The organism is Nonomuraea sp. NPDC050383 (assembly GCF_044459125.1).
GTDB lineage: Bacteria > Actinomycetota > Actinomycetes > Streptosporangiales > Streptosporangiaceae > Nonomuraea.
Window position 1 is genome coordinate 457999 of sequence record NZ_JBITIP010000004.1, and the last position, 55895, is coordinate 513893.

Below are 55895 nucleotides of genomic sequence, written 5' to 3' on the forward strand. Positions count from 1 at the left end.
CCTCGGGCACCTGGTTGGCCGACGTGCCGCGGATCTGGCGCACGGCCTCGGCGATGCCGTTCATGCCGTGGATGTACGCCTCGCCGAGCTGGCCGCCGTGCGGGTTGACCGGGAGCCGGCCGCCCAGCTCGATGCCGCCGTCGCGCAGGAACCCGGCGGCCTCGCCCCGGCCGCAGAACCCCAGCTCCTCCAGCTGCGCGAGGACGAACGGGGTGAAGTGGTCGTACAGGATGGCGGTCTGCACGTCCTGCGGGGTGAGCCCGGAGGCCTCCCACAACTGGCGGCCGACGACGGACATCTCGGGCAGGCCGGTCATGTCGTCCCGGTAGTAGCTGGTCATCATCAGCTGCCCCTCCCCCGCCCCCTGCGCGGCGGCCGTGACCACGGCGGGAGAGCGCCGCAGGTCCCGCGCCCGCTCGGCGGAGGTGACGACCAGGGCCACCGCCCCGTCGCTCTCCTGGCAGCAGTCGAACAGCCGCAGCGGCTCCACGATCCAGCGCGACGCCTGGTGCTCCTCCAGCGTGATGGGCCGCTGGTAGAACCAGGCGGCCGGGTTCGTGGCGGCGTGACGGCGCATCGCCACCGCCACCCGGCCGAAGTCCTCGGACGTGGCGCCGTAGGCGTGCATGTACCGCCGGGCGAACATCGCCACCCACGCCGCCGGCGTCATCAGCCCGAACGGCACGTGCCAGCTCATCTCCAGCCCCTGCGACGTCGGCTGGCCGCCCAGCCGCGCGTCGGGCTGCCCGAAGCGCCGGCCCGACCGCTCGTTGAAGGCCCGGTAGCAGACGACCGTGCGGGCCATGCCGGTGGCGACGGCCATGGCGGCGTGCGCCACCGTCCCGCAGGCCGCGCCGCCGCCGTACTCGACCCGGGAGAAGAACGTCAGGTCGCCCGCCCCGATCTCCCGGGCCACGGCGATCTCCTGGTTGGTGTCCTGGGTGAAGGTCACCATCCCGTCCACCTCGGACGGGTCGAGCCCGGCGTCGTCCAGCGCCGCGAACACGGCCTCGGCGGCCAGCCGGAGCTCCGTCCGGCCGGAGTCCTTGCTGAACTCGGTGGCGCCGATGCCCGCGATGGCGGCTCGCGATCCCAACACGTACTGGCTCCTCATGGTTCTTCAGGCAAGGACCCGCGCTCGGGGAGAAGGGCGCCGTCGGGGAGGAGGGCGCTCCAGGGGAGAAGGGTGTCGTAGGGAAGCAGGGTGCCCTAGGGAAGAAGGGTGAAGGTGACGGTGGCGGTGGCGTGGTCGCCGAGGCTGACCTTGCCGCGCACCTCGACCGTGTAGTCGGACCCGTCCCGCGTGACGATCGTGCCGTTGAAGCTCAGGCGGTCGCCCGCGTACGCGGGGACGCCGAGCTTGACGTTGATGCGCCTGATGATCGCCTCGGGCCCCGTCCAGTCGGTGACGTACCGCTCGACCAGGCCCATCGTGGTCAGGATGTTGAGGAAGATGTCCTTGGAGCCCTGCGCGCGCGCACCGCCGACGTCGTGGTGGACCGGGGTGAAGTCCATGGTGGCCAGGGCGGTGGAGACGACCACCGTGGGCGTGAGGTCGATCGACAGCTCGGGCAGGACCGCGCCGATCTCGATCTGGTCTTCGGTCAGCGTCCGCATCACGACTCCCGTGGCGCCCACATAGGAAGGATCAGTTCGTCGTCCATTGCCCGATAGGTCGCGCGCAACTTCATACCGATACCCACCGCGTCAGGCGGGCAGTCCACGACATTGCCCACAATCCTCACCCCTTCCGGCAGTTCCACCACGGCCACCACGAAAGGCGTCTCCCGTCCCGGGACGGGCGGGTGGTGGTGGACGACGTAGCTGAAGACCGTGCCCTCGCCCCGGGCGACGACGTACGACCGGTTGGCCGATCGGCAGGCCGGGCAGACGGGGCCGGGCGGGTGCCGGAGCCGGCCGCAGTCGGCGCAGCTCTGGATGCGCAGCTCGCCGTCCCGCACGCCGTCCCAGAAGAACGCGGTGTCCCGGTTCCGCGCGGGTCTCAGCGGGTACGGCTCGCGCCCCGCCGGCTCCGGCCGCACGGCGGGTGGCGGGCCCTCCCGTCGCCGGTGGGGCCGGAACTTGAGCACCCGGAACATCATCTCGGTGACCGGCTCGTCCCCCTCGCCGTACCAGGTGACGTTCCACGTGGCGAAGTACCCCTCGCCGAGCGCGGTGCGCTTGGGGCCGGTCAGGCCCGAGAAGCGGGTGGCCGGCGTGAGCCGCTCGCCCACGCGCGCGTGGCGGTGGTAGGTCTGCTCGCAGTTGGTCGCCACCACGCCCGTGTAGCCCTCGGCGTCCAGCGCGGCCAGCATGTCGTCCACCGGCGAGCGGTCCTTGGAGTCGCGCCGGACGCCGGGCATCGTCCAGACCTGGGCCATCGCCGGCGGGGCGATGCCCTTGTCGAGGTACGTCCGGTTGGTGTCGCCCATCGCGTCGAGCCAGTGCCTGATCATCGGCAGGTTGACGGGGTCGGCGGCCGGGGTGCCTCGCACCTCACCCAGCGCGACCTGCTTGTCCGCGAGCGCCCGCAGCTCCGGCTCGCTCATCCGGGTGGGCCCGGTCATCGGGGCGGCCTCGGCAGGTTCAGGCCGAGCATGGCGATCAGCTCCCGCTGCACCTCGTTGACGCCGCCGCCGAAGGTCAGCACGACGGCGCCCTTGACCCCGTGGTCCACGCGTTCGAGCAGCTCGGCGGTCTCCGGGTCGGACGGGTCGCCGTACCGGGCGAGCACGTCGCCGACCAGCCGGCCGACCTCCTGCATCCGCTCCGAGCCGTAGATCTTGGTGGCGGAGGCGTCGGGCGCCCCCAGCCAGCCGAGGTCCATGTTGGCGGCCACCTGCCAGTTGAGCAGCTCGTTCGTACGGAAGTAGGCGCGCACCCGGCCGAGCGCCCGGCGTACGTCCGGCTCGCCGGCCAGCCCCGTACGGCGCGCCCAGGCCAGGAACCGGTCGTAGGTCTGGCCGAGGTTGCCGGCCGGGCCCAGCGTGACCCGCTCGTGGTTGAGCTGGTTGACGATGAGGTCCCAGCCCTTGTCCACCTCGCCGACGACCATGTCCACCGGGACGCGGACGTCGGAGTAGTACGTGGCGTTGGTGTGGTGGCGGCCGTCCATGGTGACGATCGGCGTCCACGAGTAACCCGGGTCGGCCGTGGAGGCGATCATCATGGTGATGCCCTTGTGCTTCTTCGCCTCGGGGTTCGTGCGGGCGGCCAGCCAGATGTACTGCGCGTAGTGGGCGCCGCTGGTGAAGATCTTCTGGCCGTTGACGACGTAGTGGTCGCCGTCGAGGACCGCGGTGGTGCGCAGCGAGGCCAGGTCCGTGCCCGCCTCGGGCTCGCTGTAGCCGATGGCGAAGTGGCACTCCCCGGCCAGGATGCGGGGCAGGAAGAACTCCTTCTGCTCGGGCGTGCCGTACTGCATCAGCGTGGGCCCGACGGTCTGCAGCGTGATGATCGGGTACGGCACGCCGGAGCGGGCGATCTCGTTGGCGAAGATCTGCTGCTCGACGGGGCCGAAGCCGCCTCCGCCGTACTCCTTCGGCCAGCCGAGGCCGAGCTTGCCGTCGCGGCCGAGGCGGCGGCAGTGCTCCATGTACGTCTCGCCGAACGGGTCGTCGGCGATCTTGCGGCGTTCGTCGTCGGTGAGACAGTGACGGAAGTACTCGCGCAGCTCGTCGCGGAGCCCGCGCTGGTCCGGGGTCAGGTCGATGAGCATCAGGCGAGCGCTCCGATCAGGTCGAGCTGGGCGTCCTGGCCGCCGAGCAGGAACGACAGGTGCTTGGCTTGGGCGAAGTAGCGGTGCAGCGGGTAGGTCACGTCGAGGCCGAGGCCGCCGTGCAGGTGCTGGCAGGTGTAGAGCGCCCTGAACGCCTCGCCGACGTGGAAGGCGGCCAGCGCCACGTCCTCCTCGGCCGGCAGGCCCTCGCCCAGCCGCCAGACGGCCGACCACATGGCCACGTCCAGCGCCCGCCCGGCGATGTAGACGTCGGCGATCTGCATGGTCACGGCCTGGAACTGCGCCAGCGCCCGGTCGAACTGCCGGCGCGTCCTGATGTAGCCGGTGGTCAGCTCCAGCGCCCCGGCGAGCACGCCGCTCGCCTGGGCGGCCACGGCGGCGGTGAGGGCGTGCCGCAGGCCGTCCACGGCCTCTGGCCCGGCGACCCGCTCCGCGGGGGTCCGGTCGAGGACGACGGTGGCGGCGGGCTCCCCGGTGGAGGCGAACTCGGGCCTCGACTCGGGCTCCGACACCAGGAACACGCCTGCGTCGGCGGTGACCAGGACGTCGGACTCCAGGTACGGGACGCCGGTCTTCCGGCCGGTCAGCACCCAGCCGTCGCCGGTCCGGTCCGCGGTGGTCGCGGGCGGGTCGGCCGGGGCCCGGCCGGGCTCCCTGAGCGCGATGGTGGCGGAGCGCTCCTGCTGGGGGCGGGTGCCGTGCCGGCTGAGGAACAGCGAGGCGGCCAGGGCCGGCAACGCGGGCACCGACGCGGCGCGGGCACCGACCTCGCGCAGCACCACGGCCATCTCGACGGGGCCGAGCCCCGCGCCACCGGCCTCCTCGGGCAGGCAGACGCCGAGCAGCCCGGCCTCGCGCAGCCGCCGCCCGGGTTCGTCCTTCGTGAGCAGCTCGGCGGTCAGCTCGCGCAGGTCGCGCTGGGTCTCGTCCAGGCCGAAGTCCATCATTCCTCCCGTAGGTGTGCCAGTAGGTGTGCGCGGCCGTTCCTGGCGAAGTCGTCCTCGATGGCCTTGACGTCGTCCTCCTCCAGCCGCCGCCACCCGTCCCGGGCGGGAGACGGCCCGGGGGGACGCCACCAGACGGGGTCGGCCGTGCGCCAGGCGTCGCGGGCGAGCAGGCGCTTGACGACCTTGTGCGAAGCGGTCTGCGGCAGAGCCGGCGCGATGCGGACGTAGCGGGGCACGGCCTTGCGGCCGACGTCGGGCCGGGCGGCGAGGAAGGAGGCGAACGCGGCCGGGGAGAACGGTTCGGCCATGACCAGCGCCGCCATGGGCTGGTCGCCGGCCGCCGCGTCGGGCACCGGGTACACCGCCGCCTCCACCACGCCGGGGAACTCCCGCAGGGCCGCCTCGATCGGGGCCACCGCCAGGTTCTCACCGTCCACGCGCAGCCGCTCGGTGCCGCGGCCGGCGAAGAACACGTGGCCGCGCGCGTCGGCGTAGGCGAGGTCACCCGACCAGAACGCGCCGTCGCGCAGCCGCTCGGCGTCCGCCTCGGGGTCGTCGTAGTAGCCGTCGAACAGGCCGGCGCCGGCCACGTTGACCAGCTCGCCGATGGCCTCGTCCGGGTTGAGCAGCCGGCCGTCCTCGACGCGCGCCGGGGGGCAGCGGGCGCCGGTGAACGGGTCGCGGATCTCGACGTCGTCCGGCAGCCGGCCGAGCGACCCCGGCGGGGCGGCCGGGTCCGGGGTGAGGGAGATCGCGGTCTCCGTGGACCCGAACGCGTCGATCACCCGGCAGCCGAACCGCTCGCCGAAGCGCCTGGTCGCCGTGGCGCTGCCCTCGTTGCCGAAGGCCAGGCGGAGCGGGTTGCCGGCGTCGTCGGGGCGGTCCGGGGTGGCGAGGACGTACGACAGGGCCTTGCCGACGTAGTGCAGGTACGTGCAGCCGTACCGCCTGACGTCGGGCAGCAGGCCGGAGGCCGAGAACCTGCGCCGCAACGCCAGCGCGGCGCCCGAGGCGACGGCCGGGGCGTAGGCGGCCATGAGGGCGCCGGAGTGGAACAGCGGCATCGAGCAGTAGACGACGTCGTCAGGGGTGAGCAGGGCGCCCAGGCTGCGGCCGGGCACGGCGAGCTTGCGCTGGGTGATCCGCACGGCCCGGGGACGCCCGGAGGTGCCGGAGGTGAAGATCAGCATCACCAGGTCGCCGGGCCCGGGCCCCGCCACCTCCGCGGGCGCGGTCACCTCCGCTGAGGCGGTCGGCTCCGTCGGGGCGGAGTCGGCCGCGAGCGCCGCGAAGGGGGCGCGGGGCACGCCGAGGTCGCGGGCCAGCCGGGTGGCGGACTCCTCGTACGGCTCGTCGTACAGGAGCAGGGCGACGTGGGTCGCCGCGGCGTCGCGGGACAGCTCGGCGGGCGAGCGCGTGGGGTTCAGCGCGACCACCACGGACCCGCCCAGGGCGGCTGCGCCCACGAGGAACAGCAGCTCGGGCACGTTGTCGCAGAGCACGCCGACGTGCGGCCGGCCGGCGGCGCGGGCCGCGCGCCAGGAGGGGACGGTACGGGTGCCGAGCCAGCCGGCGGCGGCCCGGCAGGCCGCCACATGCTCACGCCAGGACCACTCCCGGCCCTCGAAGAGCAGGCCGGGACGGTCGTCGCCGGCCCGTGCCAGGAGCAGGGCGGCGAGCGTGTCCGCGGGCATCGCGCCTCCAACAAGCGCTCGGTCAAACGATCCGCAAACTAGAACAGATTCTAGTATTTGTCCAGCGCCCGCACACCCCCAGAAGTCCCGATATATGCGTGCAACGCCGTGGACATGGGCCTATACAGGGTTCTTTGTGACTCGTCAGTAACAAGCCGTGCCAGGAAGAAATCAGATAACGTGTTCTTATGCGTACTCCGCACGCGGCCGTCACCGCGCCCTCCGTCGACACCGAGGGGACCATGGTGAGCCATCCCACGCCTGGCGGGCCCACTGCCGAGGGACAGGGCGCCGATGGACAGGGCGCCGGCGGGCAGGGTGCCGGTGGGCACAGTGTCCGCACGCGCAGCCAGCACCAGCGCCGCAAGCGGATCGTCCAGGCCGCCGCCGCCCTCGCCTCGCGCGGCGGCGTCGAGGCCATGCAGATGCGCACCGTCGCCGAGCGGGCCGGCGTCGCGCTCGGCACCCTGTACCGCTACTTCCCGTCCAAGATGGATCTGGTCGTCGCGGTGGTCGGCGAGGAGATCGACCTGCTGGAGAGCAGCATCGAGCGCCGCCCGCCGAGCGCGTCGACCCCGGCGGGGCGGGCCGTGGACGTGCTGATGCGCGCCACGCGCGGCCTCATGCGCGAGCCGGAGCTGGCCGACGCGCTGATCCGCTCACTCATCCTGGCCGAGGTCGAGACGCCGTTCGGCGACCGCATGACCGGCCTGCTGCTGCGGGTCTCGGCCGCGGGGCTGACCCGCGACGAGGCCACCGAGGAGCAGGTCGCCCTGGCCGGCTCGCTGTCCAGCATCTGGGTCCAGGAGCTGCTGGAGATGCTGCGCGGCCGGCGCACCTACGACCAGATCCAGCGCCGCATCGAGATCGCCGCCGACCGCCTCCTCACCGGCATCGCCTGATCCGCCCGACGTGAGCGGCCGGGCCCAACGGGGCTCAGGCCCGCGCCGGCTCCTCGCGTGTGGCGCGGAACGTGCGGCGGTAGGCGTGCGGCGAGACGCCCAGCGCGGCGTGCAGATGCCGGCGGAACGACGCCGCCGTGCCGAAGCCCGCGCGGTCCGCCACCCCGTCCATCGGCAGGTCGCTCGTCTCCAGCAGGCGGCGGGCCAGCTCGATCCGTTGCCGCGTGAGCCACTGCCCCGGGCTCGTCCCCACCTCCTCACGGAAGCGCCGGGTGAACGTGCGCCTGCTCATGCCCGCGTGCCGGGCCAGGTCGGCGAGCTGAAGAGGCTCGCCGAGACGGCTCAGCGCCCACGCCCGGGTCGGCGCCGTGCCGGCGGTGGACGGCTCCGGCACCGGGTGCTCGATGTACTGCGCCTGGCCGCCGTCGCGCCAGGGCGGGACGACGCAGCTGCGCGCCACCTGGTTGGCCACCTCGCTGCCGTGGTCGCGGCGCAGCAGGTGCAGGCAGAGGTCCACGCCGGAGGACGCGCCGGCGGAGGTGAGCACGTCGCCGTCGTCCACGAACAGCACCCCGGCGTCCATCCGCACCCGCGGGAAGGTCGCGGCGAAGCGCTCGGCGTGCTTCCAGTGGGTGGTGGCCGGGCGGTCGTCCAGCAGCCCGGCGGCGGCCAGGACGAAGGTGGCCACGCAGATCGACACCGTTCGCGCGCCGGGCCGTACCCGGGAGAGGGCTTCGAGCAGGCCGGGCGGCAGGTCGTCCGGGCCCGTGACGGCCGAGTGGGAGGACGCGGCGGGCAGCACGACGGTGTCGGCCGTCGCGAGCGCGTCCGCGTCGTGCGCGGCGGCGATGGAGAAGTCGGCGGCCGTGCGCACCGGGCCGCCGTCGAGCGTGCAGGTCAGCACCTCGTAGAGCGGCTCGCCGGCCGGGCCGCGGGCCGTGGCGAAAATCCTCGACGGGATGCTCAGCTCGAACGGGATGACGCCGTCGAGCGCCAGGACGGCCACACGATGCATGGCCCGATCTTTGCACACCTTGACCTCCGGGCCACTCGCGACCGGAGGCAGCCCGGCAGCAGGCTGGACCCATGAAGATGCGAGCGATCAGCCAGGACGCCCTGGGCGGGCCCGAGGTGCTGAAGTCGGTGGAGCTGGACCGGCCGGAGCCCCGGCCCACGGAGGTGCTGGTACGGGTGCACGCGGCCGGGGTCAACCCGGCCGACTGGAAGACGCGGGCATCGGGCGGACATCTCGGGTCACCGCCGTTCGTGCTGGGCTGGGACGTCTCGGGCGTGGTCGAGGCCGTGGGGCTGGGGACCACGATCCACAAGCCGGGCGACGAAGTGTTCGGGATGCTGCCGTACCCGTTCGGCAACGGCGCCTACGCCGAGTACGTGACCGCGCCCGCGCGGACGTTCGCCCGCAAGCCCGCGGCCGTCGACCACACGGGGGCCGCCGCGATTCCGCTGGCCGGGCTGACGGCCTGGCAGGCGCTGGTCGACACCGCCGGGACCCGCTCCGGCGACCGGGTGCTCGTGCACGCGGCGGCGGGCGGCGTCGGGCACTTCGCCGTGCAGATCGCCAAGGCGCGCGGCGCGTACGTGATCGGCACGGCCGGCGCCGCCAAGCACGAGTTCCTGCGCGGCCTGGGGGCCGACGAGCTCATCGACTACCGGAGCGAGGACTTCGCCGAGGTGGCGCGGGACGTGGACGTGGTCGTCGACACGATCGGCGGCGAGTACGGCCCGCGGTCGCTGCGGACCCTGCGGCGGGGCGGCGTGATCGTCTCGCTCACGCTGACGCTGCTGGACCCGGGACTGCACGCGGCCGCCGCCGAGCGGGGCGTCCGCTCGGAGGCCATGCTGGTGGAGCCGGACCACGCGGCGCTGCGGGCCCTCGCGGCGCTGGTCGACGCCGGTCGGCTACGGCCCGAGATCGCGGCCGTCATGCCCCTGGCCGACGTGGCCAAGGCCCACGAGCTGGGCGAGTCGGGACGCACCACCGGGAAGATCGTCCTCACGGTCGCGTGACGGCCGCCGGTATGGACCCGCGAGGTCCCGGCGGCTCATCGCGGGTCGTTCCCGTGGACCTGTGCCCGGATTCTGTCGGTGACGGGGCGTATACAGGGGGAATGAGCGACAGGCCATCGACGGAAGACTTCCTCAGGCTGGCCGACCCCATGCGCCGGGAGCTGCTCGCGCACTGCTATCGCATGACGGGATCGGTGCACGACGCCGAGGACCTCGTCCAGGAGACCTACCTGCGCGCCTGGCGCGCCTACGACGGGTTCGAGGGGCGCTCGTCCCTGCGCACCTGGCTCTACCGCATCGCCACCACCGTCTGCCTGACCGCGCTGGAGAGCCGAGGGCGCCGGCCGCTGCCCACGGGGCTGGGCGCGCCCAGCTCGGAGCCGGCCGCGCCGCTGACCCAGCGGCCGGAGGTGCCGTGGCTGGAGCCGGTCCCCGACGGCATGGTGGGGGCCGGCGCCGACGACCCGGCCGCGATCGTGACCTCGCGCGAGAGCATCCGGCTCGCGCTCATCGCGGCTCTGCAGCACCTGCCGCCCCGGCAGCGGGCCATCCTGGTGCTGCGCGACGTGCTGCGGTGGCGGGCCGCCGAGGTGGCCGAGGCGCTGGAGACCACGACGGCCGCCGTCAACAGCGGCCTGCAACGGGCCCGGGCGCAGCTCAACGACGTGTCGCCGAGCCTCGACGACCCCGCGCCGCCGCTGCCCCACGAGCAGCGGGCGCGGCTCGACCGCTACGTGGCGGCGTTCGAGAGCTACGACGTGGCGGCGATCGTGGAGCTGTTCACCGAGGACGCGGTCTGGGAGATGCCGCCCTACACCGGCTGGTACCAGGGGGCGGAGCAGATCGGACGGCTCATCGCGGTCAACTGCCCGGCCCAGCGGCCGGGCGACCTGCGGCTGGTGCCGATCGCGGCCAACGGCCAGCCGTCCTTCGCGGTCTACTTCCGCCAGGGTGACACCTATCACGCGTTCTCGTTGATGGTGCTGACGCTCGCCGCCGAAGGAATCCGCCACGTGGGGATGTTCTTCGACGTCGGGCTCTTCGACCCGTTCGGGCTTCCGCCCTCGTTGCCCGCCCCGGAGCAGGCTTCCGCCGGAAAGTAGAACGAGTTACAGTCTGCTCCGGAGCATCGTTCTGGAGGCGACTGTGGGCACACCTGTGATCGTCGAGGCCGTCCGCACCCCCATCGGCAAGCGCGACGGCTGGCTGTCCGGGCTCAAGCCGCAGCAGCTGCTCGCCGCCGCCCTCACCGGGCTGGTCGAGCGCTCCGGCATCGACCCGGCCGCCGTCGGCCAGGTCTTCGCCGGTTGCGTGACCCAGGCGGGCGAGCAGGGCGGCCACGTGGGGCGCTACTCCTGGCTGTACGCGGGCCTGCCGTACCAGACGGGGGTCACCACGGTCGACGCGCAGTGCGGGTCGTCGCAGCAGGCCGTGCACCTCGCGGCGGCGATGATCAGGGCCGGCGTCATCGAGGTGGGCGTGGGGTGCGGCGTCGAGGTCATGAGCCGCGCGCCGCTGGGCAGCAACGTGCTGCCCGCCAAGCCGCGGCCCGACGACTGGAGCATCGACCTGCCGGGCCAGTTCACCGCCGCCGAGCGCATCGCCGCGCGGCGTGGGCTGACCCGGGAGCGGCTCGACTGGCTGGGGGCGCGCTCGCAGCAGCTCGCGGCCAAGGCGTGGGCCGACGGCCGGTTCGAGCGGGAGCTCGTGCCGGTCGGCGACGTCCGCAGGGACCAGGGGCTGCGCGAGACCACCACCGAGAGCCTGGCCCGGCTCAAGCCGATCCTCGGCGAGGAGGCCCTGCACACCGCCGGCACCTCGTCGCAGATCTCCGACGGGGCCGCCGCGGTGCTGGTGATGAGCGAGGAGGCGGCCCGCGCGCACGGTCTGCGCCCGAGGGCTCGCATCCTCGCCCAGGCGCTGGTGGGCGCGGAGCCGTACTACCACCTCGACGGGCCGGTGGAGGCGACCGCGAAGGCCCTGGCCATGGCCGGGATGTCGATCGGCGACATCGACCGGTTCGAGGTCAACGAGGCGTTCGCCGCGGTCGTGCTGTCGTGGGCGAGCGTCCACGAGCCGGACTTCGACCGCGTCAACGTCAACGGCGGCGCCATCGCGCTCGGCCACCCGGTGGGCGCCACCGGGGCCCGGCTGCTCACCACGGCGCTGCACGAGCTGGAGCGCTCGGACTCGTCCACGGCCCTGGTGTCGATGTGCGCGGGCGGCGCCCTGGCCACGGCCACCATCCTCGAACGCGTGACCTGACGCCGGGCGCGCCGCTCCGTGTCGCGTCAGGTACAAGAGAGACCTTTCCGTCCCCCGTTCCGTCCGCCACACTCGTTCCACGCTCACGCAAGACCGGGGGATCAGCCCATGAGAAGCACCCGCCGCAGGCCGTACGCCGAGCAGCGCCCGCAGGACCTCGGCGGCGGGGTGTGGAGCGTGCCGGTGCCGATCCCCGGCAACCCGCTCGGCTACACCCTCGTCTACGCGATCGAGTCGCCCCAGGGCCCGGTCCTGGTCGACGCGGGATGGAACCACCCCGACGCGTGGAAGGCGCTGAGCGGCGGGCTCGCCACGCTGGGCATGGACGTGGCCACGGTACGCGGCGTGGTGGTCACGCACTTCCACCCCGACCACGCCGGCCTGGCCGGCCGGGTGCGGGAGGAGTCGGGCGGCTGGATCGCGATGCACGAGGCGGACGCGGCGCTGGTCAGGCTGATCCGCGGAGCCGGCGACGGTGAGCAGCAGGCGTTCCAGGCGGACATGCTCAAGCGGGCCGGAGCCGACGCGGGCGACCTGGAGGCGGTCGCCGCCGAGCGCCCGCTGCCGCCGGCGCAGCCGGACCGGGAGCTGGCCGACGGCGAGCTGATCGACCTGCCGGGCCGCAAGCTGCGGGCCGTCCACACGCCCGGCCACACCCCGGGCCACATCTGCCTGCACCTGGAGGACGCGAACCGGCTGTTCACCGGCGACCACGTCCTGCCCGACATCACCCCGCACATCGGCATCTACCCCTACGACCGTGACGACGTGGACCCGCTGGGCGACTTCCTGGCCTCGCTGGACCGGGTGGGCGAGCTGGGGCTCGTGGACGCCCTCCCCGCACATGAATGGATATTTCCGGATGTGGCGGCGCGAGCGGCCGAGATCCGCCACCATCACGAGGACAAGCTCGCCCGGCTGGCCACGTCGCTGGCCGAGCGCGCGGAGCCGCTGACCATCTGGGAGACCGCCGCGATGATGACCTGGAACCGTCCGTGGGACGCCCTGGGGCCCATGCTGAGGGGCATGGCCGCCGGTGAGGCCGCGGCGCATCTCCGGACGCTGGAGGCCCGGGGCTCCATCAGGCGCGTCCAAGGAGTCGATGCGGTCCGCTTCCAGGCCATAGAATCCTAGACATCCGATGTCTAGGGAGAAAAGCGTGGCGGTCACCGACGCGGCCATCGACAAGATCAAGCAGATGATCCTCTCCGGCGAGCTCACCCCCGGGGACCGGCTTCCCAAGGAGGCCGACCTCGCCGAACGGCTCGGCCTGTCACGCAACTCGCTGCGCGAAGCCGTCCGCGCCCTCGCCCTGATCAACGTCCTGGACGTACGGCAGGGCGACGGCACGTACGTCACCAGCCTGGAGCCCAGGCTGCTGCTCGACACCATGTCGTTCGTGCTCGACCTGCACCGGGACGACACCGTCCTGCAGTTCTTCGAGGTACGCCGCATTCTGGAGCCGGCCGCCACCGCGATGGCCACCAAGCTCATGACCGACGACGAGATCGACGAGCTGCGGGTGATCCTGGAGTCGCTGCCCGCCGAGCCGACCGTCGAGGAGCTGGTGGCCAACGACCTGGAGTTCCACCAGCGCATCGCGCAGGGGTCGGGCAACACGGTGCTCTGCTCGTTCATCGAGAGCCTGTCCGGGCCGACCACCCGGGCGCGCATCTGGCGCGGACTTACCCAGGAGGGCGCGATGGAGAAGACCCGCGAGCAGCACACCGCGATCTACGAGGCCATCGCCGCCCGCCAGGCCGACGTGGCCCGCTCCTGGGCCACGGTGCACGTGGCGGGCGTCGAGTCCTGGCTCCGCAAGGCCCTGGACTGACCTTCCCGCCCGGCTACCCGCTGGGCGGACGGCCGGTGAGGCGCCAGAACTGGCGCTTGTTCTCCTCGCGTACCGCGACGCCCAGCCGGGCCAGCTCCAGCCGGAGCTGCTCCGCGTCCTCGCCGTCGCCTTTCTCCAGCGCGCGGGCGCGGGCCCTGAGGTAGGCGTGGGCGGCGTCGGTCAGGTCCGGGAGGCCGTCGGCCCAGCGCCGGAACTCCTCCCGGTGCGGGTCGCCCTCCCGCCAGGGATAGCCGTGGGCCTGGAAGGCGGCGGCCAGCGGGCCCGGCCGGGGCAGGTCGCCGCCCAGCCGTACCAGCTCCTCGGTGTCGTGGCCGAGCAGCACGAGCTGCTTGGCGTCGAGGAACACCGCGGCGATCGACCCGCGCGGCACCTCCCGCCGGGAACCGCGGTGGGCGACGGCCACCTGCCGGTCGTCCACGACGACCTTCACGGTGTACTCGTCGGCGAGCACGGCCAGCACCAGCCCCGCGACGGCGCCGAGGACCACCGCCCCGATCGTGAACGACGTCGGCGGGATCGACCCGACCAGCCGCAGCGGCCCCTCGAACGGGGTCCACGGCAGCGACGCGGCCCACCCGGCGACGTACCGCAGGAGCCAGCCCGCCCCGGCGCCCAGCAACGGGGCCGCGACCCAGATGAGGACGCGCTCCCCCAGGGCGGGCAGGGCCGTCGCGTCCGGCGGGGACGGGGCTCCGGAGGGCATGGGCGGGCTCCTTGTCGGTCACGTCGGGCTCCGCAGCAACCGTAACCGCGACCGGCGGGCCGCCCTTCATCCGAAAGTATCGGCCGTGCGCGACTTTGGTCGTCAGCGGCGGCCCGTCACACGCTCGCGCGGCGGCCCGTGCCGGTGCTTGCCGTACGAGGCGGTGCCGGCCGTGCGGGACCGTGCCGGCCGTGCGGGACCGTGCCGCCGGTTCCGACGGTGCGGACCGTGCGGGCGGGCGTGCCGGGGGTAGGAGAACCATGTGGCCGACAAACTCGAGCGATACCGGAGCAAACGCGACCCTCGCCGTACCCCCGAGCCCGTCCCCGCCGAGCCTGCCACCCGCGACCCCTCGTCCGGCCTCGACGGCTCCGACGGCGCCCGGAAGCCCGGCGGCGCCGCGTACGTGATCCAGGAGCACCACGCCCGCTCCCTGCACTGGGACCTGCGGCTGGAGCGCGACGGCGTGCTCGCCTCGTGGGCCGTGCCGAAGGGCCTGCCGGCCGACCCCGCCGTCAACCACCTGGCCGTCCACACCGAGGACCACCCGATGGAGTACCTCACCTTCCACGGCGAGATCCCGGCGGGCGAGTACGGCGGCGGCACGATGACGATCTGGGACCGGGGCACGTACGAGACGGAGAAGTGGTCGGATCGCGAGGTCAAGGTGGTGCTGCGCGGGTCCCGAGCCTCGGGACGGTTCGTGCTGTTCCAGACGAACGGCAAGAACTGGATGATCCACCGGATGGACCCGCCGGCGCGCGACCCGTTCCCGCCGCTGGAGCCGATGCTGCCGATCGAGCGCGCCCGGCCGCCGCGCGACGAGGAGGCGTACGCGTTCGAGTTCGCATGGGGCGGCCGGCGGGTGCTGGTGCCGATCGACGGCGGCCGGACGGACGCCGCGCGGGAGCACCCGTGGCTGCGGCCCCTCGCCGCCTCGTTCGGCAGCCGCAGCGCGGTCCTGGACGGTGAGGTCGTCACGCTGGGCGGCGCGGAGGTCCTGGTCTGCTACGACCTGCTGTACGACGACGGCCGCTCGCTGGTGGCCGAGCCGTTCACGGTTCGCCGCGCGGCCCTGGAGGCGCTCGGGCTGTCGGCGGCGCGCTGGCAGACGGCCCCGTCGTGGCCGGGCCAGGCGGCACCGGTCCGCCGGGCCGCCCGCGAGCAGGGCCTGCCGGGCGTCGTCGCCAAACGCCTCGACGCCCCGTACGAGCCGGGGCCGTCCAGGGCATGGCTCCTCATCCCCTCCGCCAAGCCGTAGCAAGGGGCGACCAACGCGTCAGGATCATGGCGGCCGACGTGTCAGCTATCGTGCGACCACCATGCCATACGGCTGTGTCATCCTGGGAAATACCGGATGCGGGCGATGCCGGTGAGCGCGCTGTGGGAGATCGGATAGGCCATACTCGTCGAGTGCTCATATCGGATATATCCCCGCATGACGACCCCTTCGGCCAGGAGCTGCTGGACCTGCAGCACGCCGCGTACGCCGTGGAGGCGCGGCTCATCGGCGACGACCGGATCCCGCCTCTGCACGAGACCCTGGACGCGCTGCGCGCCGAGCCGCTGACCTGGCTGGGCGCGTTCGACGAGGACGGGCGGTTGGCGGGCGCCGTGGCGTGGGAGGAGACGCCGGACGAGGTGGACGTCAACCGGCTGATCGTGCACCCCGGCGCCCACCGGCGAGGCATCGGCCGCGCGCTGGTCGAGGAGGTCGTGGCGCGGGCGGCCGGCCGCCGGGTGGTCGTGTCCACCGGCCGCGACAACGTCCCCGCCCGGACCCTGTACGAGCGGCTGGGGTTCGAGGGGCGGGGTGAGCGCGAGGTGATCCCGGGGCTGTGGATCGCCAGCTACGCCCTCACCGCCTGACCGACTCAAGAGGCAGGGGGCAGCAGGCCCTCCGCCTCCAGCTCCGACCACAGATCCTCCGGCACCGGACGGTCCCACAGGGCGGCGTTGGCGTGAACCTCCTCCGGGGAGCGGGCGCCGAGCACGATCGAGGCCACCGCCGGGTGCCGCAGCGGGAAGGCCATCGCCGTCTGAGGGAGCGGCACGCCGTACGACTCGCAGACCCTGGCGACGCGGCGGGCGCGGTCGAGGACGGCGGGCGGCGCCGGGGCGTAGTCGAAGGTGCCCGAGGGTCGCGCGGTGGCCAGCAGGCCGCTGTTGAACACCCCCGCCGCGAGCACCCGCACGCCGCGTTTCGCGCACGCCTCCAGCAGCGGCAGCCCCGACTGGTCGAGCAGGGTGTAGCGGCCGGCCAGCATGACCACGTCGACGCCGGTCTCCTCCACGAACCGCAGCGGCGCCCGCCACTGGTTCATGCCGACCCCGACGGCCTTGACCACGCCCTGGTCGCGCAGCTCGGCCAGCGCCGGGTAGGCGTGGGCCAGCGCCTCCTCCATGTGGTCGTCCGGGTCGTGGATGAGCGCGATGTCCACGGCCGGCAGGCCCAGCCGTTCCAGGGACTCCTCCAGCGAGCGGCGGACGCCGTCGCGCGAGAAGTCCCAGACCCGGACGTGGTCGGCGGGAACGTCGAAGCCCTGATCGTCGTGCCCGTCCCGGCCGGACGGCACCAGCAGGCGGCCGACCTTGGTGGACAGCACGTACCCGGTACGGCCGGCGAGCGCGGCCCCGAGGCGGCGCTCCGACAGGCCGAGCCCGTAGTGCGGGGCCGTGTCGAACAGCCGGACCCCACTGTCCCAGGCGGCGTCGACCGTGGCGCGGGCCTGCTCCTCGCTCACCGCCTCGTACAGCCCCGCGATCGGCGCCGCGCCGAACCCGTGGCGCGGTAACGCGATCATGTCATCTCCCATACCAGTGAGAGCCCGCCGGAGCCCTTGTCGAAGTCTCCGTCGAGCAGCCGGTTCATCCTGGCCTGCCACGCCTGGTCGGCGGGGTGGTCGCGGAGGGCGGCCTGCAGGGCGGCGTAGTCCTCGACCTCCACGAAGTGGAACAGGTCCAGGCCGTCGCGGTAGATGCGCCACGACCGCACCCCGTGCTCGCGCATGGCCTGCTCCAGCTCGGCCGGGATCTCGGCGTGCTCCCGGTCGTAGATCTCCTCGCAGCCCGGTCTGAGCCGGGTGCGCAGAGCGAGCCGTTCCATCAGTCCTGCGCCTTTCCGCCCGCGATGCGGCTGATGATGAGCGCGATCAGGATGATCCCGCCGTACACGACCGGCTGCCAGAAGCCGGAGACGCCCTTGAGCGTGAGGATGTTCTGCACCAGGCCGATCACGAGGACGCCGGTCAGCGCGCCGAGGATCGTGCCCTTGCCGCCGTCCATGCTCACGCCGCCGATGACCGCCGCCGCGAACACCATGAAGATCCAGCCGACGCCCTGGTTGGAACCGATCGCGCCGAGGCGGCCCGTCTCCAGCACGCCGGCGAGCGCCGCGAGCGTGCCGCCGAGGATGAACACGCCCCACAGCACCCGGTCCACGCGGATGCCGGCGGCCCGGGCGGCGTCGATGTTGCCGCCGATGGCGTACAGGGAGCGGCCGATCCGGAAGTAGGCGAGCCCGGCGATGCCGGCCGCGAACAGCACCCCGGCGATCCAGATGGCCGCCGGCAGGCCGAGCCAGACGGCGCTGCCCAGGTAGAGGATCGAGTCGGGGAGCTCGAAGAGCGTCTTGCCCTCGGTCGGGCCGAGCTGGAGCCCGTGCACGATGATCAGCATGGCCAGCGTCACGATGAACGCGGACAGCTGGAACTTGACGATCAGCCAGCCGTTGAACGCCCCGATGGCCGCTCCGACCAGCAGGCAGAGCGGGATGACCAGGCCGCCGGGCAGGCCCAGGCCGAACCCGCCGGCCGAGGCCGGGATCACCAGCATGACCGCGATCGCGGGTGCCATGCCGACCGTCGACTCCAGCGACAGGTCGAACTTGCCGGCGATCAGGATCATGGCTTCGGCCAGCACCAGCAGGGAGATCGCCGCCTGTTGCTGGAGCACGTTCGTCAGGTTGCCGCTCGTCAGGAACGTCGGGTCCAGGAACGCGCCCACGACGAGCAGGATGAGGATCACCGGGACCAGGGTCAGGTCCCGGAGCCGGGCGAGCCGGACCCGGGGGGTCGGCGACGCGGTCAGTGTCGTCACTGTTCAATGCCTTCCATCACGGCCACGAGCTCGTGGTCGGTCCACCCACGCGGCACGTCCTTCACGACCCTGCCGTGGAACATCACCAGCACCCGATCGCAGACGCGCAGGTCGTCGAGGTCGTCGGAGACGAGCACGGCTCCCGCGCCCCGCTCGACCGCGTCCTCGACGGCGCCGAGCAGGGCCTGCTTGGCCTTGACGTCGACGCCGGCCGTCGGGTTGATCACTACCAGCGCGGACGGCTCGTCGACCAGCGCCCGCGCGAACACCACCTTCTGGGCGTTGCCGCCGGACAGGTCGCCGACGGGCTGCTCGGGTCCTTCGGTCTTGATGTCCAGGTCGCCGATGAGCTGTACGGCCCGGGCCCGCTGCCTGGACGGGGAGATCGTGCCGAGGCGGCCGAGCTTGCGGGCGACGGGGATGGTGGCGTTCTCGGCCACCGACAGCAGCGGCACGAACCCCTCGTGGTGTCGGTCCTCGGGGACGAAGCCGAGCCCGGCGCGCAGCGCGGACGGCACGTCGCCGGGGCGGACCCGGACGCCGTTGACCGTGACCGTGCCGGTGTCGGGGCGGCGCAGGCCGACGAGGGTCTCGGCGAGCCCGACCTTGCCGCTGCTGGCCGAGCCGGCCAGGCCGACGACCTCGCCGGACCGGACGGCGAGGTCCACGTCCCGGTAACGGCCGCCGAGCGACAGGCCCTCCCCCGCGAGCACGACGCGGTCGCCGGCCGTGCGGGCACGCGCCTCGTAGGCGACCGTGGCCTCGCCGGTCATGGCGCCCACCAGCTCGTCGTGGGGGAACCCGGCGACGGGCCGGGTGACGATGTGCCGGGCGTCGCGGAAGACCGTGACGCTCTGGCAGATCTCGTACACCTCGTCGAGATGGTGCGAGATGTACATCATCGTGACGCCCTGCTCGCGCAGCGCCCGCATGCGGGTGAACAGCCGGTCGATGGCCGGGCCGTCGAGGCGGGCGGTCGGCTCGTCCAGGATGATGAACCGGGCGCCGAACGACAGCGCGCGGGCGATCTCGACGAGCTGGCGCTGCTCGACGCTCAGGTCGCCGGCCAGCGCCTGGACGTCGACGTCCACCTCGTACGTGTCGAGCAGCTCGCGGGCCCTGGCCCGCAGCGCCCGCCACCTGATCATCCCGCTGTCGGTCTGGCGGTTGAGGAACAGGTTCTCGGCCACGGTGAGGGCGGGGATGATCGTGGACTTCTGGTAGACGCAGGCGACGCGCCGCCGCCACGCGTCGCGGTCGGCGAGGGCCGGCGCGGGCTCCCCCGCGAACAGCACCTCGCCCTCGTCCGCCGGCTGCAGGCCGGTGAGGATCGACACCAGCGTGGACTTGCCCGCGCCGTTCCGGCCGACGAGGGCGTGCGTCTCGCCCTCGGCGATCGCGATGCTCGCGCCGTTCAGCGCCACGGTCGGCCCGAAGCGCTTCACCACATTGCGAGCTTCAACGTGATATTTCATCACTTGACCTGATTGCCCCAGAGGTTCTTGTCATCCACGTTGTCCTTCGTCACCAGCGGGGCCGGAAGCTGGTCCTCCAGGCCGTTGGGAAGCTGGATGATCGAGCTGTCGTGGTCCGTCGCGCCCGGCTTGAAGGTCTTCCCCTCGGTCGCCGCCTTCGCGTAGAACATCGCGTACTTCGCGTACAGGTCGGCCGGCTGCGAGACCGTGGCGTCGATCTCACCCTTGCGGATCGCCTCCAGCTCCTCCGGGATGCCGTCGTTGGAGATCACGAAGACGTGCTTGGGGTCGCTCGGCGGGACGAGCAGACCCTTCTGCTTGAGCACCTGGAGCGTCGGGGCCAGGTGGACGCCGCCGGCGTGCATGTAGACCCCCTTGATGTCCGGGTTCTGCTCCAGGCGGGTCTGCAGCATGGACGCGGCCTTGCTGCCCTCCCACTCCGTCGGCTCCTCGAACACCGTGATGCCGGGGAACTTCGTCTTCATGCACTCGCGGAACGCCTCGGCCCGGTCACGGCCGTTGATCGAGCTGAGCGAGCCCATGAGCTGGACGACCTTGCCCTTGCCGCCCAGCTTCTCGCCGAGGAACTCGCAGGCCTTGGTCCCGTACGCCCGGTTGTCGGCGCGGACCACCATGTAGACCTTGCCCTTGTCGGGGCGGGTGTCCACCGAGACGACCGGGATCTTCTTGTTCTCCAGCGTCTGCAGGGTGGTGGCGATCGCGCCGGTGTCCTGGGGGGCCATGACGATCGCCTTGGCGCCCTGGCCGACCAGCGCCTGGACGTTGCTGACGAGCTTGGCCACGTCGTTCTGCGAGTTGGTGGGCTGCATCAGCTCCACCTTCTGCTCGGCGGCCATCTGCGGGACGTACTTGATATAGGAGTTCCAGAAGTCGGAGTCGGCGCGCGGGTAGTCGACACCGACCTTCCCACCGCCCGCCGCGCCGCTGCCGGTGGTGGACGTAGTACTGGAGCCGCACGCGGCGACGACCGCCATGAGGGCCGCGCCGGCGACGACCGGGCCGAGCTTCATCGTGGAGAGCCACCTTCCTCGGGCTGGGCCGATCCCCCCACTGGGGCCGGCCCTGGATTGCTGTCTTCAGTTCGAGGGCCTGCGGGCCCTCAGGTGGCGGGGCGCAGGCGCAGCCCCTGCATGCCTCCGTCGACCGCGAGCGCCGTGCCCGTGGTCGAGCTCGACTCCGGGCCCGCCAGGTACGCGATCGCGGCGGCGACCTCCTCGGCGGTGACCAGGCGGCCCATCGGCTGCCTGGCGTTCAGTGCCAGGCGTTCCGCCTCCGGGTCGTCGGCCACGTCGAGCAGCCGGCCCACCCACGGGGTGTCGGCGGTGCCGGGGTTCACGCAGTTGACGCGGATGCCCTCACGGACGTGGTCGGCGGCCATCGCCAGGGTCAGCGACAGCACCGCCCCCTTGGTGGCGCTGTAGAGGGCGCGGTTCGGCAGGCCGGCGGTGGCGGCGATGGAGCAGGTGTTGACGATCGCCGCGTGCTCCGACCTGCGCAGGTACGGCAGCGCCGCCCGGCTCACCCGGACCATGCCGAGCACGTTGACGTCGAAGACCCGCTGCCACTCGCTGTCGGGGTTGTCCGCGACCGTCCCCTGGGCGCCGATGCCCGCGTTGTTGACGACCACGTCGATGCCGCCGAGCCGCTCGGCCGCCTCGGCGACGGCCGCGCGCACCTCCGCGTCGTCCGTGACGTCCACCTTGACACCGACGAACGGGTCGCCCGGGGGGTTGAGGTCGAGGCACGCCACCTTCATGCCGCGCTCGGCCAGCAGGGTCGCGGTGGCCAGGCCGATGCCGGACCCGCCGCCAGTCACGATCGCTCTGAGACTCATGCGTCCTTCCAGACCTCGCCGTCGGGGAAACTGTGGGCCGCGATCGACTCGGGGCGCATCTCCGCGCTGAAGCCCGGCGCGGAGGGCGCGCGGTACCTTCCGTTGTCGATCACGACCGGGTCGATGAAGTGCTCGTGCAGATGGTCGACGTACTCGATCACCCGGTCGTCCATGGAGCCGCTGACCGCCGCGTAGTCGAACATCGACAGGTGCTGCACCAGCTCGCACAGCCCCACCCCGCCCGCGTGCGGGCAGACCGGGACTCCGAAGCGGGCCGCGAGCAGCAGGATGGCGATGTTCTCGTTGACGCCGCCGACCCGCGCCGCGTCGATCTGCAGGTACGAGATGGCGCCGGCCTGGAGGAGCTGCTTGAACACGATGCGGTTCTGCACGTGCTCACCCGTGGCGACGGGGATGGGCCTGATGCCCTCGGCGATGGCGGCGTGGCCCAGCACGTCGTCGGGGCTGGTCGGCTCCTCCACCCAATGGGGGCCGAACTCGCCGAGCGCCTTCACCCAGGCGATGGCGGAGGCGACGTCCCAGCGCTGGTTGGCGTCGATCGCGATCGGGTAGTCCGGCCCGCACACCTCCCGGGCCACCCGGAAGCGGCGCACGTCGTCGGCCAGATCGGCGCCCACCTTGAGCTTGATCTGCCGGAAGCCCTGGTCGAGCGCCTCCTTGCAGAGCCGCCGCAGCTTGTCGTCGTCGTAGCCGAGCCAGCCGGGCGAGGTGGTGTACGCGGGGAAGCCGTCGCGCCGGAGCGTCTCGATGCGCTCACGCTTGCCGTCCTCGGCCCGCCTGAGGATCTCCAGGGCCTGCTCCGGCGTCAGCGCGTCGCTGAGGTAGCGGAAGTCGACCAGGTCGACGATCTCCTCGGGGGTCATCTCGGCCAGCAGCAGCCAGACCGGCTTGCCCGCGCGCTTGGCCTTGAGGTCCCACAGGGCGTTGACCACGGCGGAGATCGCCATGTGCATGACGCCCTTCTCGGGGCCCAGCCAGCGCAGCTGCGAGTCGTTGACCATCTCCTTGTAGAGCGCGCCCAGGTCCTCGGCGTCCCTGCCGATCACGTACGGCCTCAGCGCGGTGATCGCGGAGGTCTGCACGTCGTTGCCGCGCCCGATCGTGAACGCGAACCCGTGGCCGGAGAAGCCGTCGTCGGTCCTGAGCACGACGTAGGCGGCGGAGTAGTCGGGGTCGGGGTTCATCGCGTCGGAGCCGTCCAGCTCGCGCGAGGTGGGGAAGCGGATGTCGTGGGTCTCCATCTCCACGATCCGGTACGGCCGCGCCGCCTCTCCGACGTCTCCTGTCATGCCTGCCCCACCGTCTGGCGCTGCCGGCCCAGGCCCTCGATCTCCAGCTCCATCACGTCGCCGGCCCGCAGGTACGGCTGGCCGGGCATGCCCATGGCGACGCCGGCCGGGGTGCCGGTGTTGATGACATCACCGGGTTCGAGCACCATGAACCGGCTCAGGTAGTGCACGATCTCGGCCACGTCGAAGATCATGTTCTTGGTGTCGCCGTCCTGGCGCAGCTCGTCGTTCACCCACAGCCGCATCGCCAGGCTCTGCGGGTCGGGAATCTCGTCGGCGGTCACCAGCCACGGCCCGAGGGGGTTGAACGTCTCGCACGACTTGCCCTTGTCCCACTGGCCGCCACGCTCAAGCTGGAACTCCCTCTCGGAGACGTCGTTGGCCACCGCGTACCCGGCGACGACGTCGAGCGCCTCCTCGCGGCTGTCCAGGTAGCGGGCCCGCTTGCCGATGACGACCGCGAGCTCCACCTCCCAGTCGGTCTTCACGCTGCCGCGGGGCACCAGCACCTCGTCATACGGCCCCACCATGGTGTTGGACGCCTTCATGAACACGACGGGCTCGGCCGGCACGTCGGCGCCGGACTCGGCGGCGTGGTCGCTGTAGTTGAGGCCGATGCAAACGATCTTCCCCGGACGCGCGATCGGCGGCCCCACCCGCAGCCCCTCGCCGACGACGACGGGCAGCTCGTCGCGCTCCAGCGCCTCGCGGACGCGGGCCACTCCCCCGGAAGCGAGGAAAGCACCGTCGATATCGGGCTCTCCGATGTCACGCAGGTTGCCGGCGTCGTCCATCACCACCGGCCGCTCCTGCCCGACAGGTCCTACTCGCAGCAGCTTCACACCGCATCCTTCGTCCATACATCGGATGTCTATAGCTCTGATGCTGCTGGGCGTGGTGGGGGCATGTCAAGCCTTCCTGGAGCGATACATCGGATCCGTGACGCGAAATATGCCGACGTAGCACCTGAAGTCCTCCTGGACTGGGTCGAAGCGCCCCAAAAGATCACCCGACCGGGCCGCAGAGACATCGGAGGAGGACGAACCCCAGGCCCGGCCTGTACGGCAAATCCGTGCGACCCGGTCATCGGATGGCTTCTCCGATCAGTCCTCACCCGAAGGAGCCCACGGGAGGCCCCGCGCCTTGTCGCCCCTCGCCACGGCGCTCCCGGCCGCCGAGCGAACAAATCGAGACCACCAAACACCCGATGTCTCATACCCACCAGGGGAAGCCGTGAAGCGCGGGTGGCCATGCGGGAGCAGGTGCGCTTGACTGGAGGGCACACCGTAATAGAACACGTTCCAGATAGCTGGGAACCGTCCCCCTAGAGGTGAGTCACCGTGCGGATCGACCTCGTCGACCAGGACCTGTACGCGCAATCCGGACCACCCCTCGACCAGCTCCGCTGGCTGCGCGAGAACGAACCGGTCTACCGCCACGAAGGCGACCCGGCGTTCTGGGCGGTCACGCGCTACGACGACGTCGTGCAGGTGTCGCGGCGCTCCGACGTGTTCTCCTCGGAGCGCAGGCTCGCGCTGTTCGACGAGATGCCGGAGGAGCAGCGGGCGTTCCAGCGGATGATGATGCTCAACCAGGACCCTCCGGAGCACACGCGGCGGCGCTCGCTGGTCAACCGGGGCTTCACCCCGCGCACGATCGGCGCCCTGGAGCAGCACATCCGGGAGATCTGCGACGACCTGCTCGACAACTGCTCGGGCGAGGTGGACTTCGTCACCGAGGTCGCCGCCCCGCTGCCGCTGTACGTCATCTGCGAGCTGCTCGGCGCGCCCGTGTCCGACCGGGACAAGCTCTTCTCCTGGTCCAACCGCATGATCGGCGCCCAGGACCCGGACTACGCGGACGCGCCCGGCGAGGGCGGCGACGCGGCCATGGAGCTCTACGCGTACGCCAACCAGCTCGCCGCCCAGCGCCGGGAGAACCCGCGCGACGACATCGTCACCAGGCTCATCCAGTCCGACGAGCACGGCCAGACCCTCGACGAGAACGAGTTCGACCTGTTCGTGCTGCTGCTGGTCGTGGCGGGCAACGAGACCACCCGTAACGCCGCCTCGGGCGGCATGGTGGCCCTGTTCGACCACCCGGAGCAGTGGCAGCGCCTCGTCGCGGACCCGTCGCTGGCGCGCACGGCCGCCGACGAGATCGTCCGATGGGTGTCGCCGGTCAACCTGTTCCGCCGCACGGCCACGCGGGACGTGACGCTCGGCGACAAGCAGATCAAGGAGAACGACAAGGTCGTCGTGTTCTACTCCTCGGCCAACCGGGACGCCTCCGCCTTCCCCGACCCGGAGGTCTTCGACATCGGCCGCGACCCGAACCCGCACATCGGCTTCGGCGGCGGCGGCGCCCACTTCTGCCTGGGCAACCACCTGGCCAAGCTGGAGCTCAGGGTCCTGTTCGAGCAGCTGGCCCGCCGCTACCCGCGCCTGCGCCGCACGGGCGAGGCCCGGCGGCTGCGCTCGTTCTTCATCAACGGCATCAAGGAGCTCCCCGTCTCGGTCGGCTGAACACCAAGATCGTCCTTCACGGGGCGGGCGGCGGGCCGGCTGCCTAGCCTGGTCGGCATGACCGCCTCCCCCGCCCCGCCCACCACCGCGAGAGCCGACGTCCACGTCTCCTACCGTCAGCTCCTGGTCGCCGAGCCGGGGCGCGATCATCCCGGCAGCGTCCCCAACGGGCTGACCGCCTCCGTCCCCGGCGCCGCCGTGATCCTGACCGGCATCCACACCGGCGTCGTGGACGTCACGGTGCGCCTGGTCGCGACCCGGCCACCCGTGGACACGGGCTGGGACGAGACGGAGGAGGTGGAGCTCGTCACCTTCACCGGCGAGATCCACGTGTGCGGCCTGATGTCGGAGCATCCCGCGGCCCTCCCGGTCCTGACGCCGCAGGGACCGGGACGGTACGGCATGCGCGTGCAGGCCCGCGGCCGCGACCTCGACCCCGCGGCGGTGCCGAAGGTGCCGTTCGAGTTCTACCTGGTGACGGTGTGGCCGCTGGACGTGGGGTCCGAGGCCGCCGCCCGGCTGGGAGTGGGGGTCGCCGAGGAGCTGGGACTGCCGGACAAGTCCTCCGAGCTCCGGCGATGGGCGCGCGAGCACGGGTTACCGCAGTCGGAACGAGCCCGTTCGCCGCGGTCGGAGCCGGGCCGGGCGGCGGGCCTGGGTGCGCCGCTCCGCCTGCCCACGGCGGTGCGCGGTGTGGTGCCCGTGGTGGATCACCGGGTCCGGATCGTCAATCCCTTCCAGGACGTCGCCGCCCCGCCGCCGCTGCCGGACGGGCTCGTCGCCGCCGCCCCCGACTCGCTGCTCATCCGTACGGAGAAGCGCAGGGGCGTCGTCGGCATGCACGTGACCTGGCAGCCCGCCGCGCCCCGGACGCCCGTGCGGGGCTGGGAGCAGTACGAGGAGATCGAGTTCGTCACCACGACCGGCGTGATGCGCGTACAGGGCCTGACGGCCGAGGACGGTGGCGAGACGAACCTGACGCCGCAGGGCGCGGGCCGTTACGGGCTGCGGGTCCACGGCCGCGCCCGTGACGCCGACCGGCTGTCGAACCGGCTGTCGAACCGGCCGGGCGAGTCGTACCTGCTGGTCGTGTGGCCCGTCGCCCTGGGGAAGGGCACCCAGCCGTTTATGGATGTTTAACGTGTCTCCGTGTTCTGTGGCGCTGCGCCCCGACCAGCTTGGCGGTGCATTCGGCCACGACATGAGGAGCCGGCGATGCCCCTTTCCGACGATCTTCGTAACACCGGCCGGCGCGCGTTCCTGCGGCGTGCGAGCCTGGCCGTGGCCGCGAGTGCGGCCCTTCCCCTGCTGGGTTCCACCCCGAGCGAGGCCTTCGCCGCCGCGGACGACGATCCTGATCAGCTGTTCACGATGGGCAGGTTCGCCGCGGCCGAGCGCGGCTACCGGCGCCTGCTCCGCGAAGATCCGCGCGACGCGCACGCCTTGGCCCAGGTCGGCTACCTCGCCCTGCTGTCCAACCGTTTCGCCGACGCGGAGAAGCACCTGTCCAAGGCCGTCACCCTGCAACCGAACGACGTCGCCTCGACACAGCGGCTGGCCGAGTGCTTCGTCCGGCAGGACCAACTCGCCCGCGCGGTGCCGCTGCTGAAGAGCATCGACCGCCCCCGCGACAAGGCCCTCTCCGAGCTCTACTCCCGCATCAGCGGAACGCCGTGGCAGATCCACGGAGCGCGGAGCACGCGCGTACCCTTCGTCACCCTGGACCCCGTGCCTGCCGTCGAAGCCGCGCTGAACGGCGGGAAACCCCAGAAGTTCTGGCTCGACACCTACGCGACGCTCGACCTGTCGCGAGAAGTGGCGGAGGAGGCGGGTCTGCGCGCGGTGACCACCATGTCGGGCGGGGTCGCCAACAATCAGCCGATCACCATCTGGCTGGGCGTCCTCGACTCGTTCACCATCGGGAACATCGAGATCCGCAATCTTCCCGTGCAATGGAGCGACGCACGGCGACCGTCCCTTCCCGACGGGACGCCGGCGGCGGGCGCGTTCGGAACGACGATCTTCTACCACTTCCTGACCACCATGGACTATGCCGGCCGAGCCCTGACACTGCGGCGCAAGACCAGGACCACACCCCGGGCGCACGCCGCCGACCGGCTGCCGCTCTGGCTGGCCGGGGACCACTACCCGTGCACACTGGGCAGCCTCGGCGACTACGGGCCGAGGATGGTCACCGTCGACACGGGCGGCATCGGCATCGGCCTCGACACGACAACGGCGATCGCCCAGAAGACGGGCATGAAGGTGGACTACGACCACCCGCTCGAACAGCCCGGCGGAGTCAAGATCTATCCGATCACGGCCGAGCGGATCAGCCTGGGCGGGGCGGTCGGACGCGACCTCCCCGGCCACGCGGCCGACAAGGTCTTCCCCGGATTCCCCGGGCCCGGCCAGTCCGCACAGTTCGGCTTCGAGCTGATCGCCAACTTCACCCACGAGTTCTTCAAGCCTTTCGCCATCACGTTCGACTACACCGGCATGCACCTGTCCATCACGCGCGCATGACCGCATCCGCCCATGTGACCGCCCTGGCTCAGGGCGGCCGCTCACCACGGCTCCTCACCGCAACTGCTCAGGGCGGCCGCTCACCACGGCTCCTCACCGCAACTGCTCAGGGCGGCCGCTCACCACGGCTGATCGGCGCGGCGACCCGCCATCACCTTGCCGATCTCCTCCTCCCATCAGGCACAGACGGCCTGCCGACGATGAACGGCCGAGCTGCGGGGCATGGTCAGCGGTGGCGGTGGCGGTGGCGGTGGGTGTGGCGGGCGGCGCGGATGCGGGAGAGGATGCGGGTGGTCTGGCGTGGTGTGGGGCGCCAGCCGCATTCGATGAGGGCGTTGGCGACGTGCTCCAGCAACGCCGCCGTCTGGCCGGGGATCGCGTCCTTGCGCACCGGGATGACGCGCCACCCGTGCCGACGCAGCTCCGCGCGGCGGGTGTCGTCGCGGTGCTGGTCGGCCGTGGAGGTGTGGTGCTCCTGGCCGTCGTACTCGACCGCCAGCCGGTACGGTCTCCAGCCGAGGTCGAGGTAGGCGTGGCGGTCGCCGGCCAGGGCGACGCGGATCTGGGTGGCGGGGCGGGGCAGGCCGCCGTCCACGAGGATGACGCGCAGCCAGCTCTCCCGGGGTGAGCCAGCGCCCCGATCGGCCAGGGCAAGCGTGTCGCGCACCTGCCACGAGGGGGCGCGACGCCAGAGCTCCTCCAGGTCCACCCCGCGCCGGGCGAACTGGTCGAGGGCGGCCACCGCCTCCAGGCGCGGCAGCCAGCGGGCGCAGTCGAGCGCCGTGCGGCCGGGGGTGGTGACGCGCACCCCCTTGTGCTCGGTCACCTCCTCCGGCCGCAGCAGGCAGACGTGGGTCACGCAGCCGGGGAGCGTCAGGTGACCGGGGGCGGCCAGCTCGACCGGCCAGTCGGCGTCGGCCGTCCCCGGGCTGAGCACGCGCAGGCCCCACACGTGCGCGGCGGTCTGACGGCAGGCGACGGCCTGCGGCACCGCCCGGGTGACGCTCCGCGCCCGGGCGAGCAGCGTGGCCCGACGACGTGGCACGCATTCCAAGGGCACGGGCGCCGAGGACGCGGATGCCGGGCGTACGGGTTCCGGGCGTACGGGCTCCGGGAACACGGGCGCCGGGCGTGCGGGCGCCGTGGACACGGGCGCCGACGGCATGGGGGCCGACGGCACGGGGGTCGTGGCCCGTGAGGGAGGGGGCGGTTTCACCCGCTCAGGATGGCGGGGGCCAAGGCCGCCCCCACGCGCCGAACGGGGTTCTGTGGACGACGCGGGCCCGTCCACAGAAGCGGGCCGTCCAGAGGGAAGGCCAGGAGGCGGCAACGCGCGCCCGCCTGGCCCCCCGGCGAGGAGCTCAGGAGGCAGGGGCTCCTACTCGACCCAGATGGGCCGCCAGTCCGGGATCTCGTGGAAGCGGCGCAGCTCCGACAGCCCCGCCAGGATGCCGCCCCAGGCCCCGTACGGCGGGCGCTCGCCCTCGAAGCCGCTCTGCACCAGCGTCAGCCGCGTCCGCCCGCCGGAGCCCTCCAGCTCCCAGGTGCCGACGCCGGTGGAGCCCCAGTCCACGGAGAGCCGCCGCCCCGGCTCGAGTTCGAGGATCTTGGCGGGCTGGGGGTTGTCGAACCCTCCCATGGCGTAGCGCCCGCCCACGTACGGCTCGATCGCGATGGGGAACCCGAACCAGCGCGTCACCTTCTCCGAGTCGACCAGCGAGTCGAACACCGCCTCCGGCGCCGCGTCGATGACCACCCCGGCGCTCATGTCCCGGGTGGTGAAGTCGATCTTCGGGGTCAGCTCGCGGCCCTCCAGGTGCTCGGCCAGGTTCGCCAGTGCCAGGCACCAGTACGTCTGCAGGACCCCGCGGATGCCGGTGTTGGCCAGGGCCTCCTGGTGGTCGTAGTGGCTCTGCGTGATCGTCACGATCGTGGCGTCCGAGCCCTCTTCCTCGAGCCCGAACTCGGTGGTCGTCTCGACGCCGCCGAGTGTCCAGGCGAAGCGGACCGTGCGGTCGTCGGCGTGCAGGAGCCGCTGGTGCGGCGCGTCGCCCTCGGGCGTGTGGCGGCCCCAGAAGGCGAAGGAGCCGTCCGGGCCGGCCTCCGCGTGCTCGGCCAGCCAGATCCGCATGGCGGCGGGGTCGGTCAGCGCGTTCCGGACCTCTTTGACGGGGGCCTGGACGCGGGCGCGCAGGGTCATCGGGTCACTCATCGTGCTCCTCCTTCGGTTGCACCGGGTAGCAGGCGACGGCGAGCTTGAAGGCGTCTCCCTCGGCTCCGCCGTACCTCGTGAACAGCTCCTGCAGCGTGGTCTGCAGGTCGCTCAGGAACCGCTGACGGTCCTCCGGCCGTACGTGGATCTCCCCCGACACGCCGATCGACGGCAGCTCGGGAGCGGTGCGGTCGAGGGCCGCGACGTCGGCCTGGACCTCCTCCATGAGGTCCAGCAGGTAGCCGAGGCTCAGCTCGTCGCGCGCCCTGCGCAGCCCGATCCGGCCCACCAGGCGCGGCGACAGCCAGTACGCGCGGGCGCCGGCCCGGTAGATGCCCTCGCTGATGCCGCGCACCTTGCGCTCCGAGACCAGGTCGACGAGCCCCGCCTCGACGAGCCGTTTGACGTGGTAGTAGACGCGCTGCGGCGTCTGGCCGAGCCGCTCGGCGACCTCGGTGCAGGTCCGCGGCTCGGCCAGCTGCCGCAGCACCTCGACGCGCTGTGGCTTCAGCAGGGCCTCGGCCTGCTCGATCTCTTCCAGGTACAGGACGTCTCTCATCGCAAAAACAAGCTTTTACGTAAAAAGCAATTTTGTCAATGGGGCGCGGCGAAGGAGCCCGCGAGCACGGGGAGGATCAGGGCCAGGAACTGTCCTGGTCGTGGTCGCCGCCCTCGGAGAGCAGGCGGATGTCCGACTCGACCATCATCGCGACCAGCTCGTCGAACGGCACGGTGGGCTCCCAGCCGAGCTGCACCCGCGCCTTCTTCGGGTCGGCGCAGAGCAGGTCCACCTCGGCGGGGCGGTGCAGGGCCTGGTCGGTGACGACGTACCGCTCCCAGTCGAGCCCGGCCGCGGCGAAGGCAGCCTCGGCCAGCTCCCTGACCGACTTCATGTGGCCGGTGCCGATCACGTAGTCCTCGGGCACGCCGGCCTGGAGCATGAGGTGCATGGCCCGCACGTAGTCGCCGGCGAACCCCCAGTCGCGCCGCGCCTCCAGGTTGCCCAGGCGCAGCTCGTCGGCCAGCCCGAGCTTGATGCGGGCCACCCCGAGCGAAACCTTGCGGGTGACGAACTCGGCGCCGCGCCGCGGCGACTCGTGGTTGAACAGGATCCCCGACACCGCGTACATGCCGTACGACTCGCGGTAGTTCTGGGTGAGGAAGTGCCCGTACGCCTTGGCCACCCCGTACGGCGAGCGCGGGTGGAAGGCGGTGCGCTCGTTCTGCGGCGTCTCGCTGACCTGGCCGAACATCTCCGACGACGACGCCTGGTAGAAGCGGATCTGGCCACCGGCCGTGCCGCCGCGCGACACGCCGGAGCAGACCCTGATGGCCTCCAGCATGCGCAGCACGCCCATCCCGGTGACCTCGGCGGTCAGCTCGGCCTGCTCCCACGACATGGGCACGAACGAGATGGCGCCCAGGTTGTAGACCTCGTCGGGCTGAACGCGCTCCACGGCCGAGATGAGCGATCCCTGGTCGAGGAGGTCGCCGCGCACCACCTGGACGTCGGCGAGCAGCTTGCGCATCCGCGACATGCGCGGGTTGGCCTGGCCGCGGACCAGCCCCCAGACTTCGTAGCCCTCGCGGAGCAGGTGCTCCGCCAGATAGGAGCCGTCCTGGCCGGTGATGCCGGTGATCAAAGTGCGCCTGGCCAACGGGTCCTCCCCTATCACTACCGCGTCTGCTTGGGACGGGAATGTACAGCTAAGGCATTGTCACAGCATCAAGTGACCTAGAACACGTTCCACCGAATCCCGCTCGGGCATGCCAATGTCGCAGTTCGCACGCCATGCGGACGAGGTGAGGAACAATTCCAGGCGACCTACCGAATGGTAGCCTTTTCGGACTAAGGTCATCTTTCACGGTACACGCCGGACTCAGCGTGCCTACCGGCGGAGAAAGGGGTGTCCGTTGCGGATCGCGCTGCTGTCCTACCGCAGCAAGCCGACCTGTGGGGGGCAGGGCGTCTACCTGCGCCACCTGAGCCGCGAGCTGGTGGCGCTCGGGCACCACGTCGAGGTGTTCTCCGGACAGCCGTACCCGGAGCTGGACGAGGGCGTCGTCCTCAACGAGGTGCCGAGCCTGGACCTCTACCGCGACGAGGACCCGTTCAGAACCCCCAAGCTGCACGAGTACCGCGACTGGATCGACGCGCTCGAAGTCGGCACCATGTGGACGGCCGGCTTCCCCGAGCCGCTGACGTTCACCCTGCGCGCCCTCCGGGAGCTGAAGAAGCGCGTCGGCGACTTCGACGTCGTCCAGGACAACCAGACCCTCGGCTACGGCCTGCTGGGCATCCAGAAGCTGTTCCCCGTGGTCGGGACCATCCACCACCCGATCAGCGTGGACCGGCGCATCGAGCTGGAGGCCGCGCAGGGCTCCAAGCGGCTGTCGCTGCGCCGCTGGTACGGGTTCGTCAAGATGCAGACCCGCGTCGCGCCCCGGCTGAGCCCCATCCTCACGGTCAGCGAGTCGTCGCTGGCCGACATCCACCGCGACTTCAACGTCCCCCAGGCCAACATGCGCCTGATCCCCCTCGGCGTCGACACCCGCTACTTCCACCCGCGCCCGGACAAGCCGCGGCGCAAGGGCTCGATCGTCGCCGTGGCCAGCGCCGACTCCCCCATGAAGGGCGTCGCCACGCTGCTGCGCGCCGTGGCCAAGCTCGCCACCGAGCGCGACGTCAACCTCACCGTCGTCAGCAAGCCCACGCCGGGCGGCCCCACCGAGCAGCTCGTCCAGGAGCTGTCACTGCAGGAGCGGGTCCGCTTCGTCCACGGCATCTCCGACGACGAGCTCGGCGAGCTGATCGCCACCTCCGAGATCTCGGTCGTCCCGTCCCTGTACGAGGGCTTCTCGCTGCCGGCCGTCGAGCACATGGCCTGCGCCACGCCGCTGGTCGCCAGCCGCACCGGGGCGCTGCCCGAGGTGGTCGGCGACGCGGCGATCCAGGTCGCGCCCGGCGACGCGGAGGAGCTGGCCGCGGTGCTGCGGCGGCTGCACGACTCACCCGAGGAGCGCGAGCGGGTGGGCCGCGCCGGGTACGAGCGGGTCATGGAGCGCTACACCTGGCACGTCGTGGCCAAGCGGACCGTCGAGGCGTACCACGAGGCCATCGCCGCCCACCGGGCCCGCCGCACCCGCTGACCGGCCCGCCCCCCAAGCCGTGCAGCCCCCTTCTAGCTGATCACAAGGAGACGGATCAAGTGCTGACCGTGGACTTCGCCCGGCTGCCCGTCGGGCCCGGCACACGCGTGCTCGACCTGGGGTGCGGCGGGGGCCGGCACGCCTTCGAGGTGCTGCGCCGAGGCGCGGACGTGGTCGCCTTCGACATGGACCAGGCCGAGCTGGACGGCGTGGCCGCCATGTTCGCGGCGATGGACAAGGCCGGCGAGGTGCCGCCGGAGGCGACCGGCGAGACCGTCCAGGGCACGGCGCTGGAGATGCCGTTCGAGGACGGGAGCTTCGACCGGGTCATCGCCGCCGAGGTGCTGGAGCACATCCCCGACGACATGGCCGCCATGCGGGAGATCTTCCGGGTGCTCAGGCCCGGCGGCACGGCCGCGATCACCGTCCCGAGCTTCCTGCCCGAGCGGATCTGCTGGGCGCTCGACGAGGATTACCACACCGCCCCCGGCGGTCACGTCCGCATCTACACCCTGGCCGAGCTGTCGGCCAAGCTCAAGTCCACCGGCTTCGTCATCGGCCCCCACCACCACGCCCACGGCCTGCACGCGCCGTACTGGTGGATCAAGTGCGCGGTCGGCGTCAACAACGCCGAGCACCCACTGGCCAAGGCGTACCACGAGCTGCTGGTGTGGGACATCATGAAGCGCCCCGCCGCCACCCGCCTCGCCGAGGCCCTGCTCAACCCGCTCATCGGCAAGAGCGTGGTGCTCTACGTCAGGAAGCCCGCGGCGTGATCGGCCGCGAGGAGGTCGTCCGTACGGCCTTGAGCATCGCGGCGATTCAGCAGGACGACGGCGGCGTGCCGTGGCCCGAGGGGCACGTCGACGCCTGGAACCACGTCGAATGCCTCATGGCCATGACCGTCGCCGGGCTGGACGGGCCCGTGCGGCGCGGCTACGACTGGCTGGAACGGCACCAGCGCGAGGACGGCTCCTGGCCGATGAAGCTGGTCGACGGCGTCGCCGCCGAGCGGGGCGGCGAGACCAACCACGCGGCGTACGTGGCCGCCGGGCTGTGGCACCACCACCTGGTGACCGGCGACCAGCAGGTCACCGAGCGGCGCTGGCCGATGGTCAAGGCCGCCCTGGACTACGTCGCCGGGCTGCAGACCCCGCGCGGCGAGATCGTCTGGGAGCGCGACGCGCAGGGGCGGCCCTCGACGTACGCGCTGCTCACCGGCTGCTCGTCCATCCACCAGGCGCTGCGCTGCGGCGTGCTGCTGGCCGAGCACCTCGGCGACCCGCAGCCGCACTGGGAGCTGACCGCCGACCGGCTCGCGCACGTGCTGTCGGCCCACCCGGAGGCGTTCGCCGACAAGAGCCGCTTCTCGATGGACTGGTACTACCCGGTCCTCGGCGGGGCCGTGCGCGGGGCGCAGGCGGCGGAGCTGCTGGAGCGCGAGTGGGCCACGTTCGTGGTGCCCGGCCTGGGGATCCGGTGCGTGTCGGACCAGCCGTGGGTGACGGGGGCCGAGACGTGCGAGCTGACGCTGGCGCTGGACGCCCTGGGTCAGCGCGAGCGGGCGGAGCGGCTGTTCACCGACATCCAGCACCTGCGGCACGAGGACGGGTCGTACTGGACGGGCTGGCAGTTCGCCAACCGCAAGCACTTCCCGCACGAGCGGTCCGGGTACACCGCGGCCGCCGTGGTCCTGGCAGCCGACGCGCTGGAGGGGCTGTCGGGGGGCGCCGGGCTGTTCCGCGACGTGAGCGCGACGCCCGTCCCGCCGTCGGACCCGGACCTGTGCGGCTGCACGCCGGCCCGCGCCTGATCTTGCCCTGCCCCGGCTCCGCAAGGGCTTTTGCGCTTTCTTTGCCGTAAAAGCCGGAGCGGCACCCTGGGCAGGCGCAAGCGGGTCACTAGCGTCGGGAGTGGCCGTACGAGGCGTCTTCGGGGGAAGCGTGGGCGACACGGGCACGACTGCTTTCTTGCATCATGACGGGATCGATCCGGCCGCTGCGCCCCCGGCCGGCGGCTGGCGCAGGCTGCTGGCCCGGGACGCCGACGAGGTGGTCGCCGGCCCCTGGGCCGCCGGACCCGCCCGGCGCGCCGTCGAGGAGGCCGAGAGCTCCTACGTCTCCGGCTTCAACGCCGCTCTGTCCCGTGATCCCGCCGTGTTCCAGGAGCTGCTCGACGGGCTGCCGCACGAGCGGTGGACGTTCGCCTGCGAGGGCGCGGGGGCGGCGAGCGCGGTGCTCGACCTGCTCACCCTGGCGCGGGGCCGGCGCCTGCGCGAGCTGCTGTCCGGACCGGCCGCGCGCCACCACCACGCCGTCCACCTCGGCGCCGGGCGCGGGTACGCGCTGCTGCGCCTGCCTCCGGTACGCGGGGCGCGCCGGGGGCATCCGCTGCTGCGCTGGCTGGCGGTCGACGGGTACGGATTCCAGCGGAGCCAGGAGTCGAACGCCCGCATGCTGGACGAGCGGGCCATGCCGGGGCTGCTGACGCGGGCCCGCTGCGCGACGTTCGACCAGGGGCTCGGCCGCCTGCTGTGGCACCACGAGCGGGCCTCGGCCGTGGCCGTGGCTGATCGGATCGCCGGGTTCCCCGTGGGGCGACGGGCCGACCTGTGGGCCGGGGCCGCCTTCGCCGCCACCCGCACGGGCGGCGCCACCGGCGAGGAGCTGGCGCTGCTGACCGAGCGGGCGGGGGCCGACGGGTACCGGTCCTGCCTGGCTCAGGGGTGCGCGTTCGCGTCGATGGCCGTGGTGCGGGAGGGGGCGCTGCTGGGACCGGCCATGCTGGCCGTGCCGATCCTGGCGGGGGCCGAGCCGGAGGAGGCGGCGTCCTGGGCGGACCGGTCGCTGCTGGCGCTCGGCCACGACGTCCGCACGCACGACGACTACCTCGCCTGGCAGGCCGAGACCCGCCGCGCCTGGTCCCGCCGTCACCACCTCGTCACCCGCTGACGCCCCGCCGCGATCCCGGCCCGGCACGCCTCAGACGCCGGGGCGGACCCGTTCCAGCACCCGCAGCGATCCCCGTACCGCGACCTCCTCGAACGCCCCCGACTCCAGCGCCCGCAGGTACACCCGGTACGGCGCCTGCCCGCCGTCGGCCGGATCGGGATAGATGTCGTGGAAGACCAGCGCCCCGCCCTCCATGACGTGCGGCGCCCACCCCTCGTAGTCGCGCGTCACCGGCTCCTCGGAGTGGCCGCCGTCGATGAACAGCATGCCGAGCGGGGTACGCCACAGCGCGGCCACCCGCTCCGACCGGCCCACGACGGCGATGACCTCGTCCTCCAGCCCGGCCGCGGCGATCGTCGCCCGGAAGACCGGCAGCGAGTCCATCTTGCCGAACCTGGGGTCCACCAGCGCGGGGTCGTGGTGCTCCCAGCCGGGCTGGATCTCCTCCGAGCCGCGGTGATGGTCCACGGTGACGACCACGGTCCCGGCCTGCCGGGCCGCCGCGCCGAGGTAGACGGCGGACTTGCCGCAGTACGTACCGATCTCGCAGATGGGGCCCTGCTTGCCGTACCGCAGGGCCGTCTCGAACAGGGCGAGGCCCTCGTCCGGCGGCATGAAGCCCTTGGCGCGCTGGGCGGCGTCCAGCAGATCGGGCGGCATCATCATGAACCGCACCCTATTCGACATCCTCCTCCGAGACCGAACAACGTTCCGGAGACCTCTTGCCCGGCATTCTGCAACCTGTTCTACTTGGCACGTGAATCAGCGCGCTCGCATCGCGATGTCCGGCGACGAGGCCGACGCGTTCCTCGCGTCCGCCCGCAAGCTGCAGCTCGCGACGATCAACCCGGACGGCACGCCGCACCTCGTCACCATGTTCTACGCGCTCGACGAGCGCGGGCGGATCGTCTTCTGGACCTACGCCAAGGCCCAGAAGACCCGCAACCTGGAGCGCGACCCGCGGGTGACCTGCCTGGTGGAGACCGGCGAGGACTACGGCGAGCTGCGCGGCGTCCTGCTGTACGGCAAGGCCGAGCGCGTGGACGAGCCCGGGCGCGTCCTCGACATCGGCCTGCGCGTGGCCCGCGCCATGACCCCGGGCGTCGCCGACGAGCACCTGCTGCCGTATGTCGAGCAGACCGGCCGCAAGCGGGTCGGATTCGTCGTGGAGCGCACCAAGGTGGTCTCATGGGATCACAGGAGGCTCACGTGAAAGTCAAGGTCGACGAACTGGTCTGCGAGGCCAATGCCGTGTGCATGGGGCTCGCTCCCGAGGTGTTCGATGTGGACGACGACGACCAGCTCCACATCCTGCTCCCGGACCCGCCACCCGAGATGCACGACCGCGTACGCCACGCGGTCCGGTCCTGCCCGAAAGCCGCACTCTCCCTAGAGGAATAGCCGTCCCCACAGGACCGGCCCGGAGGAGGAACCCCCATGCGCGCCGCGCTTCTGCACGCCGTAGGCGATGACAAGCTCGACATCCGTGACGACGTCACGCTGGCTCCCGTCGGCCCCACCGAGGTACGGGTCCGGGTCAGGGCCACCGGCGTCTGCCACTCGGACCTGTCGGCCATGTCCGGCGTACTGCCGCAGCCCGTGCCGCTCGTCCCCGGGCACGAGGGCGCGGGCGAGGTGGTGGAGGTCGGCGACCACGTCACCTCCGTCCAGCCGGGCGACCACGTCATCATCAGCTGGCGCCCCGCCTGCCAGGAGTGCCGCCTGTGCGTGGGGGGCCAGCCGTACCTGTGCATGAAGTACACGGTGGAGGCGTTCAGCAAGGGCAACTTCCGCTTCGGCGGGGACACCATGGCCTTCGGCATGGCCGGCTGCGGCACCTGGGCCGAGGAGGTCGTCATCCCCTGGCAGGGCGCGATCAAGATCGACGCCGACGTGCCGTGGGAGGCGGCGGCGCTCATCGGCTGCGGCATCACCACCGGCGTCGGCGCCGCCGTCAACACCGCCCGCGTCCGCCCCGGCTCCACGGTCGCGGTCGTGGGCTGCGGCGGCGTCGGCCTGTCGGTCATCCAGGGCGCCCGCCTCTCCGGGGCCAGGGTGATCCTCGCCGTCGACCCGTTGGAGTCCAAGCACGAGCTGGCCAGGAAGGTCGGCGCCACCCACGCCGTCACCCCGGACGGCGTCCAGGGCGCCCTCGCCGAGCTGACCGGCGGCCAGGGCTTCGACCACGCCTTCGAGGCGGTCGGCAAGGGCGCCACGATCCAGGCCACCTGGCAGCTCGCCCGCCAGGGCGGCGACGTGATCGTGGTGGGCGCGGGGGCGCTGGACGACATGGTGTCGATCTCCGCCTTCAGCCTGCTGTTCGAGGGCAAGAAGCTGCTGTCCAGCGTGTACGGCGAAGCGGACGTCCGGCACGACTTCCCGTACTTCGCCGACCTCTACAAGGCGGGCCGGCTCGATCTGGACTCCATGATCAGCGCCCGCATCCGCCTGGCGGACCTGAACGACGCGGTGGCGGCCCTGAAGGGCGGCGAGGTCCTCCGCCAGATCGTCATCCTGGACTGACCTGTTACGTCCCCTTGGCGGTCGACTCGCATCCGGACGCAGGTGGTCGCGGAGCGCGGCGAGTGGCTGGGCACCGGCATGGGCATGGCGGTCGGAGCCCTGCCCCGGATCGAGCGGGCCGGGGCAGGGCCGGGAGCGGCCCGCCGGTCAGTCGGCCATGCCGGCGAACATGCCGGGCTCGTAGGAGCCCCCCGGGTTACGCACGATCACGTTGAGCCGGTTGTTGGCGTTGATCATGGCGATCAGGGAGACGAGCGCGACGATCTGGTCGTCGTCGTAGTGCTCGCGTACCTGAGCCCAGGTCTGGTCGGACACGCCGTGGTGGGCGTCGGCGATCCGGGTGCCCTCCTCGGTGAGCGCCAGGGCGGCCCGTTCGGCCTCGGTGAACACGGTGGACTCGCGCCAGGCCGCGACCAGGTGGAGCCGGACCGCGGTCTCCCCGGCGGCCGTGGCGTCCTTGGTATGGTAGTCGACGCAGAAACCGCAGCCGTTGATCTGGCTGGCGCGCAGCATCACCAGGTCCTGGGTGGTCTGGGGCAGCGGCGACTGCTGGATCGCCAGGGCGACGTTGTAGATGCGCTTGCTGATCTTGGCGCCGAGCTCGTTGGTCAACAGGTCGATACGGGGTTCCATGATCTGGTCCTCACTCGTGGTGGTGCGTGCCACGCGGATCGTTCGCACGGCGTCCTGACGACCATGGAGATGCCGGTGACCCGCCCCCTGTGACAGCCCGGCCATGTGACGTGCGCCACCCCCGCAGTACTTGTCGAGGTGGAGTCATCTCGTCGGCGCCGCGATTCGAGCTTCGTCACCGGAAAGAAGAAAGGCCGTCCGGAAAAAGCCCTGCATTACGGGACAGGGCCTCGGGTGCCCACTCTCACATGGCCGTCACATGAACGGCAGATGAGGACCGGCCTGCGAGAATGAGCCCTTCCGTGGCGTCCCGGAACAGGGCTGTCCACGATTCCGCACCGGACTCCGAAATGTCTTCCGAACGACGGGAAGGATATATTCGTGTTCAAGCACCTGGCTGTCGCGGCCGTTCTCGCGGCGATCGCGGCCCTACCGGCCACGACCGCGCGGGCCGAAACACGGCCGCGGCCCGCGACCGGTCATTCACCGGAAATGATCGGCTATGAAAAGGCGGGCGGGTTCGCCGGAATTCAGCGCAGCATTTCGATAGACCGGCACGGCCGGGCGCGGGCCGCCTCCGCCGCGGCCACCGCCGCCTTCCAGCTCACCGCCGCGGAGTTCGGCCTGCTGCGGCGCAGGCTCGGCAACGTCTCCACGTGGGCCCCGTCCACGGACGGCTGCGACGTCGCGGATCACTTCACCTACACCCTGCGCTACCGGGGCCACCGCGCCGTCCGCTGCCACACGGTGCCGCGTGACTGGGAGCCCGCGGTCACGCAGCTCGACCAGATCATCGACCGCCACCTCACGACGACCAGGTCCACAGCGCACGACTGATTCCGCTCCCGCCGCCACAGCGAGCCCGGCAGGGAGTGGGTGCATTCCGGGGTGACGGACACCAAGCCGTCGTAGGCGGCGACGGTCTCGGCCCACTGATGAGCGCGGGGATGGGTGGCACCGTCCCCCGCCCGAGCGGCCTATGCGCCGACCGGCCGACCGGCGAACATCCGGACCAGGCCGTGGGGCGCGTCCCCGCCGAAGCACAGGTCGAGACCGGCGAGGGACTCGGCGGCCTTCTCGGCGGAGCGCGGGAACAGTTCCTCCTCGTAAGCCGCGAGGGCCCGCTCGACGTCGCCGGGGTGAGCGGCGATGGCGGCGCCGAGCTCGGCGCCGTCCAGCATGGCCAGGTTGGCGCCCTCACCGGCGAACGGCGACATCAGATGCGCCGCGTCGCCCACCAGCGTCACGCCCGGGACCCGGTCCCAGCGGTGACCGATCGGCAGCGCGTGGATCTTCCGCGGGATCAGCGGGCCATCGGCGTCGGTCACCAGAGCCTTGAGGCTGTCGTCCCATCCGCCGAACCGCTCCAGCACCGCCTGCCTGGAGGCCCCGGCGTCGGCGAAGTCGATGGCGTCGAGCCAGTCCTCGGCGGCCTGGACGGCGGCGTAGACATGCAGGCTGCCGTCGGTCTCGCGGTGAGCGAGGAAGCCCTTGCCATCGCCGAGCGCGAAGCACATGCCGCCGCCGATCAGGTCCGCGGCCCGCGGGTGGCGGAGGTCGGCGTCCAGCAGGTCGAGCTCGACGAACGAGATGCCCGTGTACGCGGGCCGCGTGCCGGAGACCAAGGGGCGGATCCGCGACCAGGCGCCGTCCGCGCCGACGAGCAGATCGGTGGTGAACGAGCCGCCGTCGGCCAGGGTCACCTCATGCCGTCCGCCGCCCAGGGGACGGGCCGCGGCGACCATGGCGCCCCAGCGCACGGCGCCTTCGGGCAGTGAGTCCAGCAGCAGGTCGCGCAGCCGGCCGCGGTCCACCTCGGGGCGGTCGCCGATGCCGCCGTCGCGCTCCTCCCAGTGGGCGACGGCGTGCCGGTCCAGGACGCGGACGGCCTCGCCGCCCGGATGGACGATCGTCGTGAACTCCTCGTGCAAGCCGGCCATGCGCAGGGCGACCTGGCCGTTCTCGGCGTGGATGTCCAGCATGCCGCCCTGTGTACGGGCATGGCGTGCGGGTTCGAGGTCGTAGACGACCGCCTCGATCCCGTTGAGGTGCAGGACGCGGGCGAGCGTCAAGCCGGACAACCCGGCTCCGACGATCGCGATGGGGTGATGGGTCATGGTGATGCCTCCTTCCAAAGGCGCACCCTCACGCTAGCCGAACATGTTCGTTACGAACAAGTTCGTCGCGAACGCGATCGGGCCCTGGTACGGTGACCTTCGTGACCGATCAGCCCCGCAGCCGTCGCGAGCGCCCCGCCAAACCCGCGCTGACCAGGAAGGGGATCATCGCGACCGCGGTGCGTCTGATGCACGCCGAGGGGCTGCCGCGGGTCACCATGCGCCGCCTGGCCCAGGAGCTCGACACCGGCCCGGCGTCCCTGTACGTGTACGTGGCCAACACCGCCGAACTTCACGCGGCGATACTCGACGAGCTCCTGGGCGAGGTCGATCTGGGCCCCGTCACCGTCGCCGGGGACTGGCGTGAACGGATCGAGGCCGTACTGACCTCATACACGGACGTGCTGTACCGGCACCCCAGCCTGGCCCGCTCGGCCCTGGTGGCCCGCCCGTCCGGCCCGAACTACCTCAATCTGCTGGAGGCCCTGCTGGCGCTGCTCAGCGAGGGCGGCGTGCCTGACGGGCAGGCCGCCTGGGGCGTGGACGTGCTCCTGCTGATGGCCACCGCCTCCGCCGCGGAGCACGCCACCGAGGACCGGTCGATCGACGCCGCGGACGAGTGGAACGCGCTCACCCGGGCACTGCGCGACGCGTCACCGGCCGGGCGGCCGCACGTCGCCGCCCTGGCGTCGGAGCTGGTCTCGGGCACCCCCGAGGAACGCGCCAGGTGGGGCCTCCGCGTGCTGCTCAACGGCACGCTGCAGACGCCACGCTGACGGACGCGGGACGCCGGCCGCGCCGCACCTTCGTGTCGCCCATGGGCGATCACCAGGGAGCCGCCATCGAGATCACTCGTCGTCCCAGAGGCCGGGAGGGCACTCCATGGGCTCGACGGAGCCGTCGGCGTTCTGGATCTCGCACTGGCCTCGGGAGTCACCACCCCCGATGCCGTCACCGACGTCACCGACGCCGGTGAACCCGCCGGAGATAACGGCGAAGAAAGCCAGGCCGATGACGATCACGATGATCCCGGCGACCATTCCGGCGTAGCCGGCGGAGCTATCCGCGGGCACGGCGCGGGTCGGGTCCTGCGGGTCGTAGAGCACGTCGGTCGCGTTGCCGACGCCGAGGTTGGAGGTCGTCCGCGCCTCGGTGGTGATCTCCTGCCCGTCCACGGTGGTGAAGGTCAGGACCGGTCGCCGTCTCGCCCTCAGGTGCTCCCCCTGCCCCGTGAACGTGGTCCGGACGTCGCTGACCACGCCCGGCACCCGCTGCGCCCGCTGGGCGAACTGCCTGCCGTCCACTTTCCCCTTGATCGACACCAGCACGATCAGCATCCCGAACGCCACGAACAGCAGCGGGACGTAGGTGATCAGGTTTTCCAACGCGCGCCTCCTCGAGTCGGCTCGAACATTAGAACGCTCCTGGCGAGCCAGGGTTCCCGCTTCCCGGCCTCTCGTCCACCGATGCCCGCGGCCTTCCGGCCCACGAGCGGGCTCACCGGAGTGACGGGCACGAAAGGCTTGACCTTGACACTGAGGTCAGGGTTTACGCTCGGGCCCCCTGTCACCCGAGGAACGGACCACCCATGAGCGCAGACCGCCGATCCCTGCTCGACCACGACCAGCGCTTCTTCGAGGCGCTGACGACCGCTGAGGTCAAGGTCCTGGGCGACCTCCTCGCGGACGACTTCGTCCTGGTGAGCGTGGAGGACGGGGCCGCCGTGGGCCGGGACGTCCTTCTCGACGCCATCGCCACCGGCGCCGTACGGTTCCCGGCGATCGAATCGTTCCCGGACGAGGCCCTCGTCCGCCGCATCGGGGACGTCGGGATCGTCGTAGGGCGTACCGGCATGAACTTCACCCGTCCCGACGGTACGGCCTTCAGCGCCGGCAGCCGCTACACCCATGTCTACGTCGCCGTCTCCCCCGACGTCTGGCAGCTCGTCTCCGCGCAGGGCACCGCCATCAAACCCCCGGCATAATCACCCGCATGCGGTTCGCAATCCTCGGCCAGACCCGGGCTTGGCGCGACGACGGGGCCGAGGTTCCGCTGGGCGGGCCGGCCCGGCGAGCGCTGCTGGCGCTGCTGCTGCTCCGCCCCGGCGAGGTGGTCCCGGTCGACCGGCTGGCCGACGAGATCGGCCCGCCAGGGGGGACGTCGGCGCACGCGCTGCACTCGCAGGTGTCGAGGCTGCGCGCGACCCTGGGCGGCGGGGCCGCGATCGAGCGGGCGGGAGCGGGCTACCGGATCGTGGTCGCGCATGACGACGACGTGGACGCCTGCCGGTTCGAGCGGCTGACCGGGCAGGGCCGGGCCGCGCTGCGTGACGGCGACGCCGGGCGGGCCGTCCCGCTGCTGCGCGAGGCGCTGGAGCTGTGGCGGGGGCCTGCTCTGGCCGACCTCCCCGAGAGCCCGACGGCCCGGGCCGCCGCCGTACGGCTGGAGGAGCAGCGGCTCGCGGCGCTCGAGGACCGGATCGAGGGCGAGCTGTGCCTGGGCGAGCACCGCGCGGTCGTACCCGAGCTGCGCGAGCTGGCCGGCCGCCATCCCCTCCGGGAACGGCCGGCGGCGCTGTTGATGCGGGCGCTGTTCGCCGAGGGCGGGCAGGCGGCGGCGCTGGAGGTGTTCGAGGAGACCAGGCGGCACCTGGCCGAGGAGCTGGGCGCCGATCCCTCGGCCGAGCTCGCCGCGTTGCACCTGGAGGTGCTGAGCGCCGATCCGTCGCCGTCGCCGGCCGCGCCGCCCGCGCAGCTCACGTCGTTCGTCGGCCGTGCCGCGGAGGTGACCGAGGTCGCCGGCCTGCTGCGCGTGGCCCGGCTGGTCACGCTGATCGGCCCCGGCGGCGTCGGCAAGACCCGGCTGTCCGTCGAGGTCGCCGGGGCGGCGGGTGACACCGTCTGCTTCGTGGAGCTGGCCGCGCTGCGCGACGGCGCCGGCCTGCCGCGGGCGCTGCTGAGCGCGCTCGGCCTGCGCGAGAACGGGCTCCTCGGAGAGGGGGCCGGGCAGCAGGAGCCCGTCGACCGTCTGATCTCCGCGTTGTCGGACCGCGTGCTCCTGCTCGTCCTCGACAACTGCGAGCATCTCGTCGAAGAGGCCGCCACGCTGGCGGCGCGGCTGCTGGCCGCCTGCCCGCGGCTACGGGTGCTGGCCACCAGCCGGGAGCCGCTGGGTGTCATCGGCGAGAACCTCTGGCAGGTGCGGCCTCTGGACGGCGACGCGGCCGTACGGCTCTTCACCGACCGCGCCAGGGCCGCACGGCGCGGTTTCGCCGCCGACCCGGAGATGGTGCGGCGGATCTGCGCGGCCCTGGACGACCTGCCGCTGGCCATCGAGCTGGCGGCGGCGCGCCTGCGCACGCTGGACATCGACGACCTGGCGGGACGGCTGGACGACCGGCTCGGGGTCGCGGCCCGAGGCGCCCGGACGGCCGCCGAGCGGCACCGGACGCTGCGCTCGGTGGTCGCGTGGAGCTGGGACCTGCTGTCGGAGGAGGAGCAGCGGGCCGCGCGGCGGTTCACGGTCTTCGCCGGCGGCGCGACGGCCGAGTCCGCTCTTCGGGTGTGCGGCGCCGACGGCGAGCTGCTGGAGTCTCTGGCCGACAAGTCCCTTCTGGAGGCGGCGGGCGGCCGCTACCGGATGCTGGAGACGATCCGCGCCTACGGCGCCGAACGGCTCGAAGCGGCGGACGAGGCCGAGCCGGTGCGACGCGCCCACGCCCGGCGCTTCCTGGAGCTGGCGCGGACCGCCGACCCGCACCTGCGGCGGGCGGGACAGCTGGAGTGGCTGCCGATCCTCGCGGCCGAGGACGCCGACCTGCTGGCGGCCCTGCGCTGGGCCGTCGAGGCCCGCGAGGTGGAGACGGCCCTGCGGCTGCTGGCCTCGTCCTCGAACTACCTGTGGCTGAGCGGCCTGTCCGCCTCCGCCGCGCCCTACGCCACCATGCTGCTGGACGGCGCACTTCTTGACGGGCCCAGTGACGAGCTCGGTGAGGAGTATGTGACGTGCGTGCTCCTGGCCGCGTCCGACGCCGCCGGGCATCCGGTCTGGCAGCGGCACCTCGCGCGGGCCGGGCAGGCGCTGGCCGCCGCGTGGCCGGGTGACCGGCCGGGCCGCTACCCGGTGGCCCTGCTCCTGTGGATGATGCGCAACGCGGTCGGGGGCGACATGCAGGGCGCGTTCGAACTCGTCCGGGCCCAGCTCGCGTGCCCCGAGCCGTGGGCGCGGGCGACCGCCCGGTACGTGTCGGCGTTCGGGGCGCTCGGCGAGGGGGACGCCGCGGCGGCCGAGGTGCACTTCCACGCGGCGGCGGAAGAGTTCCGCTCGCTCGGCGACCGCTGGGGCACCGCGCTGGCCCTGGACTCGCTCGCCGGCCTGGCCGGAACGCGCGGCGACCGGGCGAGGGCCGTCGAGCTGACCGACGAGGCGCTCGCGCTGACCGAGCAGCTCGGCGCGCTGGAGGACAGCGCCGACCTGCTGGTCAACCGGGGAGATCACCTCGCCGGCGAGGACGCGGCGGCGGCTCGCGCCGACTACATGAGGGCCGCCGCCCTGGCCCGCCGCGCCGGCAGCTCCACCTACCTGGCGGCGGCCCTGCGTGGGCTCGGCGACATCGCGCTGCTGGAGCAGGACCTGGCCGAGGCCGAACGGCTGTACGTCGAGGCCCTCGAACGCCTCGACCCGCACTGGATCAAAAGCCTCGGCGACCGGGTGCGCACGCTCGCCGGGCTCGGCCGCGTCGCCGAGGCGCACGGCGACCGCGCCGCGGCCCGTGAGCGATTCCGGGAGGCCGGCGAGACGGCGGCCGTGATGGGGATCTCCACCCCCGCGGTCCTCCGCCTGATGGGGCTGCCCGAGACCGTCGTGAAGGCGGTGACCCGGCGGTGAGACGTGTCGGTGCGATGGGGGCGGTGAGCCTGCGGTGAGCCCGCGGTGAGCCCTCCCCGGCAGGCTCGGGGTCATGAGAAACGGCATGAGGAACACCAACGTCCTGATCTCCGGCGCCTCCGTCGCCGGGCCCGCGCTCGCCTACTGGCTCCACCGCCACGGCTTCACCCCCACGATCGTGGAGCGCGCCCCCGCCCTGCGCGAAGGCGGCTACGCCGTCGACTTCCGCGGCGAGGCCCACCTGTCGGTCCTGCGCCGCATGGGCATCCTCGGTGACATCGAGCGGGCCAGGACCGGCATGGGCTCCATGTCGTACGTCAACGCGGCGGGCAAGACGCAGGCGACGATGCCCGCCGACCTGTTCGCGGGCGACGTCGAGATCCTCCGCGGCGACCTGGGACGCATCCTCTACGACGCCACCAAGGACTACACCGAGTACGTCTTCGGCGACTCCATCACCTCGCTCACCGAGGACGCCGACGGCGTGACGGTCACCTTCGAGCGCGGCGCGCCGCGCCGGTTCGACCTGGTGATCGGCGCCGACGGGCTGCACTCCAACACCCGCCGCCTGACGTTCGGGCCGGAGGAGCGGTTCGTCAAGCACCTCGGCCTCTACTGCGCGATCTTCACCACGGCCAACCACCTCGGCCTGGACCACACCGGCCACGCCTACCGCACCGCGGGCAGGCTCGTCGCGCTCTACAGCGCCCGGCACAACACGCAGGCCAGGGCCGTCTTCTACTTCGCCTCCCCGGCCCTCGACCTGAACCGTCGCGACGTGGCGCGGCAGCAGGCCGTGCTCGCCGAGAGCTTCGCCGGCAACGGCTGGCAGAGCGAGCGGTTGCTGCACGACATGCGGCAGGCGCCCGACTTCTACTTCGACTCGGTCGGTCAGGTCCACATGGACACCTGGACGCGCGGGCGGGTCGCCCTTGTCGGCGACGCCGCCTACTGCCCCTCGTCCCTGTCGGGCATGGGCTCGGGACTCGCCCTGGTCGGCGCGTACGTGCTGGCCGGCGAGCTGGCCGCGGCGCGCGGCGACCACCGCGTGGCGTTCGCCCGCTACGAGGAGGAGATGCGCGAGTACGCCACGGGCTGCCAGAAGATGGGCGACGGCGTCGCCAAGCTCATGGTCCCGGGCAGCCGGCTCCTGGCCTCGTTCCTCAATCGCTACTACAAGATCATGCCGTATCTGCCGGGCAAGAACATGGCCGCCAAGATGGCCCGCAAGGCCGCCGAGAACATCACGCTGCGCGACTACGAGAGCCTTGTCGGCCGCGCCTGAGCCGCACCCGCGCGCGGCCGTCGATATCCGGTGGCGGGCCCGGAGCCGTTTTCGGCATAGTCGTGAGGATGCACCGTCAGCTCATCAGCCACCTCGCCCACGCGGACCATCCGATCGCCGCGCCCGTCAGCGAGGCCAATCTCATCCGCCTGCTCACCCGTGCCAAGCTGCCCTCCGGCGCCCGAGTCCTCGACCTCGGCTGCGGGGAGGGGGCGTGGCTCACCCGGGCGCTGGATCTCTACCCCGAGGCGACGGCGGACGGGGTGGACATCTCGGAGGAGGGGCTCGCCGCCGCCGCCGAGGCCGCCGCCCGCCTCGGCCTGGGCGACCGGCTCCGGCTGCACCAGACGCCCGCGGACGCCTTCGCCTCCGCCGAGCCGTACGAGCTGGTGCTGTGCGTGGGAGCGACGCACGCGTTCGGCACGCTGGCCGAGACCCTCGACGCCGTGCGCCGGCACCTGCGGCCGGGCGGGCTCGCGCTGATCGGCGAGGGCTTCTGGGAGGGGGAGCCGTCCAAGGAGCTGCACGACCTGCTCGGCACGGGCCCGGACGACTACGCCGACCTGGCCGGGACCGTGGCGCGCGCCCGCGACGCCGGCTACGCCACCATCTACGCCCACACCAGCACCCGCGACGAGTGGGACGAGTACGAGTGGTCCTGGACCGGCACTCTGACCCGCTGGGCCCTCGACCACCCGGGCCCGGACGGCGACGAGGCCATGGCCGCCGCCGACTCCCACCGCGACATGTGGCTCAACGGCTACCGCGACGGGCTCGGCTTCGTCACCCTCCTCCTCCGCCGGACCGACCAGTAGCGGAAGGGGCCGGGGAGCGCGCTCCCCGGCCCCTCACTCGCGGTGTCCGTCAGCGGGTGTAGACGACCGCCAGGGTCGGCGGCTTGACGCCCTGCTCCTTGTTCTCCGACGCGGCGAAGGCCCGCCAGTTGGTGGCCTCCTTCTCGTCCGCGCCGCGGAGCTGGATGCCGTAGTCGGGGGCGCCCGACGCCCACGCCTTGACGATGTTCGTCACCGGCCACGCCAGGAAGCCGGCGCCCGTGGCGCACGGCGCGGTCCACGTACGGCCGCGGCCGGCGCGGGTGGTGGAGGCGCCCTCGCCGGTCGTCGTGGGCTTGTTGTCCCAGTTCAGGTCGTTCTCGTCCCAGGCGCTGGTGACCCGCTCGGCGGTGAGGCCGGAGCCGACGACGAGGCCGCAGCCGTTGGTCTCCAGGTTCCACATGCCGAGGGTGGCCAGGATGACCTTCTTGCCCTTGACCTTGGCCGTGTTGAACTTGACCAGGCTGCGCATGACGTCACCGCCCTGGCCGTTCTCCCATGGCATGGTGCCCGCGATGATCATCGGGTCGCCGGGGTGCGAGGCCCAGGTGCTGGCCACGTCCGTGTCGGTCTCGACCTGCGGGAGCGTGATCGACGGGAAGACCGTGACCGGGTACTTCCGCTTGGGGTCGGCCAGGAAGCCCGCGTCGGGCTTGAGCACGAGCACCTTGACGCCGTTCTGGGTCTCGACGCTGGTGTCGATCGGCTTCAGCGCGTCGCCGCGCGGCTTGCCGTGCCCGCTGGCGTCCCACATGACCGGACGCGAGCCGGAGGCGACGACCTTGCCGTCACCGGCCGTGCTCTTCAGCAGGAGCCGGCCGCTCGCGTCCTCGGCGAGGTCGACGCCCTCGGTCTGCACGGGGATGCGCAGCTCCAGCGGGCCGGACGGCTTCTCGCGCAGCACCACGTCGTGGCGGAAACCCGTGGGCAGGACGGTGACGACCAGGTCGGCGCCGGGGCCGGCGGCGTTGGCGAAGGTGGCGACGTTGTCCTTGATCGCGGGCTTGGGCAGCGCGGTCGGCCACTGCACGGCGAACACCCGGCCGGCGTCGTCCACGATCTTGGCGAGCGGGCCCTCGCCGCCGGCGGAGACCTCGACGTTCGCCCGGGAGACGCGCGGCTTGAGCACCGCGCCGTCCTGGACGAGGGAGGTGTCGACCGGCAGCCACTGGTCCCCCCGCTTGACCTGGGCGACGCCGGAGCTGATGGTCTCGGTGAAGGTGCCGTCGGGGTTGGCGACGGTCGTGCTGTTCTCGTTGGTCAGGGTCGGCACGGACACCGCCTGACCGCTCTTGGCCGCCTGCGCCGAGGCGGCGTCCATGGTCGCCTCGACGGCCGCCGTGTCACTGCTCTGTGCCGTGTCGGCCGGTGGCGTGGGCGTGGCGGCGTTGGCCTCGATCGCGGTGCCTCCGGCGAGGACGGTGGCGGTGAGCAGACCGAGAGCGAGCTTCCCCGTGAGCGAAATACGCAAGTCTCATCCTAAGTAATGTGAAAACTGCTGATAATCCTGTTTGTCCGACTATTCGACTTAAGTGCGGATAAGTCGGCGTTAGTCGGGCAGGCGGCATCGACAGGCGGCGCTTCTGCGAGCGCGGCCTTATCAGCCCCGTAACCCCGTGATTGCCGGCGACGACGCCGGCGCTTCCCCTGTGTCAGGCGGCCCCGTGTGTGAACGCGTGCATGATTCCCCGTTCGCGAATGCGAGCATGATCGCCCGCAGGTCACAGAAATATCACGCAACATATCCGTACACGACAGACTTTTCAGAGTATGACGTATATCACATAGCAATGCGTTATCAAGTCAACCTTCTGCGTCATGAAGGTGACTCCGCCGGCGAGGGCGGTTGCCATCCGCGGCGGAGGCATGGCGCGCGGGTGGGTTGACTTTCGTCAGGGGTACGGCTGGCCGGAAGACCGATGCCCCGGGCAGGCCCCGGTCCCTAGGTTTTCGCAGGTCCCCCTTGAACGGAGCACCTGTGAAAAGCCTCCTCACCGCCCTCGCCCTGGCGACCGGCCTTGCTATTACGTGCACGCCGGCCGCATGGGCCGCCGGGCCCGCGCGCGCCGCCGAGCTCACCCCGGCAGCCATCGACGCGTATGTCGGCCGCGCCCTCGACCAGACCGGTCTGCCCGGACTGTCCGTCGTCGTGACCCACGGCGACCGGATCGTCCACGCCGCCGGCTACGGCCACGACTCCGCGGGCGAGACGGTCACCGCCGGCACGCCCATGCGGGTCGCCTCGGTGACCAAGTCGTTCACCGCCATGGCCGCGATGATCCTCGTGGAGGAGGGCAGACTGTCCCTGGACAAGCCCGTGGCCGAGCAGCTCCCCGGGTTCCGCATGGCCGACCCGCGCGCCAAGGCGATCACGCTGCGGCACCTGCTGAACCAGACGTCCGGGCTGTCCGACACCACGACCGACATCGGCGACCTGGACACGGCCGCCTCGCTCAAGGAGTACGCCGCCAAGCTGGCCACCGCCACGCTGCGGGCCGCGCCCGGCACGCACTGGGAGTACTGCAACGTCAACTACAACGTGGCGGCCAGGCTGGTGGAGGTGGCCAGTGGCCGGAGCTTCGGCGACTTCATGCGGGAGCGGGTCTTCGAGCCGCTCGGCATGCGCTCCAGCGGCGTCAGCGAGCGGACGGTCCGGCCGGCCGACGGCTACAACTCCGTGTTCGGCCTCTGGCTGCCGCGCCCCGAGCTGCCCGCGTTCCTCGACGGCAGCGGCAGCGGCGGCGTCATCACCACGGCCGCCGACATGGGCCGCTGGCTGATCACCCAGAACGGCCGGGGCCGCCGCCTCGTCGGCCCGGCCGGCCTGACCACCATGCACGCTCCGAGCAGCGTGCGCGAGTACGGCATGGGCTGGGGCATCGACGACGAGACCCGGCGGCTCACGCACTCGGGGAACCTGTTCACCTACACCGCCGTCGAGACGATCGTCCCGCGGACGGGCTACGGCTTCGCCGTCATGGCGAACAGCGCGAGCCTGACGGACGACACGTTCGCCATCGCGAGCGGGCTGGCGGACCTGAGCGAGGGCCGGACGCCGGAGGTGCCGGGGGGCGACAGGCAGCAGTTCGAGCTGGTACTGGGGGTGGTCACGCTGGCGGCGGCGGCGCTCGGGACCCTGGGAGCCGTCCGCTCCCGGCGCTGGGCCGCCCGGCGACTCGCCACGAGGACGCCGAGGAAGTGGCGGGCCGGGCTCCGCCTGGTGCCGGTGCTGCTGCCCGCGGCGCTGCTGGCGGCGTACCCGGACCTGATCTCGTTCCTGATGAACGGCCGGACGGTCACGTGGGCGCAGCTCACGTACTTCGCGGCGCCGCTGACGATCACTCTCGTGGTGGCGGCCGCGGCGGGCCTCGTGACGGCTGTCCTGCGCCTCGCTCACCACCGCACGCTCACCGGGCGGCAATAGCCCCGTCACACCCACTGACGTGATCACACACGGGATTCGCACCGTCCAGTTGATCCTCACTCACCACCTGGATGTACGGCCTGCACCCCCTCATCGCAGCCCTGGCCCTCGCCACGGCCGCCCATGCCCCGGCAGCCGGACCCGACCCGTGGCGGGCGTGCGCTCGCTGCTCGCCCGCCACGGGTCGGCCCGACGACCGAGTTCCACGGCAACGCCGCCACGGACGTGCCGCGAAAGGGGGCGGTCAGGGTCTTACCGCCGTCAGGCGAGCCGCACATCTGCGGCACCGCCGGCCGCGCGAGCCGATAGCGCCCCGCGTCACGGGGTCCGGAGACGACCCCGTGACCAGCTGTGGCTGTCAGTCGTCGATGGCCTGGTAGAGCGTGGTCCAGAAGTCGTGGATGAGCCGCGCGGGGTCTGGGACGGACATGCCGACCTGGGTGAGCAGGATTCCGGTGAGCCGGTTCTCGGGGTCGGCGTAGGTCGAGGTGCCGCTTCCGCCGTCCCAGCCGAACTGGCCGACGGGAGCGTAGTCGCCGCGGTAGGTGCGCACCGCCATCCCCATGCCCCAGCCGCCGTGCTGCCCTTGCCCGAATGACACATGGACGTTGCCGGTGGCCATGGCGTGCCGGGCGGCTTGCTGCTCGGGCGTGAGGCGGTTGGTGGTCATCAGCTCGACGGCGGGCCGGGACAGGATCCGCTCGCCGCCGTGCATCCCGCCGTTGAGCAGCATCTGGAAGTAGGCGTGGTAGTCGTCGGCGGTGGAGACCAGTCCGCCGCCGCCGCCCTGGAACGCCGGAGGCCGGCTCCACCGTCCCCCCTCGGCCTCGTCCCACACGTGGAACTCCCCGGTCTGCGGGTCGGGGGCGTACAGGGCCGGCAGCCGGTCGATCTTGTCGGCGGGCACGTGGAAGGCGGTGTCCTCCATCCCCAGCGGGCCGAAGATGCGTTCACGCAGGAACGTCTCGAACGACTGGCCCGTGACCCTGGCCACCAGCACGGCGAGCACGTCGTGGCTGATCTGGTACTGCCAGCGCTCTCCGGGCTGGTGCATCAGCGGCAGCGTGCCCAGGCGGCGCATCCACTCGTCCGGCTCGGGCATCGGCTCCGGCAGATCGGGCGTGAGCCCCTGCTCGAAGATCGCGCCCATGATCGGGCTGCCCAGCGCCGTCATGTCCATGCCGAGCCCGAAGGTGGAGGTCAGCAGGTCCCGTACGGTGATCGGCCGCCGGGCCGGCACGGTCTCGTCCAGCGGGCCGTCGATCCGCTTCAGCACCCGGCGGTCGGCGAGCTCCGGCAGCCACGGCTCCACCAGGTCGTCCAGCCGCAGCCTGCACTCGTCGAGCAGGACCATCGCCGCCGCCATCGCGACCGGCTTGGTGGTCGAGGCCATCCGGAAGATCGTGTCCCGGCGCATCGGCGCGCCACCGTCATGGCGCATCGTCCCGAGCGCCTCGACGTGCGTCTCACCGCCCCGGCCGACCAGGGCGACGAGCCCGGGAATCCTCCCCGACTCGACATGCCGCTCCAGCACCTCACGCAGCCTGCGCAGCCCCGCTTCGGAGAAGCCGTTGTTGCCTGTTTCCATCATGAATCCCTTGCCTACGGTGTTCGACCTTGCGAGACGGGCGTTCGGCGAGCTGGAGCTCGGCCACGGGACTCCCTCTGCGGCGCCACCGGCACTCGCGAGCGTTCGGGAATCTCTGAACGTCTGCGACAGTACATTGCGTTTATAATTCAGTCAACAGGCAAAGATGGCGCGTACTGCCTGCTAGATGCGGCTCATCGAGTCGTCTTTGCAATGTGCATGACACTGAACGCAAAGGGTGGACCGCGATGCGACATTGCAATGGGATGCCAGTGAATGCATACTGTGCAGCGGAGGGTGCCGGGGCGCCGCGCTTCGCGCATGTCGACGGATAGGAGCCGAGCGCCGATGCCCGGAGGCAGACTGACCGGCCAGGATCGACAGCACATCGCCGCCTGGCTGACCGAGGGGCTCGGATACGCGGAGATCGGCCGGCGTATGGGGCGGCCCGCCTCGACCATCATGCGGGAGGTCACCCGCAACGGCGGACCCGACGACTACAGAGCGGACCAGGCGCACGAGGCCACCCGGCACCGTGCCCGCCGGCAGAAGCAGGCGCCGCCTCCGGCGCCGCCGATCTCCGACAGCGGCCATGGGCGAGACCCGCAGGCGGTGCAGGACTTCGCGGAGTCCTTCACCGCTCTCCTCGTTCAGCAGGGGCTGCCCCGGATGGAGGCCAGGGTGCTGGTCTGCCTGTACATCACCGACTCCGGCGCGCTCACCGCCGCCGACCTGGTCCAGCGGCTTCGCGTCAGCCCGGCGTCGATCTCGCACGCCGTCGCCTTCCTCGAAGAGCAGGGAATGCTCAGGCGCGAACGGGTCCCCGGCGCGCGGCGCGAACGCTATGTCATCGACGATGAGATCTGGCTTCGGTCGATGCTCGCGGCTCTGCAGATGAACGACGCTCTGACGGCCGCGTCGCAGCGCGGAACCGAGATTCTCGGGGCGACGACCCCGGCGGGCGCCCGCTTCCAGTCCTCCGCCGAGCTCCTTCTCCTTGTGAGCGAGGCCTTCCGGCAGGTCATGGAGCAGTGGCGGCAGAGAGGCTGACCCCCTGCCGGCCCGCGAAGATCAGCCCTCGTAGTACGTCATCTCCACCCCCGACACCGTGCGCCGGACAGGCTCGAACCCCGCCAGGTCAGCGCGATCGGCATGGTCGGCCACGGCGTCGCGCACGGCCTCGCTCAGGTGGACGCGGCCGGGGCTGCCGAGGTCCTGGGCCATCTTGGACGCCAGGTTGACCGGGGCCCCGGCGACGTCCCAGCCGCCGCCGGGTGTCCGCCCTGCCAGCACGGGCCCGGCGGCCACCCCGATCCGGGCCACGATCTCTCGCTCGGCGAGCCCCGTGCGCAGCCTCAGCGCGAAGCGCACGGCCGGTGCCGGCTCCTCGAACAGGTAGATGCCCAGCGGCCCGGCGACCTTGATCTCCACGGCACCCTCGGACGGCAGGAGGCGGAGACCGGCCTCCCGCATCGCCGCCGACAGCGACAGCCCCCTGAGCAGCTCCACCTCCGGCGTGTCCGCTGGAGCGGCGCTCCGCTCCACGAGGACCACGGTCCGGTCGCGCAGGTGCCCGGCCGCCAGCCGTTCGGCCAGCTCGGCGTCCCCGGGGCGGGCGTCCAGCAACAACAGGTCGGCGTAGAAGGCCGCGGAGTACGGGATGGGATAGTGCTCCTGCCCGGCCGATCCGGACGCGCCCGGCCATCCCTCGCCCGACCACGCCTCGCCGAGCCGGGGAACATCCAGCCGGGGGCCGTCGACCACCTGGTGGACGGGGCCGACGAGACCGTCGGCGCCGTCCTTGCGCCGCAGCACGAACGGGTGGCCGTCCGGCAGCCGGTCGACCACGGCCTGTGTCACCGCGATCTCGCCGCCCTCGGTGTCGTTCTCCGCGAACTCCTCGGCGGCGTCGGCCTCCGCGCCGTACAGCCCGCCCGACAGCTCGTAGAACGACCCCAGGTGCACGCCGATCCCGATGCGGACCACGCAGTGCCGCCGGATCTCGTCCTGCGCCGTCAGCAGAGCGGACAGCAGCGTTGACGGGTCCGCGGCCTCCGCGTGGAACAGCTGCGCGTTGTCGGCCGCCCACACGCCCACCGCGCGCCCGCCGGCGCTCCGGGCGCAGGCGTGCAGGATGCGCTTGGGCCGGTCGATGAGCGCCAGCACCTCCAGCAGGCCGAGCCGCTGGCTGAGCCGGGTGAGCCCGGCCGAGTCGGACACGACGGAGTATCCGCGGATCTCGTGGGGGCTCAGCAGGCGCCGCGCGTCATCGGCGGTGCCCGCGCTTGCGCGCCACTGCTCGACGAGGGACAGCGGCAGGCCGGCGGCGACGTCTCGTGAAGTGTCGAAGCCGCCCGGCGTGAGCGGGCC

Annotated in this window: 53 protein-coding genes (2 of these 53 only partly in view); 26 read left to right on the plus strand and 27 right to left on the minus strand. The window is 72.2% G+C overall.

The features are described from left to right. The 6 genes from ACIBG4_RS13455 to ACIBG4_RS13480 form a co-directional block, all read right to left on the minus strand. Positions 1–1096, minus strand: the 5' portion of a protein-coding gene (locus ACIBG4_RS13455) for a lipid-transfer protein (protein WP_397202132.1). Its footprint begins 68 nt before the window's first position; only the first 1096 of its 1164 coding nucleotides appear in the window; its start codon is at positions 1094–1096; its stop codon lies off the left edge, out of view. Positions 1097–1209: 113 nt separating this feature from the next. Continuing rightward, positions 1210–1617, minus strand: a complete 408-nt coding sequence (locus ACIBG4_RS13460; RefSeq protein ID WP_310708681.1) for a MaoC/PaaZ C-terminal domain-containing protein — start codon at positions 1615–1617, stop codon at positions 1210–1212. Further along, entirely contained in the window at positions 1617–2567 is a 951-nt protein-coding gene (locus tag ACIBG4_RS13465) for a bifunctional MaoC family dehydratase N-terminal/OB-fold nucleic acid binding domain-containing protein (RefSeq protein ID WP_397202039.1), read from the minus strand. Before ACIBG4_RS13465 ends, ACIBG4_RS13460 begins: the two co-directional genes overlap by 1 nt. Beyond that, positions 2564–3718, minus strand: a complete 1155-nt coding sequence (locus ACIBG4_RS13470) for an acyl-CoA dehydrogenase family protein (protein ID WP_397202040.1) — start codon at positions 3716–3718, stop codon at positions 2564–2566. Before ACIBG4_RS13470 ends, ACIBG4_RS13465 begins: the two co-directional genes overlap by 4 nt. Further along, a complete protein-coding gene (locus ACIBG4_RS13475) occupies positions 3718–4686 on the minus strand; it encodes an acyl-CoA dehydrogenase family protein (protein WP_397202041.1) in 969 nt (322 codons plus the stop codon). The genes ACIBG4_RS13470 and ACIBG4_RS13475 overlap by 1 nt, the downstream gene beginning before the upstream one ends. After that, entirely contained in the window at positions 4683–6380 is a 1698-nt protein-coding gene (locus tag ACIBG4_RS13480; RefSeq protein WP_397202042.1) for an AMP-binding protein, read from the minus strand. The genes ACIBG4_RS13475 and ACIBG4_RS13480 overlap by 4 nt, the downstream gene beginning before the upstream one ends. 188 nt (positions 6381–6568) lie before the next feature. Between ACIBG4_RS13480 and ACIBG4_RS13485 the strand changes: the two genes are divergently transcribed. Further along, positions 6569–7282, plus strand: coding sequence for a TetR family transcriptional regulator (locus ACIBG4_RS13485; protein ID WP_397202043.1), 714 nt, complete (start codon positions 6569–6571; stop codon positions 7280–7282). 34 nt (positions 7283–7316) lie between these two features. Here ACIBG4_RS13485 and ACIBG4_RS13490 read toward each other — a convergent pair whose 3' ends face one another. Then, positions 7317–8297, minus strand: a complete 981-nt coding sequence (locus ACIBG4_RS13490) for a GlxA family transcriptional regulator (protein ID WP_397202044.1) — start codon at positions 8295–8297, stop codon at positions 7317–7319. A gap of 77 nt (positions 8298–8374) precedes the next feature. Between ACIBG4_RS13490 and ACIBG4_RS13495 the strand changes: the two genes are divergently transcribed. The 5 genes from ACIBG4_RS13495 (at position 8375) to ACIBG4_RS13515 (ending at position 13409) form a co-directional block, all read left to right on the plus strand. Continuing rightward, positions 8375–9310, plus strand: coding sequence for an NADP-dependent oxidoreductase (locus tag ACIBG4_RS13495; RefSeq protein ID WP_397202133.1), 936 nt, complete (start codon positions 8375–8377; stop codon positions 9308–9310). Positions 9311–9411: 101 nt separating this feature from the next. Continuing rightward, on the plus strand, positions 9412–10413 hold the full coding sequence (locus tag ACIBG4_RS13500) for a sigma-70 family RNA polymerase sigma factor (protein ID WP_397202045.1): 1002 nt from the start codon (positions 9412–9414) through the stop codon (positions 10411–10413). 43 nt (positions 10414–10456) lie between these two features. Beyond that, positions 10457–11575 (plus strand): steroid 3-ketoacyl-CoA thiolase, encoded by a 1119-nt coding sequence (locus ACIBG4_RS13505; protein ID WP_397202046.1) that lies wholly within the window; start codon positions 10457–10459, stop codon positions 11573–11575. A gap of 108 nt (positions 11576–11683) precedes the next feature. Then, positions 11684–12709 carry an MBL fold metallo-hydrolase gene (locus ACIBG4_RS13510; protein WP_397202047.1) on the plus strand — a complete coding sequence of 342 codons (1026 nt, stop codon included), beginning with the start codon at positions 11684–11686 and terminating at the stop codon, positions 12707–12709. Positions 12710–12734: 25 nt separating this feature from the next. Further along, complete coding sequence (locus ACIBG4_RS13515) at positions 12735–13409, plus strand: FadR/GntR family transcriptional regulator (protein ID WP_310708671.1); 675 nt, start codon at positions 12735–12737, stop codon at positions 13407–13409. Between the two features lie 13 nt (positions 13410–13422). On the opposite strand, the gene ACIBG4_RS13520 is transcribed toward ACIBG4_RS13515, so the two are convergent. Beyond that, complete coding sequence (locus ACIBG4_RS13520) at positions 13423–14133, minus strand: hypothetical protein (protein ID WP_397202048.1); 711 nt, start codon at positions 14131–14133, stop codon at positions 13423–13425. 262 nt (positions 14134–14395) lie between these two features. On the opposite strand from ACIBG4_RS13520, the gene ACIBG4_RS13525 reads away from it, so the two are divergent. Together ACIBG4_RS13525 and ACIBG4_RS13530 are read left to right on the plus strand one after the other, a co-directional pair. Beyond that, entirely contained in the window at positions 14396–15394 is a 999-nt protein-coding gene (locus ACIBG4_RS13525) for a DNA polymerase ligase N-terminal domain-containing protein (protein WP_397202049.1), read from the plus strand. A 152-nt stretch (positions 15395–15546) separates the two neighbouring features. Beyond that, complete coding sequence (locus tag ACIBG4_RS13530) at positions 15547–16002, plus strand: GNAT family N-acetyltransferase (RefSeq protein WP_355446461.1); 456 nt, start codon at positions 15547–15549, stop codon at positions 16000–16002. 5 nt (positions 16003–16007) lie between these two features. Here the strand turns inward: ACIBG4_RS13530 and ACIBG4_RS13535 are convergent, their stop codons facing one another. From ACIBG4_RS13535 to ACIBG4_RS13570, 8 genes are all read right to left on the minus strand, one after another. Then, positions 16008–16937, minus strand: coding sequence for an aldo/keto reductase (locus ACIBG4_RS13535; protein WP_397202050.1), 930 nt, complete (start codon positions 16935–16937; stop codon positions 16008–16010). Continuing rightward, positions 16934–17239: an L-rhamnose mutarotase gene (locus tag ACIBG4_RS13540; RefSeq protein WP_355446467.1), complete on the minus strand. Its 306-nt coding sequence runs from the start codon at positions 17237–17239 to the stop codon at positions 16934–16936. The genes ACIBG4_RS13535 and ACIBG4_RS13540 overlap by 4 nt, the downstream gene beginning before the upstream one ends. Next, positions 17239–18231 carry an ABC transporter permease gene (locus ACIBG4_RS13545; RefSeq protein ID WP_397202051.1) on the minus strand — a complete coding sequence of 331 codons (993 nt, stop codon included), beginning with the start codon at positions 18229–18231 and terminating at the stop codon, positions 17239–17241. The genes ACIBG4_RS13540 and ACIBG4_RS13545 overlap by 1 nt, the downstream gene beginning before the upstream one ends. Then, positions 18228–19679, minus strand: coding sequence for a sugar ABC transporter ATP-binding protein (locus ACIBG4_RS13550; protein WP_397202052.1), 1452 nt, complete (start codon positions 19677–19679; stop codon positions 18228–18230). Before ACIBG4_RS13550 ends, ACIBG4_RS13545 begins: the two co-directional genes overlap by 4 nt. A gap of 26 nt (positions 19680–19705) precedes the next feature. Next, the gene (locus ACIBG4_RS13555; protein ID WP_310708662.1) at positions 19706–20737 is read right to left on the minus strand and encodes a sugar ABC transporter substrate-binding protein; all 1032 of its coding nucleotides are present in this window, start codon (positions 20735–20737) and stop codon (positions 19706–19708) included. Between the two features lie 89 nt (positions 20738–20826). Beyond that, positions 20827–21561, minus strand: coding sequence for an SDR family NAD(P)-dependent oxidoreductase (locus tag ACIBG4_RS13560; protein WP_397202053.1), 735 nt, complete (start codon positions 21559–21561; stop codon positions 20827–20829). Next, complete coding sequence (locus tag ACIBG4_RS13565) at positions 21558–22871, minus strand: L-fuconate dehydratase (RefSeq protein ID WP_397202054.1); 1314 nt, start codon at positions 22869–22871, stop codon at positions 21558–21560. Before ACIBG4_RS13565 ends, ACIBG4_RS13560 begins: the two co-directional genes overlap by 4 nt. Then, complete coding sequence (locus tag ACIBG4_RS13570) at positions 22868–23713, minus strand: fumarylacetoacetate hydrolase family protein (RefSeq protein ID WP_397202055.1); 846 nt, start codon at positions 23711–23713, stop codon at positions 22868–22870. Before ACIBG4_RS13570 ends, ACIBG4_RS13565 begins: the two co-directional genes overlap by 4 nt. A gap of 498 nt (positions 23714–24211) precedes the next feature. On the opposite strand from ACIBG4_RS13570, the gene ACIBG4_RS13575 reads away from it, so the two are divergent. From ACIBG4_RS13575 to ACIBG4_RS13585, 3 genes are all read left to right on the plus strand, one after another. Then, the gene (locus tag ACIBG4_RS13575; protein ID WP_397202056.1) at positions 24212–25396 is read left to right on the plus strand and encodes a cytochrome P450; all 1185 of its coding nucleotides are present in this window, start codon (positions 24212–24214) and stop codon (positions 25394–25396) included. 57 nt (positions 25397–25453) lie between these two features. After that, positions 25454–26536, plus strand: a complete 1083-nt coding sequence (locus ACIBG4_RS13580) for a hypothetical protein (RefSeq protein WP_397202057.1) — start codon at positions 25454–25456, stop codon at positions 26534–26536. Between the two features lie 75 nt (positions 26537–26611). Continuing rightward, positions 26612–27922, plus strand: a complete 1311-nt coding sequence (locus ACIBG4_RS13585; protein WP_397202058.1) for an aspartyl protease family protein — start codon at positions 26612–26614, stop codon at positions 27920–27922. Between the two features lie 226 nt (positions 27923–28148). On the opposite strand, the gene ACIBG4_RS13590 is transcribed toward ACIBG4_RS13585, so the two are convergent. From ACIBG4_RS13590 to ACIBG4_RS13605, 4 genes are all read right to left on the minus strand, one after another. Next, entirely contained in the window at positions 28149–28967 is an 819-nt protein-coding gene (locus ACIBG4_RS13590; protein ID WP_397202059.1) for a DUF559 domain-containing protein, read from the minus strand. A 333-nt stretch (positions 28968–29300) separates the two neighbouring features. Further along, positions 29301–30134, minus strand: coding sequence for an SRPBCC family protein (locus ACIBG4_RS13595; protein ID WP_397202060.1), 834 nt, complete (start codon positions 30132–30134; stop codon positions 29301–29303). Then, complete coding sequence (locus ACIBG4_RS13600) at positions 30127–30693, minus strand: helix-turn-helix domain-containing protein (RefSeq protein ID WP_355446497.1); 567 nt, start codon at positions 30691–30693, stop codon at positions 30127–30129. Before ACIBG4_RS13600 ends, ACIBG4_RS13595 begins: the two co-directional genes overlap by 8 nt. A 76-nt stretch (positions 30694–30769) precedes the next feature. Next, positions 30770–31792 (minus strand): GDP-mannose 4,6-dehydratase, encoded by a 1023-nt coding sequence (locus ACIBG4_RS13605; RefSeq protein WP_397202061.1) that lies wholly within the window; start codon positions 31790–31792, stop codon positions 30770–30772. A gap of 256 nt (positions 31793–32048) precedes the next feature. Here ACIBG4_RS13605 and ACIBG4_RS13610 point away from each other — a divergent pair, with 256 nt between their 5' ends. From ACIBG4_RS13610 to ACIBG4_RS13625, 4 genes are all read left to right on the plus strand, one after another. After that, a complete protein-coding gene (locus tag ACIBG4_RS13610; protein WP_397202062.1) occupies positions 32049–33284 on the plus strand; it encodes a glycosyltransferase family 4 protein in 1236 nt (411 codons plus the stop codon). Between the two features lie 59 nt (positions 33285–33343). Next, positions 33344–34060 carry a methyltransferase domain-containing protein gene (locus ACIBG4_RS13615; protein ID WP_310708652.1) on the plus strand — a complete coding sequence of 239 codons (717 nt, stop codon included), beginning with the start codon at positions 33344–33346 and terminating at the stop codon, positions 34058–34060. Continuing rightward, positions 34057–35097, plus strand: coding sequence for a prenyltransferase (locus tag ACIBG4_RS13620; protein WP_397202063.1), 1041 nt, complete (start codon positions 34057–34059; stop codon positions 35095–35097). The genes ACIBG4_RS13615 and ACIBG4_RS13620 overlap by 4 nt, the downstream gene beginning before the upstream one ends. 157 nt (positions 35098–35254) lie before the next feature. Then, the gene (locus ACIBG4_RS13625; RefSeq protein WP_397202064.1) at positions 35255–36235 is read left to right on the plus strand and encodes a DUF1702 family protein; all 981 of its coding nucleotides are present in this window, start codon (positions 35255–35257) and stop codon (positions 36233–36235) included. 30 nt (positions 36236–36265) lie between these two features. Here ACIBG4_RS13625 and ACIBG4_RS13630 read toward each other — a convergent pair whose 3' ends face one another. Continuing rightward, the gene (locus tag ACIBG4_RS13630) at positions 36266–36901 is read right to left on the minus strand and encodes a class I SAM-dependent methyltransferase (RefSeq protein WP_397202065.1); all 636 of its coding nucleotides are present in this window, start codon (positions 36899–36901) and stop codon (positions 36266–36268) included. A 91-nt stretch (positions 36902–36992) separates the two neighbouring features. Here ACIBG4_RS13630 and ACIBG4_RS13635 point away from each other — a divergent pair, with 91 nt between their 5' ends. Genes ACIBG4_RS13635 through ACIBG4_RS13645 form a run of 3 tightly spaced genes read left to right on the plus strand, consistent with a single transcriptional unit; the run spans position 36993 to position 38758 of the window. After that, positions 36993–37448: a pyridoxamine 5'-phosphate oxidase family protein gene (locus ACIBG4_RS13635; RefSeq protein WP_355446515.1), complete on the plus strand. Its 456-nt coding sequence runs from the start codon at positions 36993–36995 to the stop codon at positions 37446–37448. Next, a complete protein-coding gene (locus ACIBG4_RS13640) occupies positions 37445–37636 on the plus strand; it encodes a ferredoxin (protein WP_310708648.1) in 192 nt (63 codons plus the stop codon). The genes ACIBG4_RS13635 and ACIBG4_RS13640 overlap by 4 nt, the downstream gene beginning before the upstream one ends. Before the next feature lie 36 nt (positions 37637–37672). Next, on the plus strand, positions 37673–38758 hold the full coding sequence (locus tag ACIBG4_RS13645) for a Zn-dependent alcohol dehydrogenase (protein ID WP_397202066.1): 1086 nt from the start codon (positions 37673–37675) through the stop codon (positions 38756–38758). A 147-nt stretch (positions 38759–38905) separates the two neighbouring features. Here the strand turns inward: ACIBG4_RS13645 and ACIBG4_RS13650 are convergent, their stop codons facing one another. Then, on the minus strand, positions 38906–39391 hold the full coding sequence (locus ACIBG4_RS13650; RefSeq protein ID WP_397202067.1) for a carboxymuconolactone decarboxylase family protein: 486 nt from the start codon (positions 39389–39391) through the stop codon (positions 38906–38908). 492 nt (positions 39392–39883) lie between these two features. Between ACIBG4_RS13650 and ACIBG4_RS13655 the strand changes: the two genes are divergently transcribed. Next, entirely contained in the window at positions 39884–40228 is a 345-nt protein-coding gene (locus ACIBG4_RS13655; RefSeq protein WP_397202068.1) for a hypothetical protein, read from the plus strand. Positions 40229–40368: 140 nt separating this feature from the next. On the opposite strand, the gene ACIBG4_RS13660 is transcribed toward ACIBG4_RS13655, so the two are convergent. After that, a complete protein-coding gene (locus ACIBG4_RS13660; protein ID WP_397202069.1) occupies positions 40369–41508 on the minus strand; it encodes an FAD-dependent oxidoreductase in 1140 nt (379 codons plus the stop codon). 101 nt (positions 41509–41609) lie between these two features. Between ACIBG4_RS13660 and ACIBG4_RS13665 the strand changes: the two genes are divergently transcribed. Next, positions 41610–42284: a TetR/AcrR family transcriptional regulator gene (locus tag ACIBG4_RS13665; protein ID WP_397202070.1), complete on the plus strand. Its 675-nt coding sequence runs from the start codon at positions 41610–41612 to the stop codon at positions 42282–42284. 72 nt (positions 42285–42356) lie between these two features. On the opposite strand, the gene ACIBG4_RS13670 is transcribed toward ACIBG4_RS13665, so the two are convergent. Then, positions 42357–42893 carry a DUF3592 domain-containing protein gene (locus tag ACIBG4_RS13670; RefSeq protein WP_397202071.1) on the minus strand — a complete coding sequence of 179 codons (537 nt, stop codon included), beginning with the start codon at positions 42891–42893 and terminating at the stop codon, positions 42357–42359. A gap of 203 nt (positions 42894–43096) precedes the next feature. On the opposite strand from ACIBG4_RS13670, the gene ACIBG4_RS13675 reads away from it, so the two are divergent. From ACIBG4_RS13675 to ACIBG4_RS13690, 4 genes are all read left to right on the plus strand, one after another. Further along, positions 43097–43492, plus strand: coding sequence for a YybH family protein (locus ACIBG4_RS13675; protein WP_397202072.1), 396 nt, complete (start codon positions 43097–43099; stop codon positions 43490–43492). 8 nt (positions 43493–43500) lie between these two features. Next, the gene (locus ACIBG4_RS13680; RefSeq protein ID WP_397202073.1) at positions 43501–46395 is read left to right on the plus strand and encodes a BTAD domain-containing putative transcriptional regulator; all 2895 of its coding nucleotides are present in this window, start codon (positions 43501–43503) and stop codon (positions 46393–46395) included. Between the two features lie 73 nt (positions 46396–46468). Beyond that, positions 46469–47680 (plus strand): FAD-dependent monooxygenase, encoded by a 1212-nt coding sequence (locus ACIBG4_RS13685; RefSeq protein WP_397202074.1) that lies wholly within the window; start codon positions 46469–46471, stop codon positions 47678–47680. Positions 47681–47748: 68 nt separating this feature from the next. Further along, positions 47749–48495, plus strand: coding sequence for an SAM-dependent methyltransferase (locus ACIBG4_RS13690; RefSeq protein ID WP_397202075.1), 747 nt, complete (start codon positions 47749–47751; stop codon positions 48493–48495). A 49-nt stretch (positions 48496–48544) separates the two neighbouring features. Here ACIBG4_RS13690 and ACIBG4_RS13695 read toward each other — a convergent pair whose 3' ends face one another. Continuing rightward, a complete protein-coding gene (locus tag ACIBG4_RS13695) occupies positions 48545–49984 on the minus strand; it encodes a DNRLRE domain-containing protein (protein WP_397202076.1) in 1440 nt (479 codons plus the stop codon). Between the two features lie 507 nt (positions 49985–50491). Between ACIBG4_RS13695 and ACIBG4_RS13700 the strand changes: the two genes are divergently transcribed. Next, positions 50492–51937: a serine hydrolase domain-containing protein gene (locus tag ACIBG4_RS13700; protein ID WP_397202077.1), complete on the plus strand. Its 1446-nt coding sequence runs from the start codon at positions 50492–50494 to the stop codon at positions 51935–51937. Between the two features lie 358 nt (positions 51938–52295). Here the strand turns inward: ACIBG4_RS13700 and ACIBG4_RS13705 are convergent, their stop codons facing one another. Further along, the gene (locus ACIBG4_RS13705; RefSeq protein WP_397202134.1) at positions 52296–53525 is read right to left on the minus strand and encodes a serine hydrolase domain-containing protein; all 1230 of its coding nucleotides are present in this window, start codon (positions 53523–53525) and stop codon (positions 52296–52298) included. 348 nt (positions 53526–53873) lie between these two features. Here ACIBG4_RS13705 and ACIBG4_RS13710 point away from each other — a divergent pair, with 348 nt between their 5' ends. Continuing rightward, positions 53874–54575 (plus strand): helix-turn-helix domain-containing protein, encoded by a 702-nt coding sequence (locus ACIBG4_RS13710; RefSeq protein WP_397202078.1) that lies wholly within the window; start codon positions 53874–53876, stop codon positions 54573–54575. 21 nt (positions 54576–54596) lie between these two features. On the opposite strand, the gene ACIBG4_RS13715 is transcribed toward ACIBG4_RS13710, so the two are convergent. Next, a protein-coding gene (locus ACIBG4_RS13715; protein WP_397202079.1) for an adenylate/guanylate cyclase domain-containing protein crosses the window boundary here: on the minus strand, positions 54597–55895 show its 3' portion. 21 nt of this gene lie beyond the right edge of the window; 1299 of the gene's 1320 nt are visible here — the last part of the coding sequence; its start codon lies beyond the right edge, outside the window; it ends in the stop codon at positions 54597–54599.

What these genes read in the sequence shown, in the direction of transcription:
- ACIBG4_RS13475 (WP_397202041.1), bottom strand. Translation starts at nt 4,686, where the DNA reads ATGATGGACTTCGGCCTGGACGAGACCCAGCGCGACCTGCGCGAGCTG.
- ACIBG4_RS13540 (WP_355446467.1), bottom strand. Translation starts at nt 17,239, where the DNA reads ATGGAACGGCTCGCTCTGCGCACCCGGCTCAGACCGGGCTGCGAGGAG.
- ACIBG4_RS13460 (WP_310708681.1), bottom strand. Translation starts at nt 1,617, where the DNA reads ATGCGGACGCTGACCGAAGACCAGATCGAGATCGGCGCGGTCCTGCCC.
- ACIBG4_RS13660 (WP_397202069.1), bottom strand. Translation starts at nt 41,508, where the DNA reads ATGACCCATCACCCCATCGCGATCGTCGGAGCCGGGTTGTCCGGCTTG.
- ACIBG4_RS13580 (WP_397202057.1), top strand. Translation starts at nt 25,454, where the DNA reads ATGACCGCCTCCCCCGCCCCGCCCACCACCGCGAGAGCCGACGTCCAC.
- ACIBG4_RS13565 (WP_397202054.1), bottom strand. Translation starts at nt 22,871, where the DNA reads ATGACAGGAGACGTCGGAGAGGCGGCGCGGCCGTACCGGATCGTGGAG.
- ACIBG4_RS13555 (WP_310708662.1), bottom strand. Translation starts at nt 20,737, where the DNA reads ATGAAGCTCGGCCCGGTCGTCGCCGGCGCGGCCCTCATGGCGGTCGTC.
- ACIBG4_RS13470 (WP_397202040.1), bottom strand. Translation starts at nt 3,718, where the DNA reads ATGCTCATCGACCTGACCCCGGACCAGCGCGGGCTCCGCGACGAGCTG.
- ACIBG4_RS13630 (WP_397202065.1), bottom strand. Translation starts at nt 36,901, where the DNA reads ATGATGATGCCGCCCGATCTGCTGGACGCCGCCCAGCGCGCCAAGGGC.
- ACIBG4_RS13650 (WP_397202067.1), bottom strand. Translation starts at nt 39,391, where the DNA reads ATGGAACCCCGTATCGACCTGTTGACCAACGAGCTCGGCGCCAAGATC.
- ACIBG4_RS13680 (WP_397202073.1), top strand. Translation starts at nt 43,501, where the DNA reads ATGCGGTTCGCAATCCTCGGCCAGACCCGGGCTTGGCGCGACGACGGG.
- ACIBG4_RS13480 (WP_397202042.1), bottom strand. Translation starts at nt 6,380, where the DNA reads ATGCCCGCGGACACGCTCGCCGCCCTGCTCCTGGCACGGGCCGGCGAC.
- ACIBG4_RS13490 (WP_397202044.1), bottom strand. Translation starts at nt 8,297, where the DNA reads ATGCATCGTGTGGCCGTCCTGGCGCTCGACGGCGTCATCCCGTTCGAG.
- ACIBG4_RS13495 (WP_397202133.1), top strand. Translation starts at nt 8,375, where the DNA reads ATGCGAGCGATCAGCCAGGACGCCCTGGGCGGGCCCGAGGTGCTGAAG.
- ACIBG4_RS13585 (WP_397202058.1), top strand. Translation starts at nt 26,612, where the DNA reads ATGCCCCTTTCCGACGATCTTCGTAACACCGGCCGGCGCGCGTTCCTG.
- ACIBG4_RS13560 (WP_397202053.1), bottom strand. Translation starts at nt 21,561, where the DNA reads ATGAGTCTCAGAGCGATCGTGACTGGCGGCGGGTCCGGCATCGGCCTG.
- ACIBG4_RS13520 (WP_397202048.1), bottom strand. Translation starts at nt 14,133, where the DNA reads ATGCCCTCCGGAGCCCCGTCCCCGCCGGACGCGACGGCCCTGCCCGCC.
- ACIBG4_RS13675 (WP_397202072.1), top strand. Translation starts at nt 43,097, where the DNA reads ATGAGCGCAGACCGCCGATCCCTGCTCGACCACGACCAGCGCTTCTTC.
- ACIBG4_RS13485 (WP_397202043.1), top strand. Translation starts at nt 6,569, where the DNA reads ATGCGTACTCCGCACGCGGCCGTCACCGCGCCCTCCGTCGACACCGAG.
- ACIBG4_RS13510 (WP_397202047.1), top strand. Translation starts at nt 11,684, where the DNA reads ATGAGAAGCACCCGCCGCAGGCCGTACGCCGAGCAGCGCCCGCAGGAC.
- ACIBG4_RS13710 (WP_397202078.1), top strand. Translation starts at nt 53,874, where the DNA reads ATGCCCGGAGGCAGACTGACCGGCCAGGATCGACAGCACATCGCCGCC.
- ACIBG4_RS13685 (WP_397202074.1), top strand. Translation starts at nt 46,469, where the DNA reads ATGAGAAACGGCATGAGGAACACCAACGTCCTGATCTCCGGCGCCTCC.
- ACIBG4_RS13705 (WP_397202134.1), bottom strand. Translation starts at nt 53,525, where the DNA reads ATGGAAACAGGCAACAACGGCTTCTCCGAAGCGGGGCTGCGCAGGCTG.
- ACIBG4_RS13595 (WP_397202060.1), bottom strand. Translation starts at nt 30,134, where the DNA reads ATGAGTGACCCGATGACCCTGCGCGCCCGCGTCCAGGCCCCCGTCAAA.
- ACIBG4_RS13690 (WP_397202075.1), top strand. Translation starts at nt 47,749, where the DNA reads ATGCACCGTCAGCTCATCAGCCACCTCGCCCACGCGGACCATCCGATC.
- ACIBG4_RS13645 (WP_397202066.1), top strand. Translation starts at nt 37,673, where the DNA reads ATGCGCGCCGCGCTTCTGCACGCCGTAGGCGATGACAAGCTCGACATC.
- ACIBG4_RS13655 (WP_397202068.1), top strand. Translation starts at nt 39,884, where the DNA reads ATGATCGGCTATGAAAAGGCGGGCGGGTTCGCCGGAATTCAGCGCAGC.
- ACIBG4_RS13535 (WP_397202050.1), bottom strand. Translation starts at nt 16,937, where the DNA reads ATGATCGCGTTACCGCGCCACGGGTTCGGCGCGGCGCCGATCGCGGGG.
- ACIBG4_RS13500 (WP_397202045.1), top strand. Translation starts at nt 9,412, where the DNA reads ATGAGCGACAGGCCATCGACGGAAGACTTCCTCAGGCTGGCCGACCCC.
- ACIBG4_RS13465 (WP_397202039.1), bottom strand. Translation starts at nt 2,567, where the DNA reads ATGACCGGGCCCACCCGGATGAGCGAGCCGGAGCTGCGGGCGCTCGCG.
- ACIBG4_RS13600 (WP_355446497.1), bottom strand. Translation starts at nt 30,693, where the DNA reads ATGAGAGACGTCCTGTACCTGGAAGAGATCGAGCAGGCCGAGGCCCTG.